Below are 55892 nucleotides of genomic sequence, written 5' to 3' on the forward strand. Positions count from 1 at the left end.
TGATGGCCGACTGGGTCAGGTTCAGCGCTTCGGCGGCCTTGTGGAAGCTGCCCAGCCGCGCAGCGGCTTCGAAGCCGCGCAGGGCATTCAGGGGTGGCCAGTGTTTGAGCATGATTGATAAGCCCTGCTGATCAGATGTGCGCTAAATCTATCGTTTGTCGCAGGCCAAGCCTAGCCATAGCATGGACATCAACACCCGCGACGGCGGGCTTCGTTGATAAAAATCCTTAATTGATCGGAGTTCTCTATGCACCTGTCCCTCGACAGCGGCTGGCGCATGCCCGCCGAATGGGCCCGCCACGCTGCCACCTGGATGGTCTGGCCACACAACCAGGCCCTGTGGGAAAGCGGCTGGCACGTGCGCCTGGCCGACGTACAGCAGGACTACGCCCGGGTCGCGGCAGCCATCGCCCGTTTCGAGCCGGTGAAGATGGTGGTCGACCCTTCGGCCTGGCAAAGCGCACGTGCCCTCTGCGGCGCCAATATCGAACTGGTCGAAATGGCCGTGGACGACAGCTGGTGCCGGGACAGCGGCCCAAGCTTCGTCTGCCACCCACAGCATGGCCTGGCCGGCCTGAGCTGGCGCTTCAACGCCTGGGGTGGCAAGTCGCAGCACGGCCAGGACCGCAGCCTCGGCCGGCGCATCCTCGACCACCTGGGCCTGGACGGTTTCAGCACGGCGCTGTGCAACGAAGGCGGGGCGATTCATGTGGACGGCGAAGGCACCTTGATCACCACCGAGTCGGTGCTGCTCAACCCCAACCGCAACCCTGGCGTGAGCAAGGCTGAGTTCGAGGCCTGCTTCGCCCGCTACCTGGGCATCCGCAAGACCATCTGGCTACCGGGCGACCCACAATACATCACCGGCGACATGACCGACGGCCACGTCGACGGTGTATGCGCCTTCGCCCGCCCCGGCGTGCTGCTGGTCGATGCCACCCATGACCAGCATTCGGTGTACGCCGAAGTCGTGCGGGAAAACCGCCGCGCCCTGGAACTGGCCACCGACGCGCAAGGCCGGCACTTCGAGCTGCTCGACCTGTATGAAGCCAGCGCCGCCGTCGACCAGGACGCCGAGGTATTCTGCGCCTCGTACACCAACTTCTACATCGCCAACGGCGCGATCATCATGCCGGCCTATGGCATCGCCGCCGACCAGGAAGCCGCCTCGCAACTGGCTCACGCGTTCCCGGGCCGGGAGATCGTACCGGTGCGCATCGACCACATCGCCCATGGCGGTGGCGGCATTCATTGCATCACCCAGCAACAACCCGAGGTGCAGCCATGAGCCTGCTGCGCATCGCCACCACCCAGATGCCATGCAGCTGGGACCTGCCTGGCAACCTCGACCGCGCCGAACAACTGGTACGCCAGGCCGCCGCCAAGGGCGCCCAGGTGATCCTGCTGCAGGAGCTGTTCGCCACCCCTTATTTCTGCATCGAACAGGACCACCAGCACCAGGCCCTCGCCCAGCCCTACCCCGCCAGCCCGATCCTGCAGCGCTTCGCCGCACTGGCCGGCGAGCTGGGCGTGGTGCTGCCGCTGAGCTGGTACGAGCGCGCCGGCAATGCCTTCTTCAACTCGTTAACCGTGGCCGATGCCGATGGCCGCCTGCTTGGCGTCTACCGCAAGACCCACATCCCCAACGCCATCGGCTACCAGGAGAAGGAATACTTCAGCCCCGGCGATACCGGCTTCAAGGTTTGGGACACCGCCTTCGGCCGCCTGGGCATCGGCATCTGCTGGGACCAGTGGTTCCCCGAGACCGCCCGCTGCCTGGCACTGATGGGCGCCGAAGTGCTGCTGTTCCCCACCGCCATCGGCTCCGAGCCCGGCTGTGCCGAACTGGACTCGCGCGACCACTGGCAGGTAGCCATGCGCGGCCACGCCGCCGCCAACCTGTTGCCGGTGGTGGCGGCCAATCGGGTGGGCGAGGAAGTCGCAGCCAGCGACGCATCGTTGGCCATGCGCTTCTATGGCTCGTCGTTCATCTGCGACCACAAGGGCGCCATGCTCGCCGAAGCCGACCGCGACAGCAGTGGCATCTGGCTGCACGACCTGGATCTGGCCGGCATGCGGGAAGACCGCCTGAGCTGGGGCATCTACCGCGATCGCCGCCCGGAGATGTACACACCGCTGCTGACCCTGGACGGCACTCACCCACACACCCTGAGGGCATGAGCATGAAACGCCACGTTCTGGCCGCCTTGGCGCTGGCTGTCTGCGCCTGCCAGGCTCAGGCCGAGCAGCCCGTGCTGCGCCTGTACAACTGGGCCGACTATTTTGCCGAGGACACCCTCAAGCAGTTCACGGCCGAAACCGGCATCCAGGTGATCTACGACGTGATGGATGGCAGCGAAGTGCTCGAGGCCAAGCTGATGTCCGGGCGCAGTGGCTACGACCTGGTCTTCCCCGGTGATACCGTCGCCGAGCGCCTGATGCACGCCGGCAGCCTACAGCCACTGGACCACAGCCGCCTGCAGGCCCTGGACGACATCGAGCCCGGGCTGCGTCAGCTGCACGCCCGGTACCCCAAGGCCAGCCAGGCGACCGTGCCCTACACCTGGGGCACCATCGGCCTGATGGTGAATGCCGACAAAGTCCGCCAGCGCATGCCCGATGCACCGCTGGACAACCTCGACCTGCTGTTCAAGCCGGAGCTGGCAGCTAAATTCGCCGACTGCGGTATTTCAGTCATCGATTCACCCGACGAAGTGCTGGCAGTGGTCCTCAACTACCTGGGCCGCGAGCCACGCAGTGCCAAGCGCGAGGACCTGGCCGCAGCCAGCGAACTGCTCAAGGCGATTCGCCCGTACGTGCGCAAGTTCCAGTCGCAACCAGTGACCGAACTGGTCAACGAGAACCTGTGCCTGTCACTGGGCTACAGTGGCGACGTGATCCAGGCGCAGCGTACCGCCGAAGCCGCGGGCAAGCATCTCGACTTCCAGTACCGCGTGCCGCGCCAAGGCACCACGGTGTGGATGGATACCATGGCCATCCCGGCCGATGCCAAGCACCCGGAATACGCCTATCGTTTCATCAACTTCGTCATGCGCCCGGCGAACATGGCGGCCATCAGCAACTTCACCGGTTACCCTACCGCCAGCGCCAAGGCACGCCAGGCAGTGGATCCGCGCATGCGCGAAAACCCCGATATCTACCTCGACCAAGCCACCTATGCCCGGCTGATCCCGGGCCGCGATATCCCAAAGGCCGACATGCGTGCACGCATGCGCGTGTGGACCCGCTTCAAGACTGCACAGGACTGAGCCATGCCAAGCCGTAGAACCTTCCTGCAACTTTCGCTGGCCGCCGGCCTCGGTGCCAGCCTCGGCCTGCCGCTGGGCCTGGCCCGCGCCGAAGAACCGGGGCGCTGGTTCATGCCGGACGAAGGCGAGCCGCAGCAACGCGCATTCATCGCCTTTGGCGCCCAGGATGCGATCTGGGAGGACTTCACCGCCGATGTGCAGGCCGCCCTCGGTCGCATCGCCCAGGCCATCGCGCGCTATCAGCCAGTGACGGTGTTCTGCCGGGCCAGCGAGCGCGAGCTGGCCGAGCAGCACTGTGCCAGCCAGCGCACAAGTTTCGTCGAGTGCGAGCTGGACGACATCTGGATGCGCGACATCGGCGCCAACTTCGTCGTCGATGATGACGGAGCTCTGGCGGCGGTGGACTTCAACTTCAATGGCTGGGGCAACAAGCAACGTCACCGCAACGATGCCCAACTGGCCAGACACGTGACCACGCTGGCCGGTGCCCGCTACCAGCGCAGCGACCTGGTGGGTGAAGGCGGCGCCATAGAGGTGGACGGCCACGGCACGGGCATCATGACCGAGAGCAGTTGGGTCAACGCCAACCGTAACAAAGGCTGGAGCAAGGCCGAGATCGAGGCGGAGCTCAAGGAAAGGCTGGGGCTGAGCAAGATCATCTGGCTACCGGGCATCGCCGGCCAGGACATCACCGACGGGCATGTGGACTTCTATGCCCGCTTCGTCAGGCCGGGGGTGGTGATTGCCAACCTGGATAACGACCCGGACTCGTATGACTACGCCGTGACGCGCAAGCACCTGGATATCCTCAAGCGGGCCACCGATGCCGAGGGCCGCAGGTTGCAGGTGCATGTCGTGTCGCCGCCGCTGCACGGGCGGCGCAACAGGTTCAGCAAAGGTAATGACGACTTTGCCGCTGGGTACATCAACTACTTCGTGATCAATGGCGCGATCATTGCGCCACAGTTTGGCGATGGGGCGGCGGACGAGAAAGCGCGGGGGCTGCTGGCGGCGTTGTATCCGGGGCGGGATATCGTGCAGTTGGATATCGATGCCATTGCTGCGGGGGGCGGGGGGATTCACTGTGTAACCCATCAGTGCCCGGCTGTGTAGCAGAGTTGCCTGTGCTGGCCTCTTCGCGGGTAAACCCGCTCCCACAGGTACTGCGCAAACCTTGAGTTTTGCACAATCCTTGTGGAAGCGGGCTTGCCCGCGAAGAGGCCGCCACAGTCAATCGCGGTGCCGACGGCGCCCCGTGATCATCGACCACGGCAGGTTTTCCCGCATGCGCACGCTCTCGTAGATGGCCGCCAGCACATGGACGCAAACCAGCACCAGCAGCGCGTTGGCCAGCCAGCTGTGCAGGTCCATCGGCCAGTCGACACCAAACAGTGCGTCCACCTCCTGCGACGCCCACCCGGTAAGGCCCAGGCCGGCGATGCAAGTCAGCATCAGCACCATCACCAGGGCGCCAATCGGCGAATGCCCCATATGATGGTCAAGCCCCCCATGCAGCAGCGCACGGGCATGTCCGACCAGGCTTGCCGGGGATGGCCAGAAATCGGCCCAGCGCGCGCTGCGTGGCCCGACAAAGCCCCAGACCACACGCACCACCACAACGGCCAGTGCGTAGTAGCCCAGCCACTGGTGCCAGTCTTCACCCTCTTCGTTGAAGAAGTAGTTGGCGAAGAACACCACGGCGATCGACCAGTGGCACAGCCGCAGTAGGGGGTCCCACAGCTGTACCGTGCCGTCGCTGTTCAATCGTGGTACTCGGTCTTGACTGCCTTGCCCGTCACTGGGTCATGGTAGATCTCGACCTTCTTGCCATCCTTGTCGAAACCGTAGATCTCGTAGCAGTTACCCTTGGTGACCTTGAACTTGTTGATCTTGTAGCCCTGCTCCTTGAGCTGCGCCTGGAATTTTTCCTGATCCTGCCAGGTGCTTTTGTCAGCGGTGGTGCATTCGGTGGCGGCGAATGCAGCGCTGCTGCCGATCAGGAGGGTCATGGCGATCAATGTACGCATGGGCATGTGCTCCCATCCAGATGAGTGTAATAGCGCATCCCTGAGCATAGTTCCGCAGGTCGCTTCGCGCTCATTCATTTGCTTTACACATCAATCGCAAAGAAAAACAAACTTAACAAATGAGCCAAAGCCACCGATGCTTGAGGCATTACGCCCATCGCACGGAGAACAACAACATGAACGACGTGGTCATCGTCGCCGCAACCCGTACCGCCATCGGCAGCTTCCAGGGCGCCTTGGCCACTGTGCCTGCAGTAGACCTCGGTGCCGCCGTGATCAAGCGCCTGCTGGAACAGACCGGGCTGGCCCCGGAGCAGGTCGATGAAGTCATCCTCGGCCAGGTGCTTACCGCCGGCGCCGGGCAGAACCCGGCACGCCAGGCCGCGATCAAGGCCGGCCTGCCCTTCAGCGTGCCGGCAATGACCCTGAACAAGGTCTGCGGCTCGGGCCTGAAGGCACTGCACCTGGCCGCTCAGGCCATTCGCTGCGGTGATGCCGAGGTGGTCATCGCCGGCGGCCAGGAGAACATGAGCCTTGCCCCTTATGTGATGCCTTCAGCCCGCACCGGCCAGCGCATGGGCCATGGCCAGCTGATCGACAGCATGATCAGCGACGGCCTGTGGGATGCCTTCAACGACTACCACATGGGTATCACCGCCGAAAACCTGGTGGACCAGTACGGCCTCAGCCGTGAGCAGCAGGATGCCTTCGCCGCCGAGTCGCAGCGCAAGGCGGTGGCGGCGATGGAAGCCGGCCGCTTCGATGATGAAATCACCCCGATCGTGCTGCCGCAGAAGAAGGGAGAACCCAAGGTGTTCGCGCGGGACGAACAGCCACGCCCGGATACCACCGCTGAATCCCTGGGCAAACTGCGCCCGGCGTTCAAGAAGGATGGCAGCGTCACTGCCGGCAACGCCTCGAGCCTGAATGACGGCGCCGCCGCCGTGCTGCTGATGAGCGCCGCCAAGGCCAAGGCCCTGGGCCTGCCGGTGCTGGCCAGGATCGCGGCTTACGCCAGTGCCGGTGTAGATCCGGCGATCATGGGCATCGGCCCGGTGTCGGCCACCCAGCGCTGCCTGGACAAGGCCGGCTGGCAACTGGCCGAGCTGGACCTGATCGAAGCCAATGAAGCCTTTGCCGCGCAGGCGCTGGCCGTGGGCAAGGCGCTGGAATGGGATGCCACGCGGGTCAACGTGAATGGCGGGGCGATTGCCCTTGGCCACCCGATTGGTGCGTCCGGGTGCCGGGTGCTGGTGACCTTGCTGCACGAGATGATCAAGCGGGACGCCAGGAAAGGCCTGGCAACCCTGTGCATTGGTGGCGGGCAAGGCGTGGCCCTGGCAATCGAGCGGTGATCACAGATTGAATTGAACAGGCCTGGCCCTTTCGCGGGTAAACCCGCTCCCACAGGAACCCCACTGAAGCTGAATCCAGTGGGGACCCTGTGGGAGCGGGTTTACCCGCGAAAGGGCCGGTACAGCCAGCGAAAAATCAGGCAGTGGCACGCAGCTCGCGGGCAGCTGCGACCATGTTCACCAGCGCTGCCTCGGTCTCCGGCCAGCCGCGGGTCTTCAGCCCGCAATCCGGGTTGACCCACAGGCGCTCGGCCGGGATACGCTGGGCAGCCTTGCGCAGCAGCTTGACCATTTCCTCACGGGTCGGCACCCGTGGCGAGTGAATGTCATACACACCCGGGCCGATCTCGTTGGGGTAGGCGAACCGTTCGAAAGCCGCCAGCAGCTCCATGTCGGACCGCGAGGTCTCGATGGTGATGACGTCGGCATCCATCGCCGCGATCGACTCAATCACGTCGTTGAACTCGCTGTAGCACATGTGGGTGTGAATCTGGGTTTCGTCACGCACCCCCGAAGCACACAGGCGGAAGGCCTCGGTGGCCCACTCCAGATAATGGGCCCAGGCGCCGTGGCGTAGCGGCAAGCCTTCACGGAACGCCGCTTCGTCGATCTGCACGATCCTGATACCCGCCGCTTCCAGGTCGACCACTTCGTCGCGGATCGCCAGCGCCAGCTGGCGCGCCTGCACTTCGCGGCTCACGTCTTCACGCGGGAACGACCACATCAGCATGGTCACCGGGCCGGTCAGCATGCCCTTCATCACCTTGCTGGTCAGGCCCTGGGCATAAGTGATCCACTCCACGGTCATGGCCTTCGGCCGGCTCAGGTCGCCAACGATCACCGCAGGCTTCACACATCGCGAACCATAGCTCTGCACCCAACCGAAGCGGGTGAATACATAGCCATCGATCTGCTCGGCGAAGTACTCGACCATGTCGTTGCGCTCGGCCTCGCCGTGCACCAGCACATCCAGGCCCAGGTCCTCCTGGATTTTCACCGCATGGCGGATCTCGCTGTGCATGGCCTCGACGTAATCGGCCTCGGTCAGCTTGCCCTGCCTGTAGGCCTGGCGTGCCAGACGAATCGCCGAGGTCTGCGGGAACGAACCGATGGTGGTGGTCGGGAACGCCGGCAGGTCGAGCCCCGCACGTTGCTTGACGATACGTTGGGCAAAGGCTGATTTTCGCTGGCTGTCAGCGGGCTTGATGGCCGCCAGGCGGGCCTGCACGGCCGGCTTGTGAATACGCGGCGAAGCGGCGCGGCTGGCCTGCACGGCCTGGCTCTGGGCCAGTGCAGCGGCCACGTCGTCGGCGTGCGGGGCATTGATGGCCTTGGCCAGCAGCGCCACTTCCTGGCACTTCTGCACGGCGAAGGCCAGCCAGCTGTGCAGTTCGGCATCGAGCTGGTCTTCACGGTCCAGGTCCACCGGGCTGTGCAGCAGCGAGCAGGACGGCGCCACCCACAGCCGCTCACCCAGGCGCTCATGGGCATGGCGCAGTACCTCCAGCGCCTTTTCCAGGTCGCAGCGCCAGACGTTGCGGCCGTTGACCAGGCCCAGCGACAGCACCTTGTAGGCCGGCAGACGGTCGAGGATGGTCGGGTACTGCTCGGGCGCCCGCACCAGGTCGATGTGCAGGCCATCGACTGGAAGGTTGGCGGCCAGGCCCAGGTTGTCTTCCAGGCCGCCGAAGTAGGTGGCGATCAGCTTCTTCAGTGGCGCCCGCTGAAGGATGTTGTAGACGCGCTCGTAGGCATTCTTCCAGTCCTGAGGCAGGTCCAGGGCCAGGATCGGCTCATCGATCTGCACCCATTCCACGCCTTGGGCAGCCAGGCGGTTGAGGATCTGGTCATACAGCGGCAGCAGGCGGTCGAGCAGCTCCAGCTTGTCGAAATCGCCACCTTTGGCCTTGCCCAGCCACAGGTAGGTCAGCGGGCCGATTACCACCGGTTTGACCGCATGGCCCAGGGCCTGGGCTTCTGCCACTTCTTCGAACAGTTGCTCCCAGCTCAGGGCGAACTGCTGGTCGGCGGTGAATTCGGGGACCAGGTAGTGGTAGTTGGTGTCGAACCACTTGGTCATTTCCTGGGCGTGCGCGCCGCCGCAGCAGCTGTCACCCACAGCGCCACGGGCCATGGCGAACAGGGTCTGGAGAGTGGGCCTGGCAGCGTCGTGGCTGCGGAAGCGCTGCGGGATCACGCCGAAGGTCAGCGAGTGTGTGAGCACCTGGTCGTACCAGGCGAAGTCGCCAACCGGTAGCAGTTCGATGCCGGCGTCTTTCTGCACCTGCCAGTGGCGGGCACGCAGCTCGCGGCCGACGGCGCGCAGGCCGGCTTCGTCGAGTTCGCCCTTCCAGAAGGCTTCCTGGGCCTTTTTCAGCTCGCGGTCGCGGCCGATACGTGGAAAGCCCAGGTTGTGTGCCAGTGCCATGTCTTGTCCCTCAGCATGCATAAATGAATGAGGGGATTTTCCGGGCACTTTCATCTTGAGACAAACTCATTAAATTTGAGATGAACTCAAGACTTATTCATGTTCGTGAATTTGTACTGCCTGTACTGGCCCTTTCGCGGCTAAAGCCGCTCCTACAGGTACCGCGCCACCCTGTGGGAGCGGCTTTAGCCGCGAAAGGGCCGGCACAGGCAAACCCGGATGTCTCATTCAGAGCACCAGCCTGCGCATCCGGACATGACCGCACCCGCCTTCTGCCGCACAATGCCAGCCTGACCAAACCAGGTACCCGGCCCCATGAGCCTGCTGAAAACCGCGCTGCGCGAAAACACCTTCGTCTGCATCATGGAGTTCGTCCCCAAGCCCTCCACAGAACGCTTCGCCGCCATGGACGCGATCCTGGCCCGTGCGCACCTGTGCGGCTGGCCGATGACCGTGGCAATCGGCGACCGCGTCGGCAGCCCGCTGGACATGTCGCCACTGGACGCCCTCGCCTCGTTCAGCAACCCGGTACCCGCCCTGCCGCACTTCTCCGGCAAGGACCGCGAACGCCACCACCTGCTCGCCCAACTGCAACGCATGGATGCCGCCGGCCTCGACCAACTGTTGCTGCTTACCGGCGACCGCCTGCCCGGCCACCAGCCCGGCCAGCGCCCGGTGCGCTACCTGGAATCGGTCGCAGCCCTGCAGATCGCCCGCCAGGCCTGCCCGCACTGGCTGCTTGGCGCGGCGCTCAACCCGTTCAAGTACTGCGAGGAAGAAGGCGGCGCCCAATACTTCAAGGCCGAGAAAAAACTGGCGGCGGGCGCCGACTTTCTCACCCTGCAACTGGGTTTCGATGCCGGCAAACACCAGGAAGCCATGCACTGGATGAGCCGCCAGGCCACGCCTAGGCCGATGCTGGCCTGCCTGATGAGCCTCACCCACGGGCGTGCGACGATGCTCGAGCACGTGGCCGGCGTGACCGTCACGCCGTCCATGCGCGACATGCTGGAAGCGGAAGCGGCGCAGTCCAAGGCCTTTGCCCAGGCCCGCAGCGTCGACCGCCTGGCCTTGCAGATCATCGGCGTGAAGCTGATGGGCTACGCCGGCGTGCATCTGTCGGGGGTTCATGAACTCAAGCAACTGCTGGCCCTGGAGGCACGCATCGAGCACTGGCAGGCGCAAATCCACACACTGGAACAATGGGCGCCGGCCTGGCAGGCCAGCTGGCAGATGCCCGGTCTGCCGGCAGTCAGCTTCCATCCGCCGCAGGCAAGCTGGCGCCAGGGCGAGTCACGAGTCGATGCCTCGTTCAAGGAGAAAGCGCGCTATCACCTGATGCACGGCACGCATTCGCTGTTGTTCAGCCGCCGCAATAGCCTGAGCAAGGCATTTGGCTGGGCCGTACGCCAACCGATGTGGGCTACCCGCCTTGGCGCACAGGTGCTGCACAAGGTGGAACACGCGGTGAAACACCCGCTGGTAGGCTGCGACACCTGTGGCCGCTGCCGCCTGGAAGACACCCTGTACATCTGCCCGGAAACCTGCCCCAAGGGCCTGGCCAACGGCCCCTGCGGCGGCACCGCGCTGAACCGCTGCGAGTTCGGCGACCGCGAATGCATCCACAGCGTCAAGTACCGCACCGCCAAGGCAGTGCGGCAGACGGCGCTGCTGACCGAGCGCCTGATCCCGTGCATCGAGCTCGAGACACGCCACCGCAGCTCATGGCCGCAGTGGTTCCAGGCCCAGACGCCGCGTCAGCTCAGCCCGCAGCCAGCGCCTCGAACCCAGCCCGAATCGTAGCTTCGGGCAATTCGTCAGCGATGAACACCATCACGCTCTCGCGAGTTTCACCCTCGGCCCACTCGGCGTCCCAGTCGAAGCCATAGAGCTTGAGCACACCCTGGAACACCAGCTTGCGCGCTTCACCGGCAATGTTCAGCACGCCCTTGTAGCGCAGCAGCTGCTTGCCGTGGGTTTCCAGCAGTTCGTTCATGAAGTCGCTGAGGCGGTCGATGTCCAGCGCGCTTTCCGTGCGCAGCACCAAGGTGGAGATCCGGTCCGGGGTAGCGGGCTTGAGCAGCGGGCGTAGCGCTGGCTTCAGGTTCGCGCCCAGATCGGGGTTGAGGTTGAAACCACGCACATCCAGCAGCTCGGCCAGGTCGATGCGACCATGCTCGACCACGCGGATCGCCGCCCGGCCATTGATGCGGGCCAGGCGCTCGCGCAGGGCCTCGACCGCAGCGGGCTCGACCAGGTCGGTCTTGCTCAGCAGCAGGCGATCGGCAAAGCCGACCTGGGCCTGGGCGATGGTCTGGGTCAGGTGCAGCTCGGCGTGGGCGGCATCGACCAGGGTCATGATGCCATCGAGGATGTAGCGCTCACGCAGTTCCTCGTCGATGAAGAAGGTTTGGGCCACCGGCGCCGGGTCGGCCAGGCCGGTGCATTCGATTACCAGGCGGTCGAAGGCGATCTCGCCGGCATCCAGGCGTTCGAGCAGCAGGTACAAGGCGCGGGTCAGGTCGCCGTGGATGCTGCAGCACACGCAGCCATTGGCCAGGGTCATCACCTGCACCGGCTCGTCGCCCAGCAGCTGGCTGTCGATGCCGGCCTCGCTGAATTCGTTTTCGATCACGGCGATCTTCAGGCCGTGCTCGGCCTTGAGCATGTGCTTGAGCAAGGTGGTCTTGCCGGCACCGAGGAAGCCAGTGAGTACGGTTACGGGGATAGGCGTCTGCACGCAGAACATCTCCTGTGCGGAAAAAACACTGGCCTCATCGCCGGCAAGCCAGCTCCCACAGGTACCGCACAGACCTTGAGGGCTGCGGAGTACCTGTGGGAGCCGGCTTGCCGGCGATGAGGCCGGGACAGGTTAACGCTTGAGGCTCAACAGCACTTGGGCCCGGACTTGCCGCCGTAACGCGCTTCCTGGCGTTCGCGGAAGAACTCCTCGTACGTCATGACCGGCTTGTCCGGGTGCTTGGTCTGCATGTGCTCGACGTAGTTGTCGTAGTCGGGCATGCCGACCATCAGGCGGGCTGCCTGCCCCAGGTATTTACCCAGTCGACCCAGGTCGTTGAACATCGCAGCAGTCCTCTCAAGCGTCAGGCAGGGCCTGGAACGGGGTTTCCTTGTCGGTGCGCTCTTTGCGGCCGAGGGCGGCGAAGCCGACCTTTACAGCGAAGAACAGCACGCTGAACACCACCACCAGGAACAGCACGGTCAGGCCGGCATTGGTGTAGGCATTGAAGATCACGTGCTGCATCTGCCCGATGTCCTTGGCCGGGGCCAGTACCTGGCCGGCGTCCAGTGCGGTGCTGTACTTCTTGGCCAGGGCCAGGAAGCCCACTGCCGGGTTCGGGTCGAACAGCTTGATCAGGCCGGCGGTGGTGGTGCAGATCAGCAGCCACACGGCCGGCAGCAGGGTGACCCAGACGTAGCGCTGACGCTTCATCTTGATCAGCACCACGGTGCCGAGCATCAGGGCGATACCCGCCAGCATCTGGTTGGAGATACCGAACAGCGGCCACAGGGTGTTGATGCCACCCAGCGGGTCGATCACGCCCTGGTACAGCAGGTAGCCCCACAGGGCCACGCAGCCGGCAGTACCGATCAGGTTGGCAGTCCACGATTCGGTGCGCTTGAGCGCCGGCACGAAGCTGCCCAGCAGGTCCTGCAGCATGAAGCGCCCGGCACGGGTGCCGGCGTCCACTGCGGTGAGGATGAACAGCGCCTCGAACAGGATCGCGAAGTGGTACCAGAACGCCATGGTGTTTTCACCCGGCAGCACCTGGTGCAGGATCTGCGCGATACCCACAGCCAGGGTCGGCGCACCACCGGCACGGGCCAGCACGGTGTGCTCGCCAATGTCGCGGGCAGTGGCCTCGAGTTGCTCAGGGGTGATCAGGAAGCCCCAGCTGCTGACCGTCTGCGCCACCGACGCCACATCGGCACCGACCACCGCGGCCGGGCTGTTCATGGCGAAGTACACGCCTGGTTCGATCACCGAGGCGGCGACCATGGCCATGATGGCAACGAACGATTCCATCAGCATGCCGCCGTAGCCGATGTAGCGAGCGTTGGTTTCGTTGTCCAGCAGCTTCGGCGTGGTCCCCGAGGAGATCAGCGCGTGGAAGCCGGACACCGCGCCACAGGCAATGGTGATGAACAGGAACGGGAACAGGGTGCCCTTCCACACCGGGCCAGTGCCGTCGGTGAACTGGGTCAGCGCCGGCATCTTCAGTTCGGGCGCGATGATCAGGATACCGATGGCCAGGCCGACGATGGTGCCGATCTTGAGGAAGGTCGACAGGTAGTCACGTGGCGCCAGTACCAGCCATACCGGCAGTACCGCGGCGACAAAGCCATAGCCCACCAGCATCCAGGTGATCTGCACGCCGGTGAAGGTGAACGCCGGGCCCCAGGTCGGGTCTGCGGCAATCTGGCCCCCCAGCCAGATCGAAGCCAGCAGCAGCACCACGCCGATGACCGATATCTCACCGATATGGCCCGGACGGATGTAGCGCATGTAGATGCCCATGAACATCGCGATCGGGATGGTCGCCATCACCGTGAACATGCCCCAAGGGCTTTCGGCCAGGGCCTTGACCACGATCAATGCCAGCACCGCAAGGATGATGATCATGATCAGGAAGCAACCGAACAGCGCGATGGTGCCTGGAATGCGGCCCATCTCCTCGCGCACCATGTCGCCCAGCGAGCGGCCGTTGCGGCGGGTGGACAGGAACAGAACCATGAAGTCCTGCACCGCACCGGCCAGCACCACGCCGGCGATCAGCCACAGCGTACCGGGCAGGTAGCCCATCTGCGCGGCAAGTACCGGGCCGACCAAGGGCCCTGCACCAGCGATGGCGGCGAAGTGGTGACCGAAGAGGATGTGTTTGTTGGTCGGGACGTAGTCCAGGCCGTCGTTGTTGAGCACCGCCGGGGTGGCACGGCGAGGGTCGAGCTGCATCACCTTGGTGGCGATGAACAGGCTGTAGTAACGATAGGCGACCAGGTAGATGGCCACTGCCGCGACCACGATCCACAAGGCATTGATCGCCTCGCCGCGACGCAGGGCAACCACGCCCAGCGCACAGGCTCCTATGACTGCCAGCGCCAGCCACGGAATGTGGCGTAGCAGGCTATTATTGTTGTTCATGGTTTGCTTCCAGCTGGTGGATTGGAAAAGACCGCCCATCGAGTCTAGGGCGAGTCATCGCGCATTGCCACACTTGCTTTGGTCTAGAGCCTCTGCGGCCAGATTGCGGTACCTGATGTACATACCACTCTAACTATAGTCAGGATGTCACCTGAGGACCTATGCGAGGATCTACCCCATGAGCGATCACGACGAACGCCGCCGTTTCCAGCGCATCGACTTCGACGCCCCAACCGAACTGCGCCAGGGCGTGCAACGCTGGCCTGCCAAGCTGCTGGACCTTTCACTCAAAGGTTTGCTGATCGAACGCCCGGCCAACTGGGATGCCGACCTGACCCAGGACTTCGATGCCATCATTCACCTGGGCCCCGATGCACGCGTGCAGATGCAGGTTGAACTGCGCCATGAGGAACCAGACCGCCTGGGTTTCATCTGCCTGTACATCGACGTCGAGTCGATGACTCATCTGCACCGTCTTGTGGAATTGAACGTGGCCGACAGCACCGAAATGATGCGTGAACTGCGCGAACTGATCGAATAATGAAATCTCTTAGCTAGCTAATCGCTTCCCCTCCTTTTGTTTCCTGTCTACCCAGACAGCTTTAAGCCTGGGTAGCAGCGTTTTGTACACACCCCTCTAGCACAGCCTCTGACAAGTTGGTACGCCTTCTGCATTGAGCTCTCGCACACCTTGCGGGCGCTCTTGTGCGCGCTCCGATCAAAATATTGTATACAATTCTTGTGGCAATCATTTGTAGGAAGTGTCTACAGTAGCACCACAACAATAAACAGAGAGCCTGCTCCATGACTACGTCCCCTAGCACGTCTCCCGCCAAGCGCCCCGAGGATGAAAACCTCGGCCTTGGTGCCAACCTGGCCTATGGTCTGCAGCATGTGCTGACCATGTACGGGGGGATCGTCGCGGTACCCCTGATCCTGGGGCAGGCCGCGGGCCTGAACGGTGCCGAAATCGGCATGCTGATCGCCGCTTCGTTGTTTGCCGGTGGCCTGGCCACCCTGCTGCAAACCCTCGGTCTGCCGTTCTTCGGCTGCCAGTTGCCGCTGGTGCAGGGCGTTTCGTTCGCCGGTGTGGCAACCATGGGTGCAATCCTCAGCAGCGAGGGCGGCGGTGGCCTGCCGGGCGTGCTCGGTGCGGTCATGGCAGCATCGCTGATCGGCTTTCTGATCACCCCGGTGTTCTCGCGCATCACCAAGTTCTTCCCGCCGCTGGTGACCGGCATCGTCATCACCACCATCGGCCTGACCCTGATGCCCGTGGCCGCTCGCTGGGTGATGGGTGGCAACAGCGCCTCGCCGGAATTCGGCAGCGTGGCCAACATCGGCCTGGCGGCCCTGACCTTCGCCATCGTGCTGCTGCTGAGCAAACTGGGCAGCGCGGCGATTTCACGCCTGTCGATCCTGCTGGCCATGGTGGTCGGCACCCTGATCGCCTGGGCGCTGGGCATGGCCGACTTCAGCAAAGTGACCGAGGGCCCGATGTTCGCCTTCCCCACGCCGTTCCATTTCGGCATGCCGGAATTCCACATCGCCGCGATCCTGTCGATGTGCATCGTGATCATGGTGACCTTGGTGGAAACCTCGGCCGACATCCTCGCCGTGGGTGAGATCATCGACACCAAGGTCGACTCCAAACGCCTGGGCAATGGCCTGCGCGCCGACATGGCATCGAGCATCCTGGCGCCAATCTTCGGCTCGTTCACCCAGAGCGCGTTCGCCCAGAACGTCGGCCTGGTAGCCGTGACCGGGGTCAAGAGCCGCTACGTGGTGGCCACCGGTGGCTTGATCCTGGTGGTGCTCGGCCTGCTGCCGATCATGGGCCGGGTGATTGCCGCAGTCCCTACTCCGGTACTGGGTGGCGCGGGCATCGTGCTGTTCGGCACCGTGGCTGCCAGCGGTATCCGCACCTTGTCCAAGGTCAGCTACAAGAACAACGTCAACCTGATCATCGTCGCTGCCTCGCTGGGCTTCGGCATGATCCCGATTGCCGCACCGACCTTCTACCACCACTTCCCGAACTGGTTCGAGACCATCTTCCACTCGGGCATCAGCTCGGCGGCGATCATGGCCATCCTGCTGAACCTGATCTTCAACCACTTCACCGCCGGCAACTCGGACCAGCAGTCGGTGTTTGCCGCCGCGTACGAGCGCACCATCCAGTACTCGGACATTTCAGCGCTGCGTGATGGCGACTACTTCAAGGATGGCAAGCTGTTCGATGCCGAGGGTAATGAGGTGCCGATGCTGGAACTGGACGAGCATGGCAATGAAACGGTCAGGCGCAGTGCGGTTGCCGAGCATTGACCGCTGACTGAGCGGTGAGGTGGGGGGCCGATGCGCATCGTCGGCCCCTTTTTCGTTTTGCCTGTGCCGGCCCTTTCGCGGGTAAACCCGCGCCCACAGGGTTTGCGCAATCCTGAAGCTGATGCGGTACCTGTGGGAGCGGGTTTACCCGCGAAGAGGCCAGTACGGGCCACGAATTATTCGAACAACGCATCCAGAGCCTGCTCCAGCCGGGTAACGGCAATCACCTGCAACCCGGCCGGAGCCTCTTTCGGCGCATTGCCCTTGGGCACGATGGCCCGCTTGAAACCATGCTTGGCGGCCTCCTTCAAACGCTCCTGACCACTGGGCACCGGCCGTACCTCGCCAGACAGGCCGATCTCGCCAAACACCAGCAGGCCATGCGCCAGGGGCCGGTTGCGCAGGCTGGACATCACCGCCGCCAGCAACGCCAGGTCAGAAGCGGTTTCCAGCACCTTCACCCCGCCCACCACGTTGAGGAACACGTCCTGGTCATGGGTGGGAATACCGCCGTGGCGGTGCAGCACCGCCAGCAACATGGCCAGGCGGTTCTGGTCAAGGCCCAAGGTCACGCGGCGCGGGTTGGCCAGGTGGCTGTCGTCGACCAGTGCCTGCACCTCCACCAGCATTGGCCGGGTGCCTTCCCAGGTGGCCATCACCACGCTGCCCGGTACTTCCTCCTGGGTGCGGTTGAGGAAGATCGCCGAGGGGTTGGACACTTCCTTCAGGCCCCGGTCGGTCATGCCGAACACACCCAGCTCGTTGACCGCGCCAAAGCGGTTCTTGACTGCCCGCAGCAGGCGCAGGCGGCCATCGGACTCGCCTTCGAAATACAGCACGGTGTCCACCATGTGCTCGAGTACCCGCGGGCCGGCCAGCGAGCCTTCCTTGGTCACGTGGCCGACCAGGAAGATCGCCGTGCCGCTCTGCTTGGCGTAGCGCACCAGCAATGCCGTACTTTCGCGCACCTGGGCCACTCCGCCGGGTGCCGATTGCAGCTGCTCGGTGAAAATGGTCTGGATCGAGTCGATCACCATGACCCGCGGTTTTTCGACGCGGGCCGTGGCGATGATGGTCTCGATGCAGGTTTCGGTCATCACCTTGAGCTGGTCCTGGGGCAGGCCCAGGCGCCGGGAGCGCATGGCCACCTGCTGCTGCGACTCCTCGCCGGTGACATACAGCGCCGGCATGCCCACGGCAATGTTGCACAAGGTCTGCAGCAGGATGGTCGATTTGCCGATGCCGGGGTCACCACCGATCAACACCACCGAGCCATCCACCAGGCCACCGCCCAGCACGCGGTCCAGTTCGGTGCTGCTGGTGGTGAAGCGCGGGATCTCCTCGACGCTGACTTCGGCCAGGGTCTTGATCTGCGCCTGCTGCCCGGTCCAGCCAGCACGGCCGCTACTGGGCGCAGCGGCACCGCCGCTTTCGATCATGGTCTCGACCAGGGTGTTCCAGGCCCCGCATTCGCCACACTGGCCGGCCCATTTGGGAAAGGTCGCACCGCACTCGGTGCAGCCATACAAGCGCTTAGCCTTGGCCATGGCTGGGGTCTCCTGGAAAAAACCGCCATGATAGCCGACCTGGACGTGCCTCGAACGCCTCGGGATGCGACAAAACTAATCGTTCTAACAGCGGTCTGTGGCCCTGAACACAACGCATGAAGCGTTTAAGTGGCTTACACTGCGTAAACCTCACCTTTTGTTACAAGGAACCAAACATGGGCATGATCAGTGAGTTCAAGGCCTTCGCGGTCAAAGGCAATGTCGTCGACATGGCGGTTGGTATCATCATCGGCGCGGCCTTCGGCAAGATCGTCTCGTCTTTCGTCGGTGACGTGGTCATGCCGCCACTGGGCCTGTTGATCGGTGGTGTGGACTTCAGCGACCTGGCAATTACCCTGAAGGCTGCCGAAGGTGACGTTCCGGCGGTGGTGCTGGCGTATGGCAAGTTCATCCAGACTGTGATCGACTTCGTCATCGTGGCCTTTGCCATCTTCATGGGAGTCAAGGCGATCAACCAACTCAAGCGTGAAGAGGCGGTGGCGCCGACTGCACCGCCTGTGCCGACTGCAGAAGAGACCTTGCTGACCGAGATTCGCGACCTTCTCAAGGCGCAGAACCAGAACCGCTTGCCTTGAATTTGCGGGGGGCCGCTTTGCGGCCCCATTAGCCTTACCAGTAATTCTCTACCGCCACCTGCCCCGGCCGCTTGCTCAGGCTCAATTGCAAGTCGCGCGCCTTCAGTACCTTGCGCGTCTCATCGATCATCTCCGGGTTGCCACACAGCATCACCCGCGAATGTTCCGGCGACAGTTCCAGCCCCGCCGCCTTCTCCAGCTCGCCATTCTCGATCAGCGTGGTAATCCGCTGGTTCAACGCCCCTGGGTGCTGCTCACGGGTCACCACCGGAATGAACTGCAACTTGCCGGCGAATTCAGCCAGGTAATCGCGCTGCTCCAGCCCGGCAATCTCGTCCACATAGGCCAGCTCTTTCGCTTCGCGCACCGAGTACACAAGCTTGATGTTGTCGAAACGCTCCCAGGCCTCGAAGTCCTGCAGGATCGACATGAACGGCGCAATGCCAGTACCGGTCGCCAGCAACCACAGGTCACGGCCACCAACGAAGCGGTCGAGGGTAAGGAAGCCGAAGGCCTGGCGGTCGATCAGCAGGTTATCGCCTGCCCCCAGCCGGCTCAGTTCGCTGGTGAACTCCCCGCCTGGCACCACGATGGAGAAAAAATCGAGGTGCTCGTCATGGGGCGCGCTGACCATGGAATAGGCGCGCCACACCACACTGCCATCGGCCTTGGTCACACCCAGGCGGGCAAACTGGCCGGAACGGAAGCGGAACCCCGCATCGCGCGTAACCCGCAGGCTGAAGAGGTTCGGCGTGAGTGGCTGAACATCGAGCAGGGTCTGGCGGGTGAACTTTTCGGCGCTAGCGGTCATATCGGGCTCCAGGTTTGGCGTGCGCACAGTGTCGCGCAAAGTGACGCGGATAAAAACCACTGCTTTGTAGGGCCTCGTCTGCGACGATCCTGCCTTACTCGCAGCAAATCCTGACTGCTATAACAAAAAATTCTCAGCGAATGGGTAGGTCCTTTCCTACAATCATGCGGGTACCCAAACGGACTGGTTCCTGAGGCAAGGAGTATTTCAGATGCTTAACTGGAAACCCGAGCATCTTCATTTGTTCGTCGACGAACGCTGCCCACAGAAGTTGTTCGACATCGCCGTGCATCTGGCGCAGGACCTGGGCATGGAGTACCTGGGACTGAACATTCGCATCCAGATCGCGACGCAAACACCCCACCTGTTCCTGTACAGCAATTACCCCCGCGAATGGATCGAGCGCTACCAGCGCGATGAATTCTACAAGCAGGACCCGGCCGCCAATGTGAGCCACAGCTCGACCATGCCGGTGCTGTGGACTGATGACCTGTATCACGAGGCTCCGCAGTTTCGTGAAGCGGCCTGCCGGAGCGGTCTGCGCTATGGTTGGACACAGTCATTGCACGACCAGCGGCACAACGAAAGCCAGATCAGTGTGGCCAGGCCCGCCGGGGCCATCGATACGGTCGAACTCTACAGCAAGGCCGGCAATGTGCAGTGGCTGTGCCATACGCTGCATGCGGTGCTTGGCGAACATCACCTCAAAGCACTGTGCCCGCCACAACCGAAAATGAGCGAGCGGGAGCTGGAAGTGCTGAAATGGTCCGCCGCCGGCAAAACCGCCGCAGACGTTGCCTGCATCCTTTCACTGTCGCAAAGCACGGTGAACTTCCATATTCGTAGCGTTATCACCAAGACCAACGCCGCCAACAAGGCCGGCGCCATCGCCATCGCCGCCCTGCGTGGCTGGCTCTGAGCTTCAAACCTGCGACCTTGGACAAAGCCCTGTAGAATCGCCCGGCAAAGCCCGGGGCGAACCGCAACGGGCAGTTTCATACCCGAGCCAGACGCCATGCCCCTGTTGACCACCCCATACGCCGAACTCGACCTGATCCGCCAGCCGGAACAGGCCAACGACCCGCTGCAGGCTTTCGATGCCGCCGACGAGTACCTGCTTGCGCAGCTGCACGAGCAGGCACCCGAGGCCAACTGCCGGGTGCTGGTGCTCAATGACAGCTTCGGCGCCCTGGCCGCCAGCCTGGCAGGCAAGCTGCAGGTGGTCAGCAGTGGCGATTCGCACCTGGCGCACCTGGCACTGGAAAAGAACCTGGCACGCAATGGCCTGCCGTTCGACAGCGTTCCATTCGTGCCGGCCAGCGAACATTGGCAAGGCCCGTTCGACCGGGTACTGGTGCGCGTGCCCAAGACCCTGGCCCTGCTCGAAGAACAGCTGATCCGCCTGCAGGGCCACCTGGCACCCGGTGCGCAGGTGATTGCCGGGGCGATGATCAAGCACCTGCCACGGGCGGCCGGTGACCTGATGGAGAAGTACATCGGCCCGGTGCAGGCCTCGCTGGCGCAGAAAAAGGCCCGCTTGCTGACCGCGACGGTGGCCGAACGGCCGGTCGCCCGCTCGCCCTACCCTAGCCGCTACCGCCTCGACGCGCCGGCGCTGGAGTTGCTCAACCACGCCAACGTGTTCTGCCGGGAGGGGCTGGATATCGGCACGCGGGCGTTCCTGCCGCACCTGCCCCGCGAACTGGGCCGCGCGCGAGTGGCGGACCTGGGCTGCGGCAACGGCGTGCTGGCGATAGCCAGTGCCCTGGCCAACCCGGATGCCCAGTACACCCTGGTCGACGAGTCGTACATGGCGGTGCAATCGGCGCGGGAGAATTGGCAGGCCGCGCTGGGCGAGCGCCCGGCGGTGTTCGAGGCAGCCGATGGGTTGGCGGGGGTAGAGAAGCAGTCGCTGGACGTGGTGCTGTGCAACCCGCCGTTCCACCAGCAGCAGGTGGTGGGCGATTTCCTCGCCTGGCGCATGTTCCAGCAGGCGCGTGAGGCGTTGGTGGTGGGTGGGGCGTTGTATATCGTGGGTAACCGGCACCTGGGCTATCACAGCAAGCTGGCGCGGTTGTTCCGGGGGGTGGAGCAGGTGGCGGCAACGCCCAAGTTCGTCATCCTTAAAGCTCGTAAATAGGCATTGGGGCTGCTTTGCAGCCCATCGCGACACAAGGCCGCTCCTACAGCGAGACGCGACAATCCGAATGATCGCGGTCCCTGTAGGAGCGGCCTTGTGTCGCGAAAGGGGCGCAAAGCGCCCCAACTGGTTCAATGGGTGGTCAGCCCCGCCGCCCCCATGAACAAACGCATCACGTAGGCCGCCACGCCCAGGGCCGCCACACTCATCGCCCAGATCAGCAGCAGCCAGCCCAACCGCTGCCACAGGGGTTTCTTCTCCTCCAAGCCAGGCTTGCCGGTCATCATGCAGCCCTCCTAGTGATAGCCGTCTTCATGGGTCACCTTGCCGCGGAACACGTAGTAGCTCCAGAAGGTATACATGAGGATGAACGGCAGGATGAACAGTGTGCCCACCAGCATGAAGCCCTGGCTCTGCGGTGGCGCCGCGGCATCCCAGATCGAGATCGACGGCGGGATGATGTTCGGCCACAGGCTGATGCCCAGGCCGCTGTAGCCGAGGAAGATCAGCACCAGCGTCAGCAAAAACGGCGTGTAGTGCGCATTGCGCGCCACCGCCTTGAGCAACCCGTAGAATGTTACCAGCACCAGGATCGGCACCGGCATGAACCAGACCAGATTAGGCATGCTGAACCAGCGCTCGGCGATCTGCGGGTAGGCGATCGGTGTCCACAGGCTGACAATGCCGATCACCACCAGCAGCACCAGCGCCAGCGGCCGGGCAATGTCGTGCATCTTCTGCTGCAGCGACCCTTCGGTCTTCATGATCAGCCAGGTGCAGCCCAGCAGGGTGTAGGCAACGATCAGCCCCAGGCCGCAGAACAGGCTGAACGGGGTCAGCCAGTCAAGGGTGCCACCGGCGAAATGCCGGTCGACCACCTTGAAGCCTTCGAGGAACGCACCCAGCGCCACGCCCTGGAAGAAGGTGGCGATCAACGAGCCCCAGATGAAGGCCTTGTCCCAGATGTGGCGCTTGTCGGCCTTGGCCTTGAAGCGGAACTCGAAGGCCACGCCGCGGAAGATCAGACCGATCAGCATCAGGATCAACGGCAGGTACAGGGCCTCCAGCACTACCGAGTAAGCCATCGGGAACGCCCCGAACAGCCCGGCACCGCCCAGCACCAGCCAGGTCTCGTTACCATCCCAAACGGGGGCGACGGTGTTCATCATCACATCACGGTCATGCTCGCCCTTGACGAACGGGAAGAGCATGCCGATCCCCAGGTCGAAACCATCCATCACCACGTACATCATGACGCCGAAGATGATGATCACGGCCCAGATCAGCGGAAGGTCGATACCCATGGCTCAGTTCCCCTTGCTCAGGCTGGCGGAGTTGGCCTCTCGGCCATCATCGGCGGCGGACAGCGGTCGCGCCGGCGTGCGTTTGGTGCCAGGGCCACCAGGGTTGTGCTCGTCACCCTCACCGGTCCGCGGACCTTTGCGCACCAGGCGCATCATGTAGCCAAGGCCGGTGCCGAACAGGGCGAAGTACACCACCACGAAGGCCACCAAGGTGAAGCCGAGCTGGGCGTAACTGTGGTTGGACACACCATCTGCCGTGCGCATCAGGCCATACACCACCCAGGGCTGGCGGCCGATTTCGGTGGTGAACCAGCCGGCCAGCAGCGCGATCAGCCCGGAAGGGCCCATCCACAGGGCCAGGTACAGGAACGGCCGCGAGGTGTAGAGCGTGCCGCGCTTGCGCAGCCAGAGGCTCCACAGGCCGACGAAGATCATCAGGAAACCCAGCCCGACCATGATCCGGAACGACCAGAAGACGATGGTCGAGTTGGGCCGGTCTTCGGGCGGAAACTCCTTCATCGCCGGCACCTGCTTGTCCAGGCTGTGGGTCAGGATCAGGCTGCCGAGTGCCGGGATCTCGAGCTTGAAGCGGGTAGTTTCGGCCTGCATGTCGGGGATGCCGAACAAGATCAGCGGGGTCGGCTCGCCGGGCACGTTCTCCCAGTGGCCTTCGATCGCGGCAATTTTCACCGGCTGGTGCTTGAGGGTGTTCAGGCCATGGAAGTCACCGATCACCGCCTGGATCGGGGCGACGATCAGCGCCATCCACATGGCCATCGACAGCATCTTGCGCACGGCCGGGTTGTCACGCCCGCGCAGCAGGTGCCAGGCCGCCGAGGCACCGACGAAGAACGCGGTGGAAACGAATGCGGCAGTGGCCATGTGCATCAGGCGGTAGGGGAACGAGGGGTTGAATACCACTGCCAGCCAGTCCACCGGCACAACCCGGCCGTCGATGATCTCGTGACCTTGCGGGGTCTGCATCCAACTGTTGGAGGCGAGGATCCAGAAGGTCGAGACCAAGGTGCCGAGCGCCACCATCACCGTGGAGAAGAAGTGCAGGCCACGGCCGACACGGTTCCAGCCAAACAGCATGACCCCGAGGAAGCCAGCCTCGAGGAAGAACGCGGTCAATACCTCGTAGGTGAGCAGCGGGCCGGTGATAGCGCCGGCGAAGTCTGAGAAACGACTCCAGTTGGTACCGAACTGGTAGGCCATGACCAGGCCGGAGACCACCCCCATGCCGAAGTTGACGGCGAAGATTTTCGACCAGAAGTGATAGAGGTCACGGTAGACCTGGTTGTTGGTCCGCAGCCAGAGGCCTTCGAGGACTGCCAGGTAGCTCGCCAGGCCAATGGTGATGGCCGGGAACAGGATATGGAACGACACGGTAAAGGCAAACTGCATTCGGGCGAGCTCTAAGGCCTCTATTCCGAACATGGTGCTTCCTCTTCAGATAATCCGGCGTCCGGGCCGCTGGCCCCGTCGCCCACTGCCCCCACGGTAGTCGAGTGCGGCGCGTTGGAATTGTTCTGTTCGATCGCAGGGATTTCGGCCCAAGGGCCCGATCGTTACATCTGGAACGATTGACCCAGATCAACGATTGCTAGGAAGCATAGTCCTGAATGGTGCGCCGGGCCGTGTGGTTGATTGCCGCGTGACCGGTTGCCCCACCCCCTTCCACGCCGCATGAAAAAGTGCCGACCCCAGCAAACAGTAACCGTTTGTTACAAACAGATGATACGCTGCGCCCCCCTCTACTGCGCCGAGGCCCCTGGTTTCCGATGTCCGATTCCGAACCGCAGTTGTTGCGTCACCACCGCCCTTTCCTGGCCTTCTGGCTGGCCCGCGTGTTCACCGCCAGCGGCTTCCAGATGCTCACCGTGGCAATCGGCTGGCACCTCTACCAGCTGACCGGCAATGTGCTGGACCTGGGCTTGGTCGGCCTGGTCGAATTCGCCCCACGGGTGCTGTTCATGCTGCATACCGGGCATGTCGCCGACCGCTATGACCGGCGCAAGGTCGCTGCGCTGTGCCAGAGCCTGCAGGGACTGATAGCCCTGGCATTGGCGCTTGGCAGTGCCACCGACAACGTCACCCGCGAGCTGATCTTCGCCCTCGCCTTCCTGCTCGGTGCCACGCGTTCGTTCGAAATGCCGGCGACCCAGGCGCTGCTGCCCAACGTGGTACCAGCCGGGCTCTTCCCACGCGCGGTGGCGGCTTCGGCATCGGCCACCCAATCGGCAACCATCGTGGCGCCAGCGGTAGGTGGCTTCCTGTATGCCTTCGGCAGCATCTGGGTATACGGCCCCACCGTGGCCCTTTACGCCATCGCCTGCGTGCTGACCCTGAGCCTGCAGGCACGCGGCCAGGTGGCCCAGCGCGGGCGCGCCAGCATCGAATCGTTGCTGGCCGGCATCCGCTTCATCCGCAGCCGGCCGGACATCCTCGGCGCCATCTCGCTGGACCTGTTCGCCGTACTGCTGGGTGGGGCCACCGCGCTGCTGCCGGTGTTCGCCAAGGACATCCTGCTGACCGGCCCGCTGGGCCTCGGCCTGCTGCGCTCTGCGCCAGCGGTGGGGGCGTTGCTGATGTCGCTGTGGCTGGCGCGCTTCCCGTTCGAGCGCAATGTGGGGCGGACCATGTTCACGGCAGTGGGCGTGTTCGGCGTGGCGACCATTGCCTTCGGCCTGTCGACCTCGTTCTGGTTCTCGCTGGCAGTGCTGGTGGTGCTGGGCGCGGCGGACATGATCAGCATGGTCATCCGCGGCGCTTTCGTGCAGTTGGAGACGCCGGATGAAATGCGCGGGCGGGTGAGCGCGGTGAACGGCTTGTTCATTGGTGCCTCGAATGCTCGGCGAGTTCGAATCGGGGGTGACCGCGCACTGGTTTGGCACAGTGCCGGCTGTGGTGCTGGGTGGGGTGGGTACGTTGGTGGTGACCGGGGTGTGGATAAAGCTGTTCCCGACACTGGCCAAGCGGGACCGGTTGCATAATGGTTGATCTGTAGCCTGTACCGGCCCTTTCGCGGGTAAACCCGCTCCCACAAGGACCGCGCCGCCTTCAGCCCTGGTGGAGTACCTGTGGGAGCGGGTTCACCCGCGAAGAGGCCGGCACAGGGAAAAAATGACCATTCCCCAACGGCCATAGGCCCCCGCCGAGCATGCTGGTATGATGCGCGGCTTTTTTCCGCCCCACACAAAACCACGGCAACCGGTACGGTCTGTGCTTTGCTGATGGGGTCGATATATTCATGGCGCCGTGGGCGCCTTGGGGAGCGGGCATGCTGGAAAGGCTGTTTCAACTAAAAGCACACAACACCAATGTGCGCACCGAGATTCTCGCGGGCGTCACCACCTTCCTGGCCATGGCCTACATCCTGTTCGTCAACCCGAGCATCCTCGGCGAGACCGGCATGGACAAGGGCGCGATCTTTGTCGCCACCTGCCTGGCCGCGGCCATCGGCTCGGTGACCATGGGCCTGATCGCCAACTACCCGATCGCCCTGGCGCCGGGCATGGGCCTGAACGCGTTCTTCACCTACACCGTGGTCCTGCACATGGGCCACACCTGGCAGGTGGCACTGGGTGCGGTGTTCCTGTCGGCGGTGATGTTCTTCCTGCTGTCGATCTTCCGCATCCGCGAATGGATCGTGAACAGCATCCCACTGCCGCTGCGTTCGGCCATTGCCGCAGGTATCGGCCTGTTCCTGGCGCTGATCGCCCTGCATAACGCAGGCATCGTCGTCGATAACCCAGCCACCCTGGTGGGCCTGGGCGACCTCAAGCAGCCGGCACCGATCCTCGCCACCCTGGGCTTCTTCCTGATCGTCGGCCTCGAGTCGCTGAAAGTGCGCGGCGCCGTGCTGATCGGCATTCTCGCCGTAACCATCGCCTCGATCCTGATGGGCGTGACGCCCTTCGGCGGCGTGGTCTCCATGCCGCCTTCGCTGGCCCCGACCTTCCTGCAACTGGACATCGCCGGCGCGCTGGACGTGGGCCTGGTGAGCGTGATCTTCGCCTTCCTGTTCGTCGACCTGTTCGACAACTCCGGCACCCTGATCGGTGTGGCCAAGCGCGCCGGGCTGATGGGCAAGGACGGCCACATGCCGAAAATGGGCCGTGCCCTGATCGCCGACAGTACCGCCGCCATGGCCGGTTCCCTGCTGGGCACCTCGACCACTACCAGCTACATCGAATCCGCCGCGGGCGTGAGCGCCGGTGGCCGCACCGGCCTGACCGCCATCGTGGTCGCCGTGCTGTTCCTGCTGGCGCTGTTCTTCGCCCCGCTGGCCGGTAGCGTGCCGGCCTTCGCCACCGCCCCGGCGCTGCTGTTCGTCGCGGTGCTGATGGCCTCGGGCCTGGCAGAAATAAACTGGGACGACGTCACCGAAGCCGCACCGGTGGTGGTGACCGCCCTGGCCATGCCGCTGACCTACTCGATCGCCAACGGCATCGCCTTCGGCTTCATTTCCTGGACCGCCGTCAAGCTGATCTCCGGCCGCCACCGCGACCTGAACCCGGCCCTGGTGATCCTTTCCATCCTGTTCGTCATCAAGCTGGGCTGGTTCAACGCATGAGTGCTGCTTTCGACCCCTCCTCCTACACCACCCAGCTGGACGCCAAGGTGGCCCGGCTGCGCGAGCTGCTGGCGCCGTTCGGCGCGCCGGAGCCGGCTGTTTTCGACTCGCCGCGCGAGCATTACCGCTTGCGCGCCGAATTCCGCCTGTGGCGCGAGGATGGCCAGCGCCACTACGCCATGTTCGCCCCGGGCGAGAAGCACAAGGCGATCCTGATCGATGACTTCCCTATCGCCAGCCAGCGCATCAATGCACTGATGCCGCGCCTGAAGGCGGCCTGGCAGGCCAGCGAGGAATTGGGCAACCGCCTGTTCCAGGTGGAGTTCCTTACCACCCTGGCTGGCGATGCCATGGTCACCCTGTGCTACCACCGCCCGCTGGACGAGGCATGGGAAACGGCCGCACGGCAGCTGGCCGAAGACCTGGGCGTCAGTATTATCGGCCGCTCCAAGGGCAAGCGCCTGGTCATCGGCCGTGACTACGCGGTGGAAAACCTCGAAGTCGCTGGCCGTGTGTTCAGCTACCGCCAGCCGGAAGGCGCGTTCACCCAGCCCAACGGCGCGGTGAACCAGAAGATGCTGAGCTGGGCCTTCGAGGCTATCGGCGAGCGCGACGATGACCTGCTGGAGCTGTACTGCGGCAACGGCAACTTCACCCTGCCGCTGGCCACCCGCGTGCGCCAGGTGCTGGCCACCGAAATCAGCAAGACCTCGGTCAATGCCGCGCTGAGCAACCTTGACGAGAACGCTGTGGATAACGTGCGGCTGGTGCGCCTGTCGGCAGAAGAGCTGACCCAGGCGCTGAATGAGGTGCGGCCGTTCCGCCGGCTGGAAGGCATCGACCTCAAGAGCTACGAGTTCGGTACGGTGTTCGTCGACCCGCCACGGGCGGGGATGGATCCGGACACCTGCGAGCTGACCCGGCGTTTCGAGCGGATCCTGTACATCTCGTGCAACCCGGAGACGCTGGCGGCGAACATTGCCCAGTTGCAGGATACGCACCGCATCGAACGGTGTGCGTTGTTTGACCAGTTCCCGTATACCCACCATATGGAGAGTGGGGTTTTGCTGGTTCGGCGCTGACCTTCAGATCGCCGGGGCTGCTTTGCAGCCCATCGCGACACAAGGCCGCTCCTACAGGAGGAACGCGATTCCCTGTAGGAGCGGCCTTGTGTCGCGATGGGCCGCAAAGCGGCCCCCGAGGTCCGACTCAGAAGTCGAAGAACACCGTCTCCCCTTCCCCCTGAATACGGATATCGAAGCGATACGCCGTCTTCCCGTCCACCTCGCAACGCTTGGCCACCAGGGTCTCGCGCCGCTGCGGCTGCTCGATCAGGTTGAGCACCGGGCACTTGGCATTAGCCTCGGCCTCGTCATCGAAATACAGCCGCGTGTGCAGGTGGATGTTGATCCCCCGGGCAAACAGGCTGATGTTGATGTGCGGCGCCATCGGCACGCCCGCAGCGTTGTTCACCGCACCCGGCTTGACCGTGTGCAGGGTCCACTCACCGGCATCGAAAGTGGTGGCGGTGCGACCAAAGCTGTTGAAGGCGTTTTCCAGGTTGTAGGCATCCTGGTACTCGCCGTTGGCATCGGCTTGCCACACTTCCAGGAACGAATCGCGCACCAGGTGGCCGTTACCGTCATACACCTGGCCGATCAGCAGGATGTGCTCGCCCGGCGCGTCCGGCTTGGCCAGGCGGTTCCAGATTTCCTGGTCGCGGGTCGGGTTGCCGGCCGCTTCCAGGGCCAGGCCGATGTGTACGTAGGGGCCGGCGGTCTGCGAAGGGGTTTCCGGCAGCAGTTCGATTGGCATGGCGGGGTCCTCAGCAGTTTTCGAAGTGGGTCTTGCGCTGGCCGCGCAGCACGATGTCGAAGCGGTAGGCCAGGCAGTCCATCGGGTTGGCGTTGCTCATGTCGAGCTTGGCGATCAACTGCTGCACGGCTTGCGGGTTGGCGATCGACTTGACGATCGGGCACATCGGGATCAGCGGGTCACCCTCGAAGTACAGCTGGGTAATCAGCTTGGTGGCGATCGACGGGCCGCTGATGGCGAAGTGGATGTGCGCCGGGCGCCAGTCGTTCGGGCCGTTGCGCCATGGGTACGGGCCCGGCTTGATGGTGCGGAAGCTGTAGTAGCCATCACGGTCGGTCAGGCAGCGGCCGACGCCACCGAAGTTCGGGTCCAGCGGCGCCAGGTAGCGGTCGTTCTTGTGACGGTAGCGGCCGCCGGCGTTGGCTTGCCACATTTCCACCAGGGTGTTCGGCACAGGCTTGCCGTACTGGTCGACGACACGGCCGGCAACGATGATGCGCTCGCCAATCGGCAAGCCGCCGTTGTTGAAGTTCAGCAGCAGGTCATGGTCATGGGCGCCGAAGCCCAGGTGGGAAAAGTCCGGGCCGGTGGTTTCGCTGATCGACTGCGGGATGCTGACCAGTGCCTGCCGTGGCGAACGGGCAATGGACGTCTTGTAGTCAGGCGTAAGAGCTTTCGGGTGCCAGTTGCGATCACGGATCACGAAGCGGCTGTTGTCCTGGGCGGGCATGCCGGTTTCCTCTCTTGGAATTATGGAAATGCGCGGGGGGATTATTTGAAACCCTGTCGCGGGCAAGCCCGCTCCCACATGCAGTTTCAGGCAGGTAGCGCGCAATGAATATTGAAATCAGCCACATCAAACATAACCATTTGGTTATGCATAATCACCTTGGCCTGACACTCGCCGCTGTCGTGGACTAATCTTTGTCTTCTTGTTTCACGCTTCGGAGAGCATTCATGGATTGGCGAAAAGGCCGACGCAGCGACAATGTGGTCGATGCCCGAGGCGAAGGTGGTGGCGGCGGCATGCGTTTCGGCGGCGGCAAGGGGCTGGGGCTTGGTGCGGTGCTGCTGATTGTCGGTATCGGCTGGCTCACCGGCCAGGACCCATTGCAGATTCTTGGTCAGCTCGCCGGCCAGATAGAGCAGCAACAGCAGGCACCCAGCAGCGCGGGCGGCAAGGCGCCGCCGGCCAACGACCAGCAGGCCGAGTTCGTCGCCTCGATCCTGGGCGACACCGAAGACACCTGGAAAGCCCTGTTCGCCGAGGGCGGCAAGCAGTACCGCGACCCCAAGCTGGTGCTGTTCAGCGGCCAGGTCAATTCGGCCTGTGGCTTTGCCTCGGCGGCGGTGGGGCCGTTCTACTGCCCGGCAGACCAGCGGGTCTACCTGGACATGTCGTTCTTCCGCGAAATGGAAACCCGCTTCGCCGCCGCCGGCGACTTTGCCCAGGCCTACGTGATCGCCCACGAAATCGGCCATCACGTGCAGACCCTGCTGGGCGTGTCGGCCAAGGTCGATGCCGCGCGCCGCAGCGGCCAGCGCATGGAAGGCGACAATGGCCTGCTGGTGCGTCAGGAACTGCAGGCCGACTGCCTGGCCGGTGTATGGGCCTACCAGGCGCAGAAGCGCCTGAACTGGCTGGAGCCGGGCGACGTCGAAGAAGCCCTGAACGCGGCCAATGCCATTGGCGATGACCGCTTGCAGCAGCAAGGCCGCGGGCGCGTGGTACCAGACTCGTTCACCCACGGCACCTCAGCGCAACGGGTGCGCTGGTTCAAGACCGGGTTTGCCGAGGGTGAGGTGAACCGCTGCGATACCTTCAGCGCGCGTAACCTTTGAATAGCTTCCAAAACCGAAGCGATCCCTGTAGGAGCGGCTTTAGCCGCGAACACCGGCAAAGCCGGTGCCATCCACCGCGAAGGGCTGCAAGGCAGCCCCAATCAAGCCAGTTACAAATCTGCTGAAAAAGCGTTTCAGCTTCCTCCATCACTGCCGATAACCCCTGCACGAATCAGCGGGCATCCAGAACAACAACGCCTGGCGATCGGAGATCAAGCGAGCGAAAAACAACTTCTGGAGAGCGTGCATGAACAGCTGGTTCGCCAACATCAGCGTCAACCTCAAACTCGGCCTGGGCTTCGGCCTGGTACTGATCCTCACCGGCCTGCTGGCCCTGACCGGCTGGACCAGCCTGGGCAGCCTGATTGACCGCAGCAACTGGATGGGCGATATCGGCCAGCTCAACAAGGACCTGACCGACCTGCGCATTGCACGCCTGCAGTACATGATCGCCAACGGTGACGATGCTGCCGCCGCCAACACCCAGACCAAGCTTGACGCCTTCAGCAAGCAACAGGCCTACCTGGCCAGCACCTTCAAGAGCCCGGAAAACATCAAGCTGCTGGGTGAACTGGGCGAGACCATCAGCGCCTACAAGGTGTCGCTGAACAAGATGCGCCAGGGCTACGATGCCACCCGCACCGCGCGCACGGCCATGGACGGCTCGGCCAGCCGTGCCGACCAGGCCATGGACGCCCTCAGCCAGGAAGTCATGGCGCGCCCCGAAGCCGACAGCGTGCGCCTGGCCCAGTACCAGCTGATCAGCAAGGCCCGCCAGCAACTGCTGCAGGTGCGCATCGACGTACGCGGCTACATTGCCGAAAACAGCGCTGCCAACGAGCAGGCAGCCCTGCGCCAGCTGGACACCGCCCTGGCCGAAATCGACAACCTCAAGCGCCAGCTGCCGGCCGAAGACACGCGCCTGCGACAGTTCGAAGGCTCGGTGCTGGCCTACCGTGAAGCCGTACGTCAATTCCGCGATGCGGTCGCCAACATCACCACTGCGCGCGCCGAGATGACCGTTCAGGGTGCCGACATCGTCAAGCGCAGCGACGCTCTGTACCAGATCCAGTTGCAGCGCCGCGACATGGAAAGTACCCAGGCCCGCAGCCTGCAGGCCATCGCCACGCTGCTGGCGCTGTTGGTCGGCGTGCTGGCGGCAGTGCTGATCACCCGGCAGATCACCCGCCCACTGCGCGACACCATGGTGGCAGTTGAAAAGATCGCCAGCGGCGACCTCACCCAGCACCTGCGCGTCACCCGCCGCGACGAACTGGGCGTGCTGCAACAAGGCATCGCCCGCATGGGCACCACTTTGCGCGAGCTGATCAGCGGCATCCGCGATGGCGTCACCCAGATCGCCAGCGCTGCCGAGGAATTGTCGGCAGTGACCGAGCAGACCAGCGCCGGCGCCAACAGCCAGAAGGTCGAGACCGACCAGGTGGCCACCGCCATGCACGAAATGGCCGCTACCGTTCAGGAAGTGGCACGCAATGCCGAGCAGGCCTCGCATGCTGCCACCGGTGCCGATGACGAAGCCCGTGCCGGCGACCGCGTGGTAGGCGAAGCAATTGGCCAGATCGAACGCCTGGCCGAAGAAATGCACCGTTCCACAGAAGCCATGAACCTGTTGCAGCAGGAAAGCCAGAAGATCGGCAGCGTGATGGACGTGATCAAGTCGGTGGCCGAACAGACCAACCTGCTGGCGCTGAACGCAGCGATCGAGGCGGCGCGTGCCGGCGAGGCTGGCCGTGGTTTTGCCGTGGTTGCCGATGAAGTGCGCGGCCTGGCCCAACGCACGCAGAAATCCACCGAAGAGATCGAAGAACTGATCGCCAGCCTGCAGCATGGTACCCAGCAAGTGGCTACGGCCATGCACGGCAGCCGTACCCTGACCGACAGCAGCGTCGAGCTGGCGCGCAAGGCCGGGGCTTCGCTGGAGAGCATCACTAGTACCGTGTCGAGCATCCAGTCGATGAACCAGCAGATTGCCGCAGCGGCGGAACAGCAGAGTGCGGTGGCGGAGGAGATTAGCCGCAGCATCCTGAATGTGCGCGATGTGTCGGAGCAGACGGCGGCGGCCAGTGACGAGACGGCGGCGTCCAGCGTGGAGTTGGCGCGGTTGGGTGGGCAGTTGCAGACGTTGGTCAGCCAGTTCCGCGTCTGATCCTGGAATTTTGGGGCCGCTTTGCGGCCCTATCGCGACACAAGGCCGCTCCCACATTGATCGGCGTACGCAGGTCTTTGTGGGAGCGGCCTTGTGTCGCGATAGGAGGGCAAAGCCCTCCCAGCATTCTGGCAGGTATTACTTGACGATCATGCCTACCCCACGCCCACGCGGATCCGAAGCGGTCTCCAGCTTCGTCCCATCAACCCGGATCGCCTGGATATCCCCCATCTCCCAGCCCTGGTCCTCCAGCACATAGCCCATCTTCTTCAGTTCATCAGCCACCGGCCCGGTAAGCGGTGCATAGCTGTCGAAGTAGATGGTGTCCTTGGGCAGCAACTGATGGTGCACGCGCTGCGCCGCCACCGCCTTGTCCAGCGGCATGCCGTAGTCGTACAGGTTGTTCATCACCTGGAAGATCGAGGTGAAGATCCGCGAGCCACCCGGGGTGCCGATGACCAGCTCGACCTTGCCATCGCGGGTCATCAGGCTGGGGCTCATGGACGACAGCATGCGCTTGCCCGGGGCGATGGCATTGGCATCGCCACCTACCACACCAAAGGCGTTCGCCGCCCCGGGCTTGGCGCTGAAATCGTCCATCTCGTCGTTGAGCAGGAAGCCGGCGCCTTTCACCACCACACCGCTGCCGTAGTCAAGGTTGAGGGTGTAGGTGTTGCTGACCGCATTGCCCTGCTTGTCGACGATCGAGAAGTGCGTGGTCTGGTGCGGTTCCAGGCCCGGCTTGACCTTGTCGGTATCGGAAATGGCCTTCGGGTTGACCTGCGCGGCGCGCTTGGCAAGGTAGTCCTTGGCCACCAGCTGATCCACCGGCACTTTGGTGAAGGCCGGGTCGCCAAGGTAGTCGGCGCGGTCGGCGAACACGCGCTTCTCGATCTCGGCCAACAGGTGTATGTACTGCGCCGAGTTGTGCGCCACACCCTTGAAGTCCGCCGCGCGGTTTTCCTTGATGCCGAGCAGCTGGGCCAGGGCGACGCCACCGGAGCTTGGCGGTGGCGCGGTATACACCACGTTGCCACGCCAGCTCACGGCCATCGGCTCACGCCATACGGCCTTGTAGTCCTTGAGGTCCTGTTTGGTGATCAGGCCCTTGTCGGCCTGCATCTGTGCCACCAGCAGGTCGGCGGTCTTGCCCTGGTAGAACTCGCTCACGCCCTTGTCGGCGATGCGCTCCAGGGTCTGGGCCATTTCCGGTTGCTTGAACAGCTCGCCGACCTTCATGTTGCCGAAGTAGTCGTTGAAATTGGTCGCGGTCTTGAACATGCCCTGGGCGTCGTTGCGGTACTGGTACTGCTTGGCCGCAACCTTGAAGCCGTTTTTCGCATAGCCGATGGCCGGGGTCAGCAGTTCGCTCCAGGGCAGCTTGCCGAACTTCTGATGCGCCTCCCACAAACCCATCACCGTGCCCGGAACGCCAGCAGCACGTGCCCCGACCAGGCTGAGGTTTTCGATGACCTCACCCTTTTCGTCCAGGTACATGTTGCGCGTGGCGGCCTTGGGCGCGACTTCGCGGTAATCGAGGAAGTAGGGTTTGCCGTCGACGAACAGGGTCATGAACCCGCCACCGCCGATGTTGCCAGCCTCGGGATAAGTCACCGCCAGGGTGAAAGCCGTGGCCACTGCCGCATCCACCGCGTTGCCGCCTTTCTTGAGGATATCGGCGGCCACCTGTGCACCATATTGATCGGGCGCGGCCACTGCGCCGCCCTCAAGATTGGCGGCATGGACCGAGGAACAGCTCAGGATCGCGGCTGCGAGAGCCAGGTACTGGAACGGAGCAATACGCATGACACTTCCTTGGTGTTGTTTTTGTTGAGCAGTCAGTAAGGCCGAAGCGCTTCGACTGTGCAATCAATCGCAGGAAGTTTCGCCGCCTGTGGACAGGATCTGTCGCGTTCAGGCAACTCAGCTGGCGTACATCGCCAACTTGCGCTGGATGAAATCGAGGAAGCACTGGATACGCAGCGCCAGCTGGGTGTTGCGGTAGTAAACCGCATGGATCGGCTGGCGGTAGCCGTTGTTGGCTTCGCTCAGCAGCACTTGCAGGCGCCCAGCGCGGATGTCCTCGTGGGTCATGAAGTGCGACAGGCTGACGATGCCCTCGCCGGCCAGCGCCAATTGGCGCAAGGTCTCGCCGCTGGAGGCGATCAGTGACGGGCGAATGCTCCAGCGGTCACCCTGGGCATGGCGCAGTGGCCAATGGTTGAGCGATTCGGGCTGGCTGAAGCCGAGCAGGCAGTGGTTGGCCAGGTCCTCGACCCGCTGCGGCGTGCCGTGCTGCTCGAGGTAGGCCGGGCTGGCCAGCACCTGTACCGGGCTGCATCCCAGGCTGCGCGCGTGCAGGCTGGAGTCGGCGAGTTCACCGATGCGGATTGCCACATCGGTGCTCTGCTCCAGCAGGTCGATGATCAAGTCGTCGGTATTGAGTTCCAGTTCGATACCAGGGTATTGGCGGCGGAACTCGCCGATCCACGGCAGGATGGCATGCAGCATGAACGGCGCGGCGGCGTTGATGCGCAGGCGCCCGGTAGGGGTCTGGCGGTTCATCGACAGTCGCTCTTCCATCTCGTCCATCTGTTCCAGGATCAACCGCGCGCGCTCGAGGAAGAAGCGGCCCTCCTCGGTCAGGTCCATGCGCCGGGTGGTGCGGTTGACCAGCGTGGTACCCAGCTTGCCTTCAAGGCGCGACAGGGTACGGCTGACGGCAGACGGGGTCTGGCCCATCTGCTCGGCAGCAGCGGAAATCGAGCCGCAGTCGATGACGGTGACGAATACCTGGAGTTCTTCGGATCGGGTTTTCACATCTGCGCCTGTGGTTGGTCTCTGCCGGGATAGATAGCCGCTTGTCTAGGCCAAGTCCAGCACAGAAAAACCTTACTGTGCCTTGCCAAACACCTTGTCCAGATGCGCCTCATAGGCTGCCAAAGCAGCCGGCACATCAGGCCGCTTCATCACATCCACCGCCAGGAAAGTCGGCAACCCGGTCATGCCGAGGAACTGGTTGGCCTTGTGGAATGGGAAGTACACCGCGTCCACCCCCTTGCCCTCGAAGAAATCGCTAGGGTCGTCGAATGCCTGCTGCGGTGCATTCCAGGTCAGCGAAAGCATGTACTGCTTGCCGTGCACCAGGCCACCACTGCCGTACTTCTGCGAGTGGTCCGCACGGGTACGGCCGTCGTTGGCATACAAGCTACCGTGGCCGGCGGTGAACACCTCGTCGATGTACTTTTTAACGGTCCATGGCGCACCCATCCACCAGCCGGGCATCTGGTAGATGACCACATCGGCCCAGAGGAACTTCTCCACCTCTTCCTGGGCATCATAGCCACCGTCGATGAAGGTCTGGCGTACATCGAAACCGGCCCGGTCCAGGTGAGCGATGGCCGCTTCGTGCAAGGTCGTGTTCAGACGACCGTCGGAGTGGGCGAACTGTTTACCACCGTTGAGCAAAAGGATCTTCTTCATGCGGGCCTCGCGGAAAAAATTCAGGCCGGCAGGTTAGGGGCTCGCGGGCGCGGGATACAGTAATGCAGCGGCAAAATACAATTGACCTGAAGTCACGAATCAATAATGCATTATTGCCTTAGAATCGCATCACCTCCCATCACCGAGTAGCGACCCATGAGTGAGCAGTACGCCTTCATCCTCAAAGCCAAGACCCGCCCGGAAATGGCTGAAGCGTTCGAAACGCTGTTCCGCGCTTACGTCGAGCCAAGCCGCCAGGAGCCGGGCTGCATCGAGTACCACATGCTGCGCGACAAGCAGGACCCGAGCCTGTTCGTGTTCTTCGAGGTCTGGGCCGACAAGGCCGCGCTGGATGTGCATTCGGCACTGCCGCACATGACCGCGTTCTTCGAAAAACGCATGGACTACCTGGAACGCGATTTCGACATCCAGATGATCGACATGCTCAGCGCATCAAGCGCTAACCGCTGATCAGCAAATGGCCGCCGAGCGCGGCCAGGCCGATGAAGAAGCACCGTTTGAACAGCGGCGTACTGATGCGCTGACGCAGCCACTGGCCGGCCAGCATGCCGACTAAGGCCGGCGCCAGCATCAGCAGCGAAGCACCCAGCGCCTGGCCACCCAGGGCATGCTGCCCGGCCAGGCCAACGGCCAGGGCCAGGGTCGAAACCGTGAACGACAGGCCCAGAGCCTGGACCATCTGATCCCGATTCAAACCCAGGCTCTGCAGGTAGGGCACAGCCGGTATCACGAACACCCCGGTCGCCGCCGTGACCACGCCCGTGACCAGCCCGCAAAGCGGCGCCAGCCAAGGCTCCCGCCCCGGTGCCAGGCGCAGGCCCGGACCGACCAGCCCGTACAGCGCATACACCATCAAGGCCGCGCCCAGTGCATGTGCGGCCCAAGGGCCGCTGTTGATCCCCAGCCAGGCGCTGCCCAGCAAGGTACCGACGAAGATCATCGCCAGCATCGGCCACAGGCGTGCCAGCAACCTCCGCAGGTGCCCCCCACTGGCCAGCTGCCAGAGGTTGGTGAGGGTCGAAGGCACAATCAGCAATGCCGCAGCCTGCGCCGGTGACATAGCCAGGCCCAGCAGGCCCATGGCGATTGTCGGCAGGCCGAGGCCGATCACGCCCTTCACCGCGCCGGCCAGCAGGAAGGTCAGTACCACCGGCAGCGACAGCGCTGGACCAATGTTCTGGTAGAAAGCGAGCAAGGTATTCATGGGCCGATGATGGCGTGCTTCGGCCGGGCTGAAAATCTGCCATATACTCAGCCAGACTCTTGCCAGGACAGAGCCACATGCATTTCGACCTGATCGACCTCAGGCTGTTCCAGCACACCCTGGAGTGCGGCAACATCACCGCCGGTGCCAGCCGCAGCCATCTTTCGCTGGCAGCAGCCAGTGCGCGGATCCGCGCAATGGAGGCTTCGCTGGGCATCCCTTTGCTGGAACGCAACCGCCGTGGCGTGCAAGCAACTCTGGCCGGCCAGGCACTGCTGCAGCATGCCCGGCTGATATCGCAGCAGGTCGAGCGCCTGCAGTTCGACCTGAGCCAGTACGCACAAGGGCAGCAGGGCCAGGTGCGCCTGCTGTGCAACACGGCTGCACTCACGGAGTACCTGCCGGAGCTGCTGGCCGGCTACCTGGCTGAAAACCCAGGCGTCAGTGTGGATGTGCAGGAGTTGCCGAGCCTGCGCATCGTGCAGTCGATTACCCAGGGCATGGCGGACCTGGGCATAGTTTCAACCGCCGCCCCCAGCGAGCACCTGCAGACCCGGCCGTTTCGCGAAGACCCACTGGTGCTTGTAACGCCGCAGCGCCATCCACTGGCCAGCGAGGTAGCGCCGAGCTTCATCGATAGCCTGGCCCATGGCTACGTCGGCCTGGGTGCCGGCAGTGCACTGGCGTTGTACCTGGAAGAGCAGGCACTGCGCGAGGGCCGGCGCATGCGGGTTCGGGTGCGTGCCGAAGGGTTCGATGGCGTGATCCGCATGGTTGCGGGCGGAGCCGGAGTAGGGATTGTGCCGCTGGCTGCGGTGAAGCGCTGGCAAGGGCTGTTGCCGTTGCACTGGGTGGCGCTGACGGAACCATGGGCCAATCGCCGCTTGCTGGTGTGTGCACGCGATTTTGCGGCATTGCCGGGGTATGCCGCAGGGTTGGTAACCACCCTCACCCGCTGACGAAGTGGATGGCACGGGCTTCGCCCGTGTTCGCGGGTGAACCCGCTCCCACAGGATATGTGGTAGCTCTCGAATGGACGCTATACCTGTGGGAGCGGGCGAGCCCGCGAAGCAGGCACCGCGATTGATGGCACGGGCTTCGCCCGTGTTCGCGGGTGAACCCGCTCCCACAGGATATGTGGTAGCTCTCGAATGGACGCTATACCTGTGGGAGCGGGCGAGCCCGCGAAGCAGGCACCGCGATTGATGGCACGGGCTTCGCCCGTGTTCGCGGGTGAACCCGCTCCCACAGGATATGTGGTAGCTCTCGAATGGACGCTATACCTGTGGGAGCGGGCGAGCCCGCGAAGCAGGCACCGCGATTGATGGCACGGGCTTCGCCCGTGTTCGCGGGTGAACCCGCTCCCACAGGATGTGTGGTATCTCTCGGCTGGACGCTATACCTGTGGGAGCGGGCGAGCCCGCGAAGCAGGCACCGCGATTGATGGCACGGGCTTCGCCCGTGTTCGCGGGCGGGCCCGCTCCCACAGGATGTGTGGTATCTCTCGGCTGGACACTATACCTGTGGGAGCGGGTTTACCCGCGAAGAAGGCTCACACACAATGGCGCCATAACGCCCCACCGAAAAGGACTTTCCAGTGGCATCGATCTACCAGCTCAAACCGCACTTTCAGGCCATGCTCCGCCCTGCCGTCCAGCGCCTCCACGACCGCGGTGTCACCGCCAACCAGGTCACTGTCGCCGCCGGCCTGCTGTCGATCCTGCTGGGCCTGCTGCTGGCTGCCCTGCCCCATCTCACCTGGCTGTTCATCCTGGTGCCAGTCTGGATGCTGCTGCGCATGGCACTGAACGCCGTCGACGGCATGCTCGCCCGGGAGTTCGGCCAGCAATCCACCCTCGGTGCCTACCTCAACGAACTGTGCGACGTGATCGCCGATGCCGCGCTGTACCTGCCCTTCGCCCTGCTGGCCGGTGTATCGCCAACCTTGGTCGTGCTCGTGGTGCTCAGCGCCACCTTCAGCGAATACGCCGGTGTCATGGGCCCACTGGCCGGTGCTTCACGGCGCTACGATGGCCCAATGGGCAAGAGCGACCGGGCCTTTGCCTTCGGTGTGCTGGGTACCGGTGTCGCCCTGGGCCTGCTGAATGGCACCTGGCTCAACGGCTTGTTGCTGGTCATCCTCGCACTCTCGCTCTATACCCTCTACAACCGGGTTCGCCAGGGGCTGGCCGAAACCCGCTGAGCCCACTGCCGTCGCAAAAGGATGTCGACCATGCGCCAAGCGCAAGCGCTGCACTTCTCCACCCATGACGGCGTCGAGCTGTATTACCGTCACTGGCCTGCCACGCGTAACCAACACCAGCCACGCCGGGCCGTGGTGATGTTCCATCGCGGCCACGAACACGGCGGGCGCATGGCACACCTGGCCGACGAGCTGGACATGCCGGGCTACGATTTCTTCGCCTGGGATGCCCGCGGCCACGGCCATTCGCCGGGCGCGCGTGGCGACAGCCCGGGCTTCGCCACCAGCGTGCGCGATGTGCAGACCTTCATCGAGCACATCCAGGCCAGCCATGGCATCGCCGAACAGGACCTGGTGGTGCTGGCGCAGAGCGTAGGGGCCGTGCTCGTGGCCACTTGGGCCCACGACTACGCGCCCAAGGTGCGCTGCCTGGTGCTGGCCTCGCCAGCGTTCAAGGTCAAACTGTATGTGCCGTTCGCCCGCACCGGCCTGAAACTGCTGAAAGCCTTGCGCGGAAACTTCTTCGTAAACAGCTACGTCAAGCCCCGCCTGCTCACCCACGACCCCGAACGGGTCATGTCGTACGTGGCCGACCCGCTGATCAGCCGGCCGATTTCGGTAACCATGCTGCTGGGCCTGTACGAAGCCGCCGACCGGGTGGTGGCGGATGCCCAGGCCATTCAGTTGCCAACCCAGCTGCTGGTGTCCGGTGCCGACTTCGTGGTCGAACGCCAACCGCAGGAACGCTTCTTCGAACGCCTGGGCAGTGCGCGCAAGGAAATGCACATCCTGCCAGGCTTTTTCCACGACACCCTTGGCGAGCGTGACAGGGCCCATGCCTTGCGGCGCATCGAGCGGTTTGTCGAACATTGCTTCGCCAGCCCCGCCGCCCTGCCGTCACTGCTCGATGCCGACAAGACCGGCGCCAGCTGCGCCGAAGCCGAAAGCCTGGCCGCACCGCTGCCGCGCAACTCGCCCAGCGACCTTTACTGGCGTGCTACCCGTGCCGGGCTGCGTCTGGGCAAGGGGCTGTCCGAAGGTGTGAAGCTGGGTTTCGATACCGGTTTCGACTCGGGCAGTACCCTGGACTACGTGTACCGCAACCAGCCGACCGGCAAAGGCAAGCTCGGCCGCCTGATCGACCAGAACTACCTCGACGCCATCGGCTGGCGCGGCATCCGCCAGCGCAAGCTGCACGTAGAGGAACTGCTGCGCCTGGCCATCGTCCGCCTGCGCGACCAGCAGCGGCCGGTGCACATCGTCGATATCGCCGCCGGCCATGGCCGCTACATTCTCGAGGCCCTGCAGGAGCTCGAACAGCTGCCGGATTCGATCCTGCTGCGTGACTACAGCGAAATGAACGTGCAGCAAGGCAGCGCATTGATTGCAGAAAAGGGCCTGGCCGACATCGCCCGCTTCGTCCAGGGCGATGCCTTCGACCGCCAGAGCCTGGCCACCCTGGAACAACCACCGACCCTGGCCGTGGTCTCCGGCCTGTACGAACTGTTCGCCAGCAACCAGTTGGTAGGCAACTCGCTGGCCGGCCTGGCGGATGCGCTGGAAGATGGCGGCTATTTGGTCTACACCGGCCAGCCGTGGCACCCGCAACTGGAAATGATCGCCCGCGCCCTCACCAGCCACCGCGGCGGGGAGGCCTGGGTCATGCGTCGCCGCAGCCAGGCCGAAATGGACCAGCTGGTAGAAGCGGCGGGGTTCCGCAAGCTGGCCCAACGCATCGATGAATGGGGCATTTTCAGCGTCAGCCTGGCACAACGGGTGCGCTGAATGAGCCCATCACGCGAGCCCCGGCTGATCCGCCGAGGCGTGTTCTGGCTTCTGTTGCTGGGGCCGCTGTTTTTCCTCAGTTACGGGCTGGCGAACAACCATACCGCCGGGCGCAGTGATGTCGGCAGCCTGGTGTTCGGCTGGGAAAGCCGCATGCCGTTGTGGCCGTGGACGATCATCCCGTACTGGTCGATCGACCTGCTCTACGGTTTGTCCTTCCTGCTGCCACGCACGCGCCAGGAAATGGACCGGCACGCGCTGGCGCTGCTCACCGCGCAGCTGATCAGCGTCAGCTGCTTCCTGCTCTGGCCGCTGCGTTTCACCTTCGAGCGGCCGGAACTGGGCGGGGTGTTCGGCTGGATGTTCGATGTGCTCATGGGCTTCGACAAGCCGTTCAACCAGGCACCGTCGCTGCATATTGCCCTGCTGGTGATCATCTGGACGATGTTTGCCCGGCACGTGCAGCGCCAGCCCTGGCGCTGGCTGATGCATGGCTGGATGACACTGATCGGGGTCTCGGTACTGACCACCTGGCAGCACCATTTCGTCGACGTTCCCACGGGGGCATTGGCGGGGTTCGTCTGCGTCTGGTTGTGGCCACATCAAGGGCAACTGCCCTGGCAGCAGGTGCGCCTTGCGCGGGATGCCAAGCGTTGGCGCTTGGCGTTGTTCTATACAGTGGGTGGGCTGCTGTGCGCGGTGCCAGCCGCTGCGTTCGGCGGTGCCTGGCTATGGTTGACCTGGCCGGCCGTGTCGCTGGCCCTGGTGGCGCTGAACTATGCCATGCTCGGTGCAGGCGGGTTTCAGAAATGCGCCGATGGTCGCTTGTCGAATGCCGCCAGCTGGCTGCTGGCGCCTTATCTGGCGGGGGCGTGGGTCAACTCGCGGTTGTGGACATGGCGGCACCCGCAGGCGGATGAAGTATGTGATGGCGTATACCTCGGTCGGATTCCAGGGCGCGGCGCGCAGTTCGCTGCGGTGGTCGATTTGTGCGCGGAGCTACCGTGTCATGTTCAGCACAGCGCTCCTACACAGGCCGTGTCCGCCGTTGGCTACGCATGTTTTCCTACCCTGGACCTGATCGCCCCGGAAAGCCCATTGCTGCACCAAGCCGCCGTCACCATCGAACGCCTGCGCTCGCAAGGCCCGGTGCTGGTCTGCTGCGCCCTGGGCTATTCGCGCAGCGCCAGCGCCGTGGCAGCCTGGCTGGTGCTCACGGGCCGCTGCAGTGAGGCTCGCCAGGCCGAAGCGCTGATCCGCAAGGCCCGCCCTGGCGTGGTGCTGCACAGCGCACACCGCCAGGCCTTGCAACGGCTAGGGACACAACCATGACGCTGTACGTGGTGGCCAGCCTGCTGGGCCGAGGCAAACAACTGGAACGCCTGTCGGACGGCCTCACCCTGCTGGCCCTGGCCTACGGTTTGGCGCCCTTGCTGGGTGCCCAATTGCAACCGCTGGCCAGCCTGCTGTGCATTGCGCTGCTGGTACTAGGCGTGCTGCACAAGTACTGGGCCATCCGTGTGGCCATCGATGCCCAATTGTTCGCCCGCCTCGCCGCCAGCCGCGACCTGGCGGCGGACACCCAGGCCCTGGACCACGCACTGTTCGAACTGAAACTCAAACCGCAGGCCGCCGACACCCGAGCATGGCCTGCCCGTAGCCGGGCCGCGCTGGGCCTGTTGCGCCGCCAGGCAGTGTGCCTGGGCCTGCAGCTGTCGCTGGCCTTGGCTACCCTGCTGACACTGCCTTTGAAGGGATGACTACCGATCCATGCTCGCCAACCTGACCGCCTACCTCATCACTTCCGCCGCCCGCCTGATCACCGGTGCCCGCGCCCTGTGGCTGGGCTGCACGCCGCTGCCGGTGCAGCGCCTGTATTTCGCCAACCACAGCAGCCATGGTGATTTCGTACTGCTTTGGGCCTCGCTGCCGCAGCCGCTGCGCAAGCGTACCCGTCCGGTAGCCGGTGCCGATTACTGGGCCAAGCCGGGCATTCGCGATTTTCTTATCCGCAAGGTCTTCAACGGTGTGCTGATCAACCGGCAACACAGCGCCGGCCAGGGCAGCCCGTTGCAGCCGATCCTCGAAGCAGTGGCCCAGGGCGACTCGCTGATCTTTTTCCCGGAGGGCACTCGCAATCTCGGCGACGAGCCGCTGATGCCGTTCAGGAGCGGGTTGTATCACTTGGCAGCAGCCAACCCCGAAGTCGAACTGGTGCCGGTATGGATCGCCAATCTCAACCGGGTGATGCCCAAGGGTCGCGCCCTACCGTTGCCGTTGTTGTGCACATTGAGCTTTGGCGAGCCGCTGCACCTGCAGGCGGATGAAAGCAAGCAAGCCTTTCTCGAGCGGGCCAGCCAGGCCTTGCTGAACCTGGCCCCCAAGGATGCCTGAGATGGACGACAACACCCTTTCCCTGTTTGCCGGCATCGGCGCCCTGCTGCTGCTCGCCAGCGTGATAGGCCGCCTGCTCAAATGGCGCGCCGGCCCGGCACCGCACGCGGTGATCGACAACCTCAACGCCCGCATCAACGCCTGGTGGGTGATGGTGCTGGTGATCGGCATCGCCTTCCTGTTCGGCAAGTATGGCGTGATCGTGCTGTTCTACGGCGTGTCGTTCTATGCCTTGCGCGAGTTCATGACGCTCACCCCGACCCGGCGCAGCGACTACCCGGCGCTGGTGGCGGCGTTCTATGTGGCGCTGCCGGTGCAATACGTGCTGATCGCCATGGACTGGTACGGGTTGTTCAGCATCTTCATCCCGGTGTACCTGTTCCTGTTGCTGCCGATCCTGGCCAGCTTCGGCGGCGACACCACGCGCTTTCTCGAGCGCGCCTCGAAGGTGCAGTGGGGGCTGATGATCGCGGTGTACTGCGTATCGTCGGTGCCGGCATTGATGACCCTGGACATCCCGGGTTACGAGGGCCGCAACCTGTTGCTGATTGCCTGGCTGATCCTTGTGGTGCAGATCAGCGACGTGCTGCAGTACGTGTGCGGCAAGCTGTTCGGCAAGCACAAGGTAGCGCCCAACCTGTCGCCATCCAAGACCGTCGAAGGCCTGGCCGGCGGCGTGGCGCTGGCCACCCTGATCGGCGCCATGCTGTGCTGGATCACCCCGTTCAGCTTCTGGCAGGCCGCACTGATGGCGTTAGCGGTGAACGCCATGGGCTTCTTCGGCGGGCTGGTGATGTCGGCGATCAAGCGCGACCGTGGGGTGAAGGACTGGGGGCACATGATCGAAGGCCACGGCGGCATGCTCGACCGCATGGATTCGGTGTGCTTTGCCGCGCCGGTGTTCTTCCACTTTGTGCGGTATTGGTGGGCGTAGCGAAAGTGAGCCTACCGATTAGTGCGAAAGGGCCAACTCTCGCAGTGCAGCCGAAGCCAGAAAACCGGAGCGGGACGCATAGCGATGATCACGCTTCACTTTTTCGTCGATTCGTTGAAGCAGGTTTTCCGGCAGCGTTGCATTGAAGCGAACCGCCTTACCCAGGTACGGGGTGACATCAAAATCCACAACGGCCCAGACCCCGCCTTCATAGTCAGGGTTTGCCACATGGACGTCGACTTCCTGTGCCTGCGGCAATGCCTCGTTATCTGCGACCAACCCTTCAAAATGTAGTGCCAGCGCTTCCTGAACATTCTCCAGTGCTTTTGCAACAGTGGCACCGGCGCTGAAGCAACCGGGCACATCAGGTACGGTCACGCCGTAGTCCGAGTCGGCGTCTTTGTGCAATACGACCGGGAATTTCATTGACTACCTCCGTTGATGCTCGTGCTGGCAGTGCCGTTGGCTTGTATCAAGCCAGCCTGCTTCAAGATGCTGCGTACTGTGCCCTTGGGGAGCTCACTCTTGGGATGAGGAACCGTGACTCGCCCCCTTTTTGTCGGATGCCTGAACTGGTAATGACTACCTTTCACATCAACCTGGTACCAGCCGTCGGCTTCAATAAGCTGGATAACTTCACGACTGCGCATTCATTCTTCCTCGGCAGTCGATGTGTATCATACACACCGAATTGACCAGAACAAAGCGCACTACACACTATGCACACGTATCGCGACCAGCGGACAGATTGGATGGCAAAGTAGGAACATGCCTTCTGACACGTAGGAAATCAGCAAGTACCATCGGGTACCAATACCTCCCTAGGGTATCGGTACCGCCGGTCTGCTACTTGAGGTACGACCGCAGCAACGTCGCCACCTTGTCCGCCTCGTCCTGCCGCTCCTCGGCACTCAGCCCGTCCGCCACCAGGTGTTCGCGGATATGCCCTTCCATCACTTCGGCCATCAGCCCGTTCACCGCACCGCGCACGGCGGCGATCTGCTGCAGTATCGCAAGGCAGTCCTTGTCCTGCTCCAGCGCTGTCTCCAGGGCGGCGGCCTGGCCTTTGATCTTGCGCACCCGGGTCAGCAGCTGCTTCTTGCTCTTCAGGGTATGTGCCATTGGGTTTCACACCATGCTAGGTATACTGGGGTATAGTATATTTCTCGACGTTCCGGGAGCATGATAAACCATGGCGACACAAACCTCAGACCGCTGGCAGCACAGCCACCAGTTCCATACCAGCAACCTGAGCGCCGAGCGCAAGACGCGCCTGGCCGTGTGGCTGACCGCAGTGATGATGGTGGCGGAAATTACCGGGGGCTGGTTCTTCAATTCCATGGCGTTGCTGGCCGACGGCTGGCACATGAGCTCCCACGCCCTGGCCCTGGGCCTGTCGTTGCTGGCCTATGCCGCCGCGCGGCGTTATGCCGGCGACCGGCGCTTTGCCTTCGGCACCTGGAAGATCGAGATTCTCGGCGGCTACTCCAGCGCCCTGCTGTTGCTGGGCGTGGCCGGGCTGATGGCATTCCAGTCGGTGCAGCGCCTGCTGGCACCGGGGCCGATCCATTATGACGAGGCGATCTTCATCGCCGCCGTGGGCCTGGCCGTCAACCTGATCTGCGCCTGGCTGCTGCGTGACGACCATCTCCATCACGATCACGATCATCACCACCATGGCCACGACCATCACCATGACCATGGCCACCATCACCACGACCTGAACCTGCGCTCGGCCTACCTGCACGTGATGGCCGACGCAGCCACCTCGGTGCTGGCTATCGTTGCCCTGCTGGCCGGCAAGTACTGGGGCGCCGGGTGGCTCGACCCGGTAATGGGCCTGGTCGGTGCGCTGCTGGTGGCGCTGTGGGCTCGCGGGCTGCTGCGCGATACCGGGCGGGTGCTGCTGGATGCGGAGATGGACGCGCCGGTAGTGGAGGAAATCCGCGAGGTGGTCGCGCAGCTGCCGGTGCCGGCCAGCATCACCGACCTGCACGTGTGGCGCGTGGGCAAAGACCAGTACGCCTGCATTCTCGGCCTGGCCGCCCGGGCCGAACTCAGCGCCGACAGCGTGCGCATGGCCCTGGGCGTACACGAAGAACTGGCGCACATCACCGTCGAGGTCAACCGCCTGGCATAGCGCGACCAGACAGCTGGACGTCGAGCCCAGGCAACTGCGGCTCGGCCGATGGCCCTATGGTGACGAGTCATTCAGCCAGTCACCAGGAGTTGTGCCATGTCCGATTTCATCACCGTCCTGCGCGAAACCTGCCCGACGCCGGTCGTGGACGCCACCAAGTGGAAGCGCATCGGCGGCGATCCGCACACCGTCAACCTCAACGCCTACCTGTCGGCCGACGGCAGCAAGATCATGGGCACCTGGATCTGCACCCCGGGCAAGTTCGAGGTCAACTACGAGAAGTGGGAGTTCTGCCACTTCCTCGATGGCTACTGCATCATCACCCCGGAAGGCGAAGAGCCGAAGCACCTGAAAGCGGGTGATGTGTTCGTGATCGAACCGGGGATGAAAGGCACCTGGGAAGTGGTCGAGACCGTGCGCAAGTACTTTGTCTTTGCCTGATTCCACAAACCACACATAGCCCTGTAGGAGCAGCCTTGTGCTGCGAAGAGGCCTGCCCCGGCTCAGCACTTGTGTTGCCGTGACTGGCCTCTTCGCAGCACAAGGCTGCTCCTACAAACTGATCCAGGCCTGGCACTCGGGCAAAAAAAAATCGCGGATCAGACGCCCTTCCCTCTGGTGCGCAGTTACAGAGGGAAGGCCGCCTGGCCCGCGATGAAGCCCACCTCTTGCGTCAATCCTTCTTGCGATAACCCTCGACGATGGCTGAGAAGTCCTTGCCGCCTTCGCCGCGCAGACTCATGGCCTGATACAGCTGCTGGGCCACGGCCCCCAGGATCACCGGTTGATGCGCCTGGCGTGCAGCCTCGGTGGCCAGCCCCAGGTCCTTGAGCATCAGCTCGGCGCCAAAGCCACCGGTATAGCCACGCGATGCCGGCGCGGTTTCGATGATGCCCGGCCACGGGTTGTAGGTGTCCGAGCTCCAGCAACGCCCGGTCGAACTGTTGATGATGCCGGCCAGCACCTTGGTGTCGATGCCCAGCGCGTTGCCCAGGGCCATGGCCTCGGACACGCCGATCATCGAGATGCCCAGCAGCAGGTTGTTGCAGATCTTGGCGATCTGCCCGGTGCCGACTTCACCGCAGTGCACGATGTTGCGGCCCATCTGCTCCAGTACCGGCTTGAGGGTGGCGAACAGCTCGGCGCTGGCACCGACCATGAAGGTCAGGGTGCCTGCCGCCGCACCGCCGGTGCCACCGGACACCGGCGCATCGCCCATGTCCACGCCCTTGGCTGCTGCGGCCTTGGACACATCACGCGCCGTCTGCGGGTCGATGGTGCTGCAATCCACGGTCGGCGTGCCGGGGCGAATGCCGGCCAGCACGCCGTCTTCGTTCAGGTACACGCTGCGCACATGGGCAGCAGCCGGCAGCATGGTGATCACCAGCTCGCTGTTGGCCGCCGCGTCCTTGGGCGAAGGACTGATCTGCCCGCCCAGTTCTGCCAGCTCGGCCAGCACGGCCTTGTTCAGGTCGAACAGGTTCAGTTGGTGCCCGGCCTTGATCAGGTTGCGGGCCATGGGTGCGCCCATGTTGCCCAGGCCGATGAATGCGATACGCATGACTCTCTCCTTAGCGCAGGCTGATGGCTTAACGCAGGCTGATGGTGGTGTTCACACCGTCGTTGACGCTGTCATCATCGAACCAGCGGGCGGTGACGGTCTTGGTCTGAGTGTAGAACTGCACCACTTGCTTGCCGTACGGGCCGAGGTCGCCGAGCTTGGAGCCACGCGAGCCGGTGAAGCTGAAGAACGGTACCGGGACCGGGATCGGGATGTTGATGCCGACCTGGCCGACGTCGATTTCGCTCTGGAACTTGCGCGCTGCCGCGCCACTCTGGGTGAACAGGCCGGTACCGTTACCGAACGGGTTGGCATTGACCAGGGCGATGGCCTCGTCAAGGGTGTCGACCTCCAGGGTCACCAGCACCGGGCCGAAAATTTCCTGGGTGTAGACCTGCATGTCGGTCTTCACGCCCGAAAACAGGGTCGGGCCAATGAAGTTGCCTTGCTCGTAGCCCGATACCGTGACGTCACGGCCGTCGAGTTCCAGCTTGGCGCCTTCCTTGATGCCACTTTCGATCAGACCCAGCACACGCTCCTTGGCGCGTTTGGAGACCACAGGGCCGACATCGGTGCCTGGCTCGCAGCCGGCATTGACCTTGAGCTTGCTGGCCGCTTCCTTGATATCCGGCAGCCATTCACGGGCCTTGCCCACCAACACAGCCACCGAGGTTGCCATGCAGCGCTGGCCTGCTGCACCGAAGGCGGCACCGACCAGCGCGTTGACGGTTTGCGTGCGGTTGGCATCAGGCAGCACCACCGCGTGGTTCTTGGCGCCCATCATCGACTGCACGCGCTTGCCGTGCTGGCTGCCCAGGTTGTACACGTGGGTGCCCACTTCAGTGGAGCCGACGAAGGAAATCGCCTTGATGTCCTGGTGGGTGCAAATGGCATCCACCACTTGCTTGCCGCCGTGCACCACGTTGAGCACGCCAGCCGGTATGCCGGCTTCCAGCGCCAGTTCGACCAGCAGCATGGTCGACAGCGGGTCCTGCTCGGACGGCTTGAGCACGAAGGTGTTGCCGCAGACGATGGCCATGGGGAACATCCACAGCGGGATCATCGCCGGGAAGTTGAACGGGGTGATGCCAGCGCATACGCCGATCGGCTGGCGCAGGGTGTAGGTATCGACGCCGCCGGCAACGTTCTCGGCGAATTCGCCCATCTGCAGGGTGCCGATGGAGGCGGCGTGCTCGACCACTTCCAGGCCGCGGAAGATATCGCCTTCGGCGTCGGCCAGGGTCTTGCCCTGCTCGGCACTGAGGACCTGGGCGATGCGTTTGGTGTGTTCGCGGATCAGCGCCTGCAGCTTGAGCATGATGCGCATGCGCGCGCCGATCGGCGTGTTACGCCAAGTCTGGAAGGCGCGGTGGGCAGCGGCGACGGCTGCGTCGACTTCTTCGACGGTGGCGAACGGTACGCGCGCCAGCACCTCTTGGGTAGCCGGGTTGACGATGTCGCGCCATTCGGTGGTCTTGGACTCGACCCATTGGCCGTCGATCAGCAGCTTGACCTGCTCGATTTTGGTCTGGTTAGGGGATTGCGGTGCGTTCATCTGCGTTCTCCTTGGAATTATTGTCGGGACGAGATCGCCATTGCCGGGCAAACGCGAGGTGGCGTCCTGAGGCTTGTTTCGAGTATAGATGTGCAAACATCCAACAAGAACGCACAAAAAAACCGGATCATCATGCAAAAAGACCTTACATCCCTGAGCGCGCTCAACTGGGACGACCTGAAGTTCTTCCTTGAAGTGGCGCGTACGCGCAAGGCCAGCAGCGCCGCCAAGCGCCTGAGCGTGGACTACACCACTGTGTCGCGGCGCATCAGCTCGCTGGAGGGGGCGCTGGGCACCTTGCTGTTCGAGAAATCCCGGACCAACGGCTTTGTCCTCACCGCCGAGGGCCAGCGCTTGCTGGGCTATGCCGAGTCGATCGAGAGCACGCTGCACATGGCCTGCGAGCAGGTATCCGGGTCGGGCGTGGCGTTGTCGGGGCATGTGCGCATGGGCTGCACCGAAGGCTTCGGCAGCTTCTTCGTCACCCCGCAGCTAAGCTACTTCGTCGATGCCTACCCGGCGATTTCGGTGGATATCCTGCCGCTGCCGCACTTCATCAGTCTGTCCAAGCGCGAGGCGGACATCGTCATCGCCCTGGAGCGGCCGGAGCATGGGCCTTATGTGTGCTGTAAGCTGTGCGACTACCGCTTGCGGCTGTACGCGACCCAGGACTACCTGGACCGCCATGCACCTATCAATCAGATCGCGGACCTGGCCAAGCACCCGTTCATCAGCTACGTGGACGACCTGGCGTTCAGTTCGGAGCTGCTGTACCTGGCCAACCTGATCCCCAGCGCCAGCGCGCATTTACGCAGTACCAGCGTGATTGCGCAGTACACGGCAGCGTTGCAGGGGCGTGGGCTGGCGATCTTGCCGTGCTTCCTGGCGGCGCAGGACCCGCGGCTGGTGACGGTGTTGCCGGAGGAGATCGAGGTGACACGGCAGTTCTGGATGTATTGCCGGGAGGATTTGCGCAAGTTGAAGCGGATTACGCTGTTGTGGGACTACATCCGCGGGGTGACCGAGGCGAATGCGCCGTTGTTGATGGGGGAGACCCGGGAGATGCGGTTTGCTCAGGAATAAGGGGCTGCGTTGCAGCCCATCGCCGGCAAGCCAGCTCCCACGGATGCAGCGTTGATCTAGAGGTTGTCGCGGTACCTGTGGGAGCGGCCTTGTGTCGCGAAAGGGCTGCAGAGCAGCCCCGGCAATTTGTGCATCTGCGCTAAAACCCCGGGGGTAACACAGATAATGTGGGAGCGGGTTTACCCGCGAAGCAGACAACTCGGTGCATGGCACCGGCTTCACCGGTGTTCGCGGGTGAACCTGCTCCCACAGGGATATCTGATAGCCCGTAGGCTGTGGTCAGTAGGAAGCCACCACAATGGACACCCGCCGGTTCTCGGTACGCCCGGCGCTGGTGCGGTTGTTCGCCACCGGCTGGCTGCTGCCCAGCCCGCGGGACTGGATGTTCTGCGCCGGCATACCTACCCCGACCAGCGCCTTGGCCACGCTCTGTGCGCGGCGCTCGGACAGCTGCTGGTTATATGCCGCCTTGCCGGACGAGTCGGCATGCCCATCCACCCGCACCCTCTGGATGCCAACGCCGAGCAGCGCCTTGCCAATGCGTTCGACAATCGCCTGGCTCTGGCTGTTGAGGCTGTCCAGGTCGCTGCCGAACAGCACCTTGCCGGACAAATCGTAGGCCCAGCCTTCGTCGGTCGGGGTAAAGCCTTCACGCTTGAGCACGGCAATCTGCTCGGCGGACAGGCCTTTGGGCGGAGCGCTCTGGCAGCCGGTCAGCGCCAGCACGGCGAGCAACAAGGCCCAAAGGGGGAAACGCAAAGCCTGTATCACGGGTTCAACTCCTGTTCTTGATTTCGCTGGCGGACCGTTCCGTCTGCGCCACCTGCCAATGGCCGCGGCGTTTGCGCTTGGCCTGGTACATCGCCGCATCGGCGGCATTCAGAAGACTGGCGGGGTCGGCGCCGTCATCCGGGTAATAGGCAATACCGACACTCAACGAGGTGGCGATACTGCGACCGCTGTCCAGCTGCACCGGCAACTTCATGCTGGCAACGATCTTCTCGGCAATGTGCTCGGCGTCCTGGCGCGAATGCAAAGGCGTCAGCAGCACGGCGAACTCATCGCCACCCAGGCGCGCCACAAGGTCGTGCTCGCGCAGTTGGGCACGAACGCGGTCGGCCACGCTGATCAGCACTTCGTCGCCCACCGCATGGCCGAGGGTGTCGTTGATCTGCTTGAAGTGGTCACTGTCGAGGAACAGCAGCGCCAGGTGGTCCTTCTGCCGTTCGGCATTGCGCACGCTGCGGCTCAGGCGCCCCTCGAAGAAGGCGCGGTTGGGCAAGCCGGTCAGGCTGTCGTGGCTAGCCTGGTGGGCCAGGGTCTGGTTTTCGTTCTGCAGGTGGCTGTGCCATACCTCCAGCTCATCCAGCAGCGCGTTGAAGTCATTGCCCAGTTCGTTGAGCTCGGCAATCGGCGCCTCCGGCACGCGCCGGTCGAAACTGCGCTCGCGGCGGGCGGCGTGGGCAACACTGGCCAGGCCGCGCAGCGGGCGGACGATATCGCTTAGCAGACGCCGCGACAGGTACTGGGCAGCCAGGGCGCTGAGCACCGTGCAGAACAGGATGCCGGCCAGCCCGCTGAACAAGAACAGCAACAGGCTTCGCCCCTGGCCAACCAGCTCGATGCGCCCGACCTGCTGTTGCTGGTGCGTGATCGGCAGGTTGATCGGCTCATCCAGCAAGGCGGTGGCCACCTGTGCCTCCAGCCGCGCGAGCACGCCGGTATCACTGCGCTGCCAATGCGCCAGCTGCTCGCCTTCGTTGTTGAAGACCCTGGCTTCGGCCACTTCCTCGGTACTGGCAATCAGCGCCAGCGACTCATTGGCCGCAGCGCTGTCGTCAAACACCACCGCCGCTTCCACGGTGTAGCTGATCGAGCGGGCGATCAGGTGCAGGTTGTCGTTGGCGTAGACACGCAGGGCGAGCACGCCCAGCAGGGTCAGGGATATGCCGGCCAGGCCCACGGCGAGCAAGGCGACGCTGAGGTGGCCACGGCCCAACACCGAGCGCAGGGTCGGGCGCACGCCGCGCTTGCGCGTTGGTTTCATGGTTGCACCGCCCGGCGCCGCGACAATTGCAGCACGCTGGGATGAATGTGCACGCCGGAGCGTGCCACCGAGTCCAGGTTGACTTCAAAGGCTACCTGCTGGTCGCTGACCCGCAAGCAGAACAGGCTACCGACCGTGCACGAGTCGTCTGCCTCGCTGATGCTCAGCACCGGGTGGCCACTGACGCGCTCGAACAGCCGGTCGCGCTGGCCCTGGTCGAGTTTGCCAATGTAGATGGCGTCGCAGGCCTGGGCGACCTGGCTATCGTCTGCCAGCAGCCGCCGCACCTGCAGCGGTCGGCCAGACTCCTGCACATGGCCTTTGATCAGGTCATCGGCGTATTCGGTCGGGCCGACCAGGCACAGGCGCAAGGGCGAAGGTTCGACGGGCCAGCGGGCGTAGCTGAAGATGCCCAGCACCACTTGGGTGACCGCCTTGGCACGTTGCTGCACCTGGGCGGCAGTCATGGCGGAGTCTGCCTGGGCCGGGCCTGCGGAAAGGAACAGGGCGGCCAGCAATAGCGAAAGCACACAGCTCGTCACTCGCCTTGCGGCCACGTTCATGTGGGAAATCTCTTAAGGCCCTTTCCGATATCGGCGCAACGATAGCACATGGCCGCATCAATGTAGGTACGAGCAGCTTTGTGCATGGGGATTGATGGCCCCATCGCCGGCAAGCCAGCTCCCACAAGGACTCCACAGCCCTTGAAAACTGCGCTGCACCTGTGGGAGCTGGCCGGCGATAGGGCCTTATCGGTCCTACACCTGCTCCAGCATCAACCCGGAAATACGCCGCACCTTGCGCGCCACCGCCTCTTCGAAAATACCCTGACGAGGCTCAACCAGGCTGAAGCAATGCTTGGCGCGGGTGATGCCGGTGTATACCAGCTCCTTGGTCAGCACCGGGTTGAGCGCATCCGGCAGCACCAGCGCGGTGTGGCTGAACTCCGAGCCTTGGGACTTGTGCACGGTCATGGCGAATACCGTTTCCACTTCGTTCAGTCGGCTGGGCAGGACGAAGCGCACGCCCCCACTGCCGTCGTTACGCGGGAAGGCCACGCGCAGCAACGGTTCGCCGCGCTCATCCGGCAGACGCAGGGCGATGCCGATGTCACCGTTCATCAGGCCCAGGCCGTAATCGTTGCGGGTTACCAGCACCGGGCGCCCTTCGTACCAGGGCTGCTGGCTGTCGATCAGCCCGGCATTGTGCAGCACCCGTGCCACCCGCTCGTTGAGGCCTTCGACACCCCAGGCGCCGCGGCGTACCGCACACAGCAGCTGGAAGTCCTCGAAGCTGTGCAGCACCTTGCCCGCCCATTGCTCCCACGCGGGGTCGTCAACGGCGGTATCGAGTGCAGGGCGGAAGCGGCCAAGGGTGCGCAGGTAGCTGCGATAACCCTGCGGGCCGTCGCTGCCGCGATTCAGGCCGTCGAGCAGCAGGCGGTCGAAGGCGCGGTCCTGTTCGTGCTTCAGGGCCAGGCTGTACACATCGGGCGGCGGCGCGGCCAGCAGGTTGCGCGCCGCATGGGCGTCCTGGCGGTTGACCAGCCGGGCCAGCTGGCCAATGCCGCTGCCTTCGCCGAAACGCCGCGAGAAGCGCAGCATCACCACCTGCTGGGCCAACGGGTTGCGTTGCTCATCGCCGGCCTTGAGGCCGCTGCCCGCCAGCGACTCGCCACCGATCTGCTCCAGCCATGCCTCGGTCGCCGACGAGTAACAGCCCTCCTCGGCATCCCGGCACAGGTCACCCAGTACCGCACCGGCCTCGACAGAGGCCAGCTGGTCCTTGTCGCCCAGCAGTACCAGGCGTGCCCGTGGCGGCAGGGCATCAAGCAGGTTGGCCATCATTTCCAGGTCGATCATCGACGCTTCGTCGACCACCAGCACGTCCAACGGCAGCGGGTTGCCGGCATGGTGGCGGAAGTGCCGCGAACCGGGGCGGCTGCCGAGCAGGCGGTGCACGGTGCTGACCTCGGTGGGGATCTGCCCGCGCACCTCGGCGCTGACCTGCAGGCGCTCGACCTGCTGACCAATGGATTCGGTCAGGCGCGCGGCCGCCTTGCCGGTCGGCGCGGCCAGGCGAATGCGCAATGGCCTGCCCTGCTCCACCGCCGGCG

53 protein-coding genes and 1 pseudogene (2 of these 54 only partly in view) are annotated in these 55892 nt (G+C 63.8%); 27 read left to right on the forward strand and 27 right to left on the reverse strand.

Features of this window, described 5'->3' with window-relative positions; translation table 11 throughout:
• Nucleotides 1-112, reverse strand: the 5' portion of a protein-coding gene (locus WM94_RS26395) for a LysR substrate-binding domain-containing protein (protein WP_061552478.1). It extends 749 nt beyond the left edge of the window; only the first 112 of its 861 coding nucleotides appear in the window; it begins with the start codon at nucleotides 110-112; the stop codon falls past the left edge of the window.
• Nucleotides 113-247: 135 nt separating this feature from the next.
• Between WM94_RS26395 and WM94_RS26400 the strand changes: the two genes are divergently transcribed.
• The 4 genes from WM94_RS26400 to WM94_RS26415 are packed head-to-tail and all read left to right on the forward strand — an operon-like array spanning nucleotide 248 to nucleotide 4382.
• A complete protein-coding gene (locus WM94_RS26400; protein WP_061552479.1) occupies nucleotides 248-1288 on the forward strand; it encodes an agmatine/peptidylarginine deiminase in 1041 nt (346 codons plus the stop codon).
• Nucleotides 1285-2181 (forward strand): N-carbamoylputrescine amidase, encoded by an 897-nt coding sequence (gene aguB / locus WM94_RS26405; RefSeq protein ID WP_061552480.1) that lies wholly within the window; start codon nucleotides 1285-1287, stop codon nucleotides 2179-2181. The genes WM94_RS26400 and aguB overlap by 4 nt, the downstream gene beginning before the upstream one ends.
• Nucleotides 2182-2183: 2 nt before the next feature.
• Nucleotides 2184-3269, forward strand: a complete 1086-nt coding sequence (locus WM94_RS26410; protein ID WP_082810651.1) for an extracellular solute-binding protein — start codon at nucleotides 2184-2186, stop codon at nucleotides 3267-3269.
• 3 nt (nucleotides 3270-3272) lie between these two features.
• Nucleotides 3273-4382 (forward strand): agmatine/peptidylarginine deiminase, encoded by a 1110-nt coding sequence (locus WM94_RS26415; RefSeq protein WP_061552482.1) that lies wholly within the window; start codon nucleotides 3273-3275, stop codon nucleotides 4380-4382.
• Between the two features lie 117 nt (nucleotides 4383-4499).
• Here WM94_RS26415 and WM94_RS26420 read toward each other — a convergent pair whose 3' ends face one another.
• Complete coding sequence (locus tag WM94_RS26420) at nucleotides 4500-5033, reverse strand: cytochrome b/b6 domain-containing protein (RefSeq protein ID WP_023661197.1); 534 nt, start codon at nucleotides 5031-5033, stop codon at nucleotides 4500-4502.
• Nucleotides 5030-5296 carry a PepSY domain-containing protein gene (locus tag WM94_RS26425; RefSeq protein WP_003260712.1) on the reverse strand — a complete coding sequence of 89 codons (267 nt, stop codon included), beginning with the start codon at nucleotides 5294-5296 and terminating at the stop codon, nucleotides 5030-5032. The genes WM94_RS26420 and WM94_RS26425 overlap by 4 nt, the downstream gene beginning before the upstream one ends.
• A 176-nt stretch (nucleotides 5297-5472) precedes the next feature.
• Between WM94_RS26425 and WM94_RS26430 the strand changes: the two genes are divergently transcribed.
• A complete protein-coding gene (locus WM94_RS26430) occupies nucleotides 5473-6651 on the forward strand; it encodes an acetyl-CoA C-acetyltransferase (RefSeq protein WP_061552483.1) in 1179 nt (392 codons plus the stop codon).
• Nucleotides 6652-6787: 136 nt separating this feature from the next.
• Here the strand turns inward: WM94_RS26430 and metE are convergent, their stop codons facing one another.
• Nucleotides 6788-9079: a 5-methyltetrahydropteroyltriglutamate--homocysteine S-methyltransferase gene (gene metE / locus WM94_RS26435; protein ID WP_061552484.1), complete on the reverse strand. Its 2292-nt coding sequence runs from the start codon at nucleotides 9077-9079 to the stop codon at nucleotides 6788-6790.
• 315 nt (nucleotides 9080-9394) lie between these two features.
• On the opposite strand from metE, the gene WM94_RS26440 reads away from it, so the two are divergent.
• Nucleotides 9395-10882, forward strand: a complete 1488-nt coding sequence (locus WM94_RS26440; RefSeq protein ID WP_061552485.1) for a methylenetetrahydrofolate reductase C-terminal domain-containing protein — start codon at nucleotides 9395-9397, stop codon at nucleotides 10880-10882.
• Here WM94_RS26440 and yjiA read toward each other — a convergent pair.
• From yjiA to WM94_RS26455, 3 genes are all read right to left on the reverse strand, one after another.
• Nucleotides 10842-11819: a GTPase gene (yjiA, locus tag WM94_RS26445; protein WP_061552508.1), complete on the reverse strand. Its 978-nt coding sequence runs from the start codon at nucleotides 11817-11819 to the stop codon at nucleotides 10842-10844. The genes WM94_RS26440 and yjiA overlap by 41 nt on opposite strands.
• 146 nt (nucleotides 11820-11965) lie before the next feature.
• Complete coding sequence (locus tag WM94_RS26450) at nucleotides 11966-12163, reverse strand: YbdD/YjiX family protein (protein WP_013974210.1); 198 nt, start codon at nucleotides 12161-12163, stop codon at nucleotides 11966-11968.
• Nucleotides 12164-12176: 13 nt separating this feature from the next.
• Complete coding sequence (locus tag WM94_RS26455) at nucleotides 12177-14243, reverse strand: carbon starvation CstA family protein (protein WP_024087740.1); 2067 nt, start codon at nucleotides 14241-14243, stop codon at nucleotides 12177-12179.
• 178 nt (nucleotides 14244-14421) lie between these two features.
• Here WM94_RS26455 and WM94_RS26460 point away from each other — a divergent pair, with 178 nt between their 5' ends.
• Both WM94_RS26460 and WM94_RS26465 read left to right on the forward strand, forming a co-directional pair.
• Nucleotides 14422-14784, forward strand: coding sequence for a PilZ domain-containing protein (locus WM94_RS26460; RefSeq protein ID WP_003258337.1), 363 nt, complete (start codon nucleotides 14422-14424; stop codon nucleotides 14782-14784).
• Between the two features lie 263 nt (nucleotides 14785-15047).
• The gene (locus WM94_RS26465; RefSeq protein ID WP_013974213.1) at nucleotides 15048-16565 is read left to right on the forward strand and encodes a nucleobase:cation symporter-2 family protein; all 1518 of its coding nucleotides are present in this window, start codon (nucleotides 15048-15050) and stop codon (nucleotides 16563-16565) included.
• Between the two features lie 176 nt (nucleotides 16566-16741).
• Here the strand turns inward: WM94_RS26465 and radA are convergent, their stop codons facing one another.
• Nucleotides 16742-18112, reverse strand: coding sequence for a DNA repair protein RadA (gene radA, locus WM94_RS26470; RefSeq protein ID WP_003251626.1), 1371 nt, complete (start codon nucleotides 18110-18112; stop codon nucleotides 16742-16744).
• Nucleotides 18113-18288: 176 nt separating this feature from the next.
• On the opposite strand from radA, the gene mscL reads away from it, so the two are divergent.
• Nucleotides 18289-18708 carry a large-conductance mechanosensitive channel protein MscL gene (gene mscL / locus WM94_RS26475; protein WP_013974214.1) on the forward strand — a complete coding sequence of 140 codons (420 nt, stop codon included), beginning with the start codon at nucleotides 18289-18291 and terminating at the stop codon, nucleotides 18706-18708.
• Between the two features lie 34 nt (nucleotides 18709-18742).
• Here the strand turns inward: mscL and WM94_RS26480 are convergent, their stop codons facing one another.
• Entirely contained in the window at nucleotides 18743-19519 is a 777-nt protein-coding gene (locus WM94_RS26480; protein WP_061552486.1) for a ferredoxin--NADP reductase, read from the reverse strand.
• A gap of 211 nt (nucleotides 19520-19730) precedes the next feature.
• Between WM94_RS26480 and WM94_RS26485 the strand changes: the two genes are divergently transcribed.
• The gene (locus WM94_RS26485) at nucleotides 19731-20438 is read left to right on the forward strand and encodes an autoinducer binding domain-containing protein (RefSeq protein ID WP_061552487.1); all 708 of its coding nucleotides are present in this window, start codon (nucleotides 19731-19733) and stop codon (nucleotides 20436-20438) included.
• Between the two features lie 96 nt (nucleotides 20439-20534).
• Nucleotides 20535-21659, forward strand: coding sequence for a methyltransferase (locus tag WM94_RS26490; RefSeq protein ID WP_013974217.1), 1125 nt, complete (start codon nucleotides 20535-20537; stop codon nucleotides 21657-21659).
• A gap of 131 nt (nucleotides 21660-21790) precedes the next feature.
• Here WM94_RS26490 and WM94_RS26495 read toward each other — a convergent pair whose 3' ends face one another.
• Genes WM94_RS26495 through WM94_RS26505 form a run of 3 tightly spaced genes read right to left on the reverse strand, consistent with a single transcriptional unit; the run spans nucleotide 21791 to nucleotide 24403 of the window.
• On the reverse strand, nucleotides 21791-21946 hold the full coding sequence (locus WM94_RS26495) for a DUF2474 domain-containing protein (protein WP_013974218.1): 156 nt from the start codon (nucleotides 21944-21946) through the stop codon (nucleotides 21791-21793).
• Between the two features lie 9 nt (nucleotides 21947-21955).
• Nucleotides 21956-22963, reverse strand: coding sequence for a cytochrome d ubiquinol oxidase subunit II (gene cydB / locus WM94_RS26500; protein ID WP_013974219.1), 1008 nt, complete (start codon nucleotides 22961-22963; stop codon nucleotides 21956-21958).
• Nucleotides 22964-22966: 3 nt separating this feature from the next.
• The gene (locus tag WM94_RS26505) at nucleotides 22967-24403 is read right to left on the reverse strand and encodes a cytochrome ubiquinol oxidase subunit I (RefSeq protein ID WP_023662143.1); all 1437 of its coding nucleotides are present in this window, start codon (nucleotides 24401-24403) and stop codon (nucleotides 22967-22969) included.
• A gap of 344 nt (nucleotides 24404-24747) precedes the next feature.
• Between WM94_RS26505 and WM94_RS26510 the strand changes: the two are divergent.
• The 3 genes and pseudogenes from WM94_RS26510 to trmA all read left to right on the forward strand — a co-directional run bounded on the left by WM94_RS26510 (nucleotide 24748) and on the right by trmA (nucleotide 28624).
• Nucleotides 24748-25966 (forward strand): annotated as a pseudogene (locus tag WM94_RS26510) (MFS transporter).
• A gap of 280 nt (nucleotides 25967-26246) precedes the next feature.
• The gene (locus tag WM94_RS26515) at nucleotides 26247-27542 is read left to right on the forward strand and encodes an NCS2 family permease (RefSeq protein ID WP_015271803.1); all 1296 of its coding nucleotides are present in this window, start codon (nucleotides 26247-26249) and stop codon (nucleotides 27540-27542) included.
• Nucleotides 27539-28624, forward strand: a complete 1086-nt coding sequence (trmA, locus tag WM94_RS26520; protein ID WP_061552488.1) for a tRNA (uridine(54)-C5)-methyltransferase TrmA — start codon at nucleotides 27539-27541, stop codon at nucleotides 28622-28624. Before WM94_RS26515 ends, trmA begins: the two co-directional genes overlap by 4 nt.
• A gap of 127 nt (nucleotides 28625-28751) precedes the next feature.
• On the opposite strand, the gene pcaG is transcribed toward trmA, so the two are convergent.
• Both pcaG and pcaH read right to left on the reverse strand, forming a co-directional pair.
• Nucleotides 28752-29357: a protocatechuate 3,4-dioxygenase subunit alpha gene (pcaG, locus tag WM94_RS26525; protein ID WP_013974224.1), complete on the reverse strand. Its 606-nt coding sequence runs from the start codon at nucleotides 29355-29357 to the stop codon at nucleotides 28752-28754.
• A gap of 10 nt (nucleotides 29358-29367) precedes the next feature.
• The gene (gene pcaH, locus WM94_RS26530; RefSeq protein WP_003251597.1) at nucleotides 29368-30087 is read right to left on the reverse strand and encodes a protocatechuate 3,4-dioxygenase subunit beta; all 720 of its coding nucleotides are present in this window, start codon (nucleotides 30085-30087) and stop codon (nucleotides 29368-29370) included.
• Nucleotides 30088-30314: 227 nt separating this feature from the next.
• Here pcaH and WM94_RS26535 point away from each other — a divergent pair, with 227 nt between their 5' ends.
• On the forward strand, nucleotides 30315-31199 hold the full coding sequence (locus WM94_RS26535; RefSeq protein WP_061552489.1) for a neutral zinc metallopeptidase: 885 nt from the start codon (nucleotides 30315-30317) through the stop codon (nucleotides 31197-31199).
• A 382-nt stretch (nucleotides 31200-31581) separates the two neighbouring features.
• The gene (locus WM94_RS26540) at nucleotides 31582-33366 is read left to right on the forward strand and encodes a methyl-accepting chemotaxis protein (protein ID WP_371264050.1); all 1785 of its coding nucleotides are present in this window, start codon (nucleotides 31582-31584) and stop codon (nucleotides 33364-33366) included.
• Nucleotides 33367-33504: 138 nt separating this feature from the next.
• Here the strand turns inward: WM94_RS26540 and ggt are convergent, their stop codons facing one another.
• The 3 genes from ggt to WM94_RS26555 form a co-directional block, all read right to left on the reverse strand.
• Nucleotides 33505-35172: a gamma-glutamyltransferase gene (gene ggt / locus WM94_RS26545; RefSeq protein WP_013974228.1), complete on the reverse strand. Its 1668-nt coding sequence runs from the start codon at nucleotides 35170-35172 to the stop codon at nucleotides 33505-33507.
• A 117-nt stretch (nucleotides 35173-35289) separates the two neighbouring features.
• Nucleotides 35290-36186, reverse strand: coding sequence for a LysR family transcriptional regulator (locus WM94_RS26550; protein ID WP_015271809.1), 897 nt, complete (start codon nucleotides 36184-36186; stop codon nucleotides 35290-35292).
• Between the two features lie 72 nt (nucleotides 36187-36258).
• Nucleotides 36259-36849, reverse strand: coding sequence for an NAD(P)H-dependent oxidoreductase (locus WM94_RS26555; RefSeq protein ID WP_015271810.1), 591 nt, complete (start codon nucleotides 36847-36849; stop codon nucleotides 36259-36261).
• A 156-nt stretch (nucleotides 36850-37005) separates the two neighbouring features.
• On the opposite strand from WM94_RS26555, the gene WM94_RS26560 reads away from it, so the two are divergent.
• Complete coding sequence (locus WM94_RS26560) at nucleotides 37006-37320, forward strand: putative quinol monooxygenase (RefSeq protein ID WP_003258316.1); 315 nt, start codon at nucleotides 37006-37008, stop codon at nucleotides 37318-37320.
• Here the strand turns inward: WM94_RS26560 and WM94_RS26565 are convergent.
• Nucleotides 37310-38074 (reverse strand): sulfite exporter TauE/SafE family protein, encoded by a 765-nt coding sequence (locus WM94_RS26565; protein WP_061552490.1) that lies wholly within the window; start codon nucleotides 38072-38074, stop codon nucleotides 37310-37312. The two genes, WM94_RS26560 and WM94_RS26565, sit on opposite strands and share 11 nt — an antisense overlap.
• 77 nt (nucleotides 38075-38151) lie before the next feature.
• On the opposite strand from WM94_RS26565, the gene WM94_RS26570 reads away from it, so the two are divergent.
• The 7 genes from WM94_RS26570 (at nucleotide 38152) to WM94_RS26600 (ending at nucleotide 45390) form a co-directional block, all read left to right on the forward strand.
• On the forward strand, nucleotides 38152-39033 hold the full coding sequence (locus WM94_RS26570; protein ID WP_061552491.1) for a LysR substrate-binding domain-containing protein: 882 nt from the start codon (nucleotides 38152-38154) through the stop codon (nucleotides 39031-39033).
• 638 nt (nucleotides 39034-39671) lie between these two features.
• Entirely contained in the window at nucleotides 39672-40277 is a 606-nt protein-coding gene (locus WM94_RS26575) for a CDP-alcohol phosphatidyltransferase family protein (RefSeq protein WP_061552492.1), read from the forward strand.
• Between the two features lie 30 nt (nucleotides 40278-40307).
• Entirely contained in the window at nucleotides 40308-42062 is a 1755-nt protein-coding gene (locus WM94_RS26580; protein WP_061552493.1) for a bifunctional alpha/beta hydrolase/class I SAM-dependent methyltransferase, read from the forward strand.
• Nucleotides 42063-43394: a phosphatase PAP2/dual specificity phosphatase family protein gene (locus WM94_RS26585; RefSeq protein WP_061552494.1), complete on the forward strand. Its 1332-nt coding sequence runs from the start codon at nucleotides 42063-42065 to the stop codon at nucleotides 43392-43394.
• Nucleotides 43391-43822, forward strand: a complete 432-nt coding sequence (locus WM94_RS26590; RefSeq protein ID WP_061552495.1) for a hypothetical protein — start codon at nucleotides 43391-43393, stop codon at nucleotides 43820-43822. Before WM94_RS26585 ends, WM94_RS26590 begins: the two co-directional genes overlap by 4 nt.
• A 10-nt stretch (nucleotides 43823-43832) precedes the next feature.
• On the forward strand, nucleotides 43833-44456 hold the full coding sequence (locus WM94_RS26595; RefSeq protein WP_025340660.1) for a lysophospholipid acyltransferase family protein: 624 nt from the start codon (nucleotides 43833-43835) through the stop codon (nucleotides 44454-44456).
• 1 nt (nucleotide 44457) lies between these two features.
• On the forward strand, nucleotides 44458-45390 hold the full coding sequence (locus WM94_RS26600) for a phosphatidate cytidylyltransferase (RefSeq protein WP_039613060.1): 933 nt from the start codon (nucleotides 44458-44460) through the stop codon (nucleotides 45388-45390).
• A gap of 18 nt (nucleotides 45391-45408) precedes the next feature.
• Here WM94_RS26600 and WM94_RS26605 read toward each other — a convergent pair whose 3' ends face one another.
• The 3 genes from WM94_RS26605 to WM94_RS26615 form a co-directional block, all read right to left on the reverse strand.
• Complete coding sequence (locus WM94_RS26605; RefSeq protein ID WP_003258416.1) at nucleotides 45409-45816, reverse strand: type II toxin-antitoxin system HicB family antitoxin; 408 nt, start codon at nucleotides 45814-45816, stop codon at nucleotides 45409-45411.
• Nucleotides 45813-46040, reverse strand: a complete 228-nt coding sequence (locus WM94_RS26610; RefSeq protein WP_003258415.1) for a type II toxin-antitoxin system HicA family toxin — start codon at nucleotides 46038-46040, stop codon at nucleotides 45813-45815. The genes WM94_RS26605 and WM94_RS26610 overlap by 4 nt, the downstream gene beginning before the upstream one ends.
• A gap of 196 nt (nucleotides 46041-46236) precedes the next feature.
• The gene (locus WM94_RS26615; protein ID WP_003258414.1) at nucleotides 46237-46512 is read right to left on the reverse strand and encodes a metal/formaldehyde-sensitive transcriptional repressor; all 276 of its coding nucleotides are present in this window, start codon (nucleotides 46510-46512) and stop codon (nucleotides 46237-46239) included.
• Nucleotides 46513-46582: 70 nt separating this feature from the next.
• Between WM94_RS26615 and dmeF the strand changes: the two genes are divergently transcribed.
• Both dmeF and WM94_RS26625 read left to right on the forward strand, forming a co-directional pair.
• The gene (dmeF, locus tag WM94_RS26620) at nucleotides 46583-47530 is read left to right on the forward strand and encodes a CDF family Co(II)/Ni(II) efflux transporter DmeF (RefSeq protein ID WP_061552496.1); all 948 of its coding nucleotides are present in this window, start codon (nucleotides 46583-46585) and stop codon (nucleotides 47528-47530) included.
• Nucleotides 47531-47626: 96 nt separating this feature from the next.
• Nucleotides 47627-47971, forward strand: coding sequence for a cupin domain-containing protein (locus WM94_RS26625; RefSeq protein ID WP_003258412.1), 345 nt, complete (start codon nucleotides 47627-47629; stop codon nucleotides 47969-47971).
• 232 nt (nucleotides 47972-48203) lie between these two features.
• Here the strand turns inward: WM94_RS26625 and mmsB are convergent, their stop codons facing one another.
• Entirely contained in the window at nucleotides 48204-49091 is an 888-nt protein-coding gene (mmsB, locus tag WM94_RS26630; RefSeq protein WP_039613062.1) for a 3-hydroxyisobutyrate dehydrogenase, read from the reverse strand.
• 28 nt (nucleotides 49092-49119) lie between these two features.
• Complete coding sequence (locus WM94_RS26635; protein WP_061552497.1) at nucleotides 49120-50646, reverse strand: CoA-acylating methylmalonate-semialdehyde dehydrogenase; 1527 nt, start codon at nucleotides 50644-50646, stop codon at nucleotides 49120-49122.
• Between the two features lie 132 nt (nucleotides 50647-50778).
• Here WM94_RS26635 and WM94_RS26640 point away from each other — a divergent pair, with 132 nt between their 5' ends.
• Complete coding sequence (locus tag WM94_RS26640; RefSeq protein ID WP_061552498.1) at nucleotides 50779-51729, forward strand: LysR family transcriptional regulator; 951 nt, start codon at nucleotides 50779-50781, stop codon at nucleotides 51727-51729.
• Nucleotides 51730-52008: 279 nt separating this feature from the next.
• Here the strand turns inward: WM94_RS26640 and WM94_RS26645 are convergent, their stop codons facing one another.
• From WM94_RS26645 to recD, 4 genes are all read right to left on the reverse strand, one after another.
• Nucleotides 52009-52500 carry an OmpA family protein gene (locus WM94_RS26645; protein ID WP_061552499.1) on the reverse strand — a complete coding sequence of 164 codons (492 nt, stop codon included), beginning with the start codon at nucleotides 52498-52500 and terminating at the stop codon, nucleotides 52009-52011.
• Between the two features lie 4 nt (nucleotides 52501-52504).
• Nucleotides 52505-53776 carry a diguanylate cyclase domain-containing protein gene (locus WM94_RS26650; protein WP_061552500.1) on the reverse strand — a complete coding sequence of 424 codons (1272 nt, stop codon included), beginning with the start codon at nucleotides 53774-53776 and terminating at the stop codon, nucleotides 52505-52507.
• The gene (locus WM94_RS26655) at nucleotides 53773-54339 is read right to left on the reverse strand and encodes a YfiR family protein (protein ID WP_061552501.1); all 567 of its coding nucleotides are present in this window, start codon (nucleotides 54337-54339) and stop codon (nucleotides 53773-53775) included. Before WM94_RS26655 ends, WM94_RS26650 begins: the two co-directional genes overlap by 4 nt.
• Before the next feature lie 195 nt (nucleotides 54340-54534).
• Nucleotides 54535-55892: the 3' portion of an exodeoxyribonuclease V subunit alpha gene (recD, locus tag WM94_RS26660; protein WP_061552502.1), read on the reverse strand. The gene runs 718 nt beyond the window's last position; only the last 1358 of its 2076 coding nucleotides appear in the window; its start codon lies beyond the right edge, outside the window; its stop codon occupies nucleotides 54535-54537.

The organism is Pseudomonas sp. ABFPK (genome assembly GCF_001586765.1).
In the GTDB taxonomy this organism is placed as follows: domain Bacteria; phylum Pseudomonadota; class Gammaproteobacteria; order Pseudomonadales; family Pseudomonadaceae; genus Aquipseudomonas; species Aquipseudomonas asiatica.

What these genes read in the sequence shown, in the direction of transcription:
- WM94_RS26580 (WP_061552493.1), top strand. Translation starts at nt 40,308, where the DNA reads ATGCGCCAAGCGCAAGCGCTGCACTTCTCCACCCATGACGGCGTCGAG.
- WM94_RS26625 (WP_003258412.1), top strand. Translation starts at nt 47,627, where the DNA reads ATGTCCGATTTCATCACCGTCCTGCGCGAAACCTGCCCGACGCCGGTC.
- WM94_RS26640 (WP_061552498.1), top strand. Translation starts at nt 50,779, where the DNA reads ATGCAAAAAGACCTTACATCCCTGAGCGCGCTCAACTGGGACGACCTG.
- metE (WP_061552484.1), bottom strand. Translation starts at nt 9,079, where the DNA reads ATGGCACTGGCACACAACCTGGGCTTTCCACGTATCGGCCGCGACCGC.
- WM94_RS26605 (WP_003258416.1), bottom strand. Translation starts at nt 45,816, where the DNA reads ATGAAATTCCCGGTCGTATTGCACAAAGACGCCGACTCGGACTACGGC.
- WM94_RS26415 (WP_061552482.1), top strand. Translation starts at nt 3,273, where the DNA reads ATGCCAAGCCGTAGAACCTTCCTGCAACTTTCGCTGGCCGCCGGCCTC.
- WM94_RS26505 (WP_023662143.1), bottom strand. Translation starts at nt 24,403, where the DNA reads ATGTTCGGAATAGAGGCCTTAGAGCTCGCCCGAATGCAGTTTGCCTTT.
- ggt (WP_013974228.1), bottom strand. Translation starts at nt 35,172, where the DNA reads ATGCGTATTGCTCCGTTCCAGTACCTGGCTCTCGCAGCCGCGATCCTG.
- mscL (WP_013974214.1), top strand. Translation starts at nt 18,289, where the DNA reads ATGGGCATGATCAGTGAGTTCAAGGCCTTCGCGGTCAAAGGCAATGTC.
- WM94_RS26600 (WP_039613060.1), top strand. Translation starts at nt 44,458, where the DNA reads ATGGACGACAACACCCTTTCCCTGTTTGCCGGCATCGGCGCCCTGCTG.
- WM94_RS26495 (WP_013974218.1), bottom strand. Translation starts at nt 21,946, where the DNA reads ATGATGACCGGCAAGCCTGGCTTGGAGGAGAAGAAACCCCTGTGGCAG.
- radA (WP_003251626.1), bottom strand. Translation starts at nt 18,112, where the DNA reads ATGGCCAAGGCTAAGCGCTTGTATGGCTGCACCGAGTGCGGTGCGACC.
- WM94_RS26460 (WP_003258337.1), top strand. Translation starts at nt 14,422, where the DNA reads ATGAGCGATCACGACGAACGCCGCCGTTTCCAGCGCATCGACTTCGAC.
- WM94_RS26455 (WP_024087740.1), bottom strand. Translation starts at nt 14,243, where the DNA reads ATGAACAACAATAATAGCCTGCTACGCCACATTCCGTGGCTGGCGCTG.
- WM94_RS26565 (WP_061552490.1), bottom strand. Translation starts at nt 38,074, where the DNA reads ATGAATACCTTGCTCGCTTTCTACCAGAACATTGGTCCAGCGCTGTCG.
- WM94_RS26610 (WP_003258415.1), bottom strand. Translation starts at nt 46,040, where the DNA reads ATGCGCAGTCGTGAAGTTATCCAGCTTATTGAAGCCGACGGCTGGTAC.
- pcaG (WP_013974224.1), bottom strand. Translation starts at nt 29,357, where the DNA reads ATGCCAATCGAACTGCTGCCGGAAACCCCTTCGCAGACCGCCGGCCCC.
- trmA (WP_061552488.1), top strand. Translation starts at nt 27,539, where the DNA reads ATGAGTGCTGCTTTCGACCCCTCCTCCTACACCACCCAGCTGGACGCC.
- WM94_RS26590 (WP_061552495.1), top strand. Translation starts at nt 43,391, where the DNA reads ATGACGCTGTACGTGGTGGCCAGCCTGCTGGGCCGAGGCAAACAACTG.
- WM94_RS26450 (WP_013974210.1), bottom strand. Translation starts at nt 12,163, where the DNA reads ATGTTCAACGACCTGGGTCGACTGGGTAAATACCTGGGGCAGGCAGCC.
- WM94_RS26485 (WP_061552487.1), top strand. Translation starts at nt 19,731, where the DNA reads ATGCTTAACTGGAAACCCGAGCATCTTCATTTGTTCGTCGACGAACGC.
- WM94_RS26570 (WP_061552491.1), top strand. Translation starts at nt 38,152, where the DNA reads ATGCATTTCGACCTGATCGACCTCAGGCTGTTCCAGCACACCCTGGAG.
- WM94_RS26555 (WP_015271810.1), bottom strand. Translation starts at nt 36,849, where the DNA reads ATGAAGAAGATCCTTTTGCTCAACGGTGGTAAACAGTTCGCCCACTCC.
- WM94_RS26425 (WP_003260712.1), bottom strand. Translation starts at nt 5,296, where the DNA reads ATGCGTACATTGATCGCCATGACCCTCCTGATCGGCAGCAGCGCTGCA.
- cydB (WP_013974219.1), bottom strand. Translation starts at nt 22,963, where the DNA reads ATGGGTATCGACCTTCCGCTGATCTGGGCCGTGATCATCATCTTCGGC.
- WM94_RS26615 (WP_003258414.1), bottom strand. Translation starts at nt 46,512, where the DNA reads ATGGCACATACCCTGAAGAGCAAGAAGCAGCTGCTGACCCGGGTGCGC.
- WM94_RS26480 (WP_061552486.1), bottom strand. Translation starts at nt 19,519, where the DNA reads ATGACCGCTAGCGCCGAAAAGTTCACCCGCCAGACCCTGCTCGATGTT.
- WM94_RS26540 (WP_371264050.1), top strand. Translation starts at nt 31,582, where the DNA reads ATGGGCGATATCGGCCAGCTCAACAAGGACCTGACCGACCTGCGCATT.
- WM94_RS26535 (WP_061552489.1), top strand. Translation starts at nt 30,315, where the DNA reads ATGGATTGGCGAAAAGGCCGACGCAGCGACAATGTGGTCGATGCCCGA.
- dmeF (WP_061552496.1), top strand. Translation starts at nt 46,583, where the DNA reads ATGGCGACACAAACCTCAGACCGCTGGCAGCACAGCCACCAGTTCCAT.
- WM94_RS26655 (WP_061552501.1), bottom strand. Translation starts at nt 54,339, where the DNA reads ATGAACGTGGCCGCAAGGCGAGTGACGAGCTGTGTGCTTTCGCTATTG.
- WM94_RS26595 (WP_025340660.1), top strand. Translation starts at nt 43,833, where the DNA reads ATGCTCGCCAACCTGACCGCCTACCTCATCACTTCCGCCGCCCGCCTG.
- WM94_RS26400 (WP_061552479.1), top strand. Translation starts at nt 248, where the DNA reads ATGCACCTGTCCCTCGACAGCGGCTGGCGCATGCCCGCCGAATGGGCC.
- pcaH (WP_003251597.1), bottom strand. Translation starts at nt 30,087, where the DNA reads ATGCCCGCCCAGGACAACAGCCGCTTCGTGATCCGTGATCGCAACTGG.
- WM94_RS26465 (WP_013974213.1), top strand. Translation starts at nt 15,048, where the DNA reads ATGACTACGTCCCCTAGCACGTCTCCCGCCAAGCGCCCCGAGGATGAA.
- WM94_RS26440 (WP_061552485.1), top strand. Translation starts at nt 9,395, where the DNA reads ATGAGCCTGCTGAAAACCGCGCTGCGCGAAAACACCTTCGTCTGCATC.
- aguB (WP_061552480.1), top strand. Translation starts at nt 1,285, where the DNA reads ATGAGCCTGCTGCGCATCGCCACCACCCAGATGCCATGCAGCTGGGAC.
- WM94_RS26515 (WP_015271803.1), top strand. Translation starts at nt 26,247, where the DNA reads ATGCTGGAAAGGCTGTTTCAACTAAAAGCACACAACACCAATGTGCGC.
- WM94_RS26490 (WP_013974217.1), top strand. Translation starts at nt 20,535, where the DNA reads ATGCCCCTGTTGACCACCCCATACGCCGAACTCGACCTGATCCGCCAG.
- WM94_RS26585 (WP_061552494.1), top strand. Translation starts at nt 42,063, where the DNA reads ATGAGCCCATCACGCGAGCCCCGGCTGATCCGCCGAGGCGTGTTCTGG.
- mmsB (WP_039613062.1), bottom strand. Translation starts at nt 49,091, where the DNA reads ATGCGTATCGCATTCATCGGCCTGGGCAACATGGGCGCACCCATGGCC.
- WM94_RS26410 (WP_082810651.1), top strand. Translation starts at nt 2,184, where the DNA reads ATGAAACGCCACGTTCTGGCCGCCTTGGCGCTGGCTGTCTGCGCCTGC.
- WM94_RS26650 (WP_061552500.1), bottom strand. Translation starts at nt 53,776, where the DNA reads ATGAAACCAACGCGCAAGCGCGGCGTGCGCCCGACCCTGCGCTCGGTG.
- WM94_RS26635 (WP_061552497.1), bottom strand. Translation starts at nt 50,646, where the DNA reads ATGAACGCACCGCAATCCCCTAACCAGACCAAAATCGAGCAGGTCAAG.
- WM94_RS26560 (WP_003258316.1), top strand. Translation starts at nt 37,006, where the DNA reads ATGAGTGAGCAGTACGCCTTCATCCTCAAAGCCAAGACCCGCCCGGAA.
- WM94_RS26430 (WP_061552483.1), top strand. Translation starts at nt 5,473, where the DNA reads ATGAACGACGTGGTCATCGTCGCCGCAACCCGTACCGCCATCGGCAGC.